Annotated in this window: 47 protein-coding genes and 1 pseudogene; 20 read left to right on the top strand and 28 right to left on the bottom strand. The window is 64.0% G+C overall.

Features of this window, described 5'->3' with window-relative positions; all coding sequences use genetic code 11:
- Positions 1 to 180 (top strand): hypothetical protein (locus tag ACZYOF_RS19655; RefSeq protein ID WP_463716805.1); only part of this gene is annotated, 180 nt, incomplete at its 5' end.
- 762 nt (positions 181 to 942) lie between these two features.
- Here ACZYOF_RS19655 and ACZYOF_RS19660 read toward each other — a convergent pair.
- Positions 943 to 2,490 (bottom strand): S10 family peptidase, encoded by a 1,548-nt coding sequence (locus ACZYOF_RS19660; RefSeq protein ID WP_463716835.1) that lies wholly within the window; start codon positions 2,488 to 2,490, stop codon positions 943 to 945.
- A 404-nt stretch (positions 2,491 to 2,894) separates the two neighbouring features.
- Between ACZYOF_RS19660 and ACZYOF_RS19665 the strand changes: the two genes are divergently transcribed.
- From ACZYOF_RS19665 to ACZYOF_RS19685, 5 genes are all read left to right on the top strand, one after another.
- The gene (locus ACZYOF_RS19665) at positions 2,895 to 3,563 is read left to right on the top strand and encodes a hypothetical protein (protein WP_282527159.1); all 669 of its coding nucleotides are present in this window, start codon (positions 2,895 to 2,897) and stop codon (positions 3,561 to 3,563) included.
- Positions 3,564 to 3,840: 277 nt separating this feature from the next.
- Positions 3,841 to 5,976 carry a CHASE2 domain-containing protein gene (locus ACZYOF_RS19670; protein WP_463716836.1) on the top strand — a complete coding sequence of 712 codons (2,136 nt, stop codon included), beginning with the start codon at positions 3,841 to 3,843 and terminating at the stop codon, positions 5,974 to 5,976.
- A 275-nt stretch (positions 5,977 to 6,251) separates the two neighbouring features.
- On the top strand, positions 6,252 to 7,031 hold the full coding sequence (locus ACZYOF_RS19675; RefSeq protein WP_130582053.1) for an NAD kinase: 780 nt from the start codon (positions 6,252 to 6,254) through the stop codon (positions 7,029 to 7,031).
- A 111-nt stretch (positions 7,032 to 7,142) separates the two neighbouring features.
- A complete protein-coding gene (locus tag ACZYOF_RS19680; protein ID WP_130582052.1) occupies positions 7,143 to 7,688 on the top strand; it encodes a response regulator in 546 nt (181 codons plus the stop codon).
- A 20-nt stretch (positions 7,689 to 7,708) separates the two neighbouring features.
- Positions 7,709 to 8,290, top strand: coding sequence for an Hpt domain-containing protein (locus ACZYOF_RS19685; protein ID WP_463716806.1), 582 nt, complete (start codon positions 7,709 to 7,711; stop codon positions 8,288 to 8,290).
- A 239-nt stretch (positions 8,291 to 8,529) separates the two neighbouring features.
- Here ACZYOF_RS19685 and ACZYOF_RS19690 read toward each other — a convergent pair whose 3' ends face one another.
- From ACZYOF_RS19690 to folE, 10 genes are all read right to left on the bottom strand, one after another.
- Complete coding sequence (locus ACZYOF_RS19690; protein WP_463716807.1) at positions 8,530 to 9,705, bottom strand: DUF2336 domain-containing protein; 1,176 nt, start codon at positions 9,703 to 9,705, stop codon at positions 8,530 to 8,532.
- 191 nt (positions 9,706 to 9,896) lie between these two features.
- Positions 9,897 to 10,889: a transglycosylase SLT domain-containing protein gene (locus tag ACZYOF_RS19695; protein WP_463716808.1), complete on the bottom strand. Its 993-nt coding sequence runs from the start codon at positions 10,887 to 10,889 to the stop codon at positions 9,897 to 9,899.
- A gap of 132 nt (positions 10,890 to 11,021) precedes the next feature.
- Positions 11,022 to 11,813 carry a c-type cytochrome gene (locus ACZYOF_RS19700; protein ID WP_130582048.1) on the bottom strand — a complete coding sequence of 264 codons (792 nt, stop codon included), beginning with the start codon at positions 11,811 to 11,813 and terminating at the stop codon, positions 11,022 to 11,024.
- The gene (locus ACZYOF_RS19705; RefSeq protein WP_463716809.1) at positions 11,810 to 13,435 is read right to left on the bottom strand and encodes a b(o/a)3-type cytochrome-c oxidase subunit 1; all 1,626 of its coding nucleotides are present in this window, start codon (positions 13,433 to 13,435) and stop codon (positions 11,810 to 11,812) included. The genes ACZYOF_RS19700 and ACZYOF_RS19705 overlap by 4 nt, the downstream gene beginning before the upstream one ends.
- Entirely contained in the window at positions 13,425 to 14,003 is a 579-nt protein-coding gene (locus tag ACZYOF_RS19710; protein WP_463716810.1) for a cupredoxin domain-containing protein, read from the bottom strand. Before ACZYOF_RS19710 ends, ACZYOF_RS19705 begins: the two co-directional genes overlap by 11 nt.
- Positions 14,004 to 14,005: 2 nt before the next feature.
- Positions 14,006 to 14,179 carry a hypothetical protein gene (locus tag ACZYOF_RS19715; RefSeq protein ID WP_208827233.1) on the bottom strand — a complete coding sequence of 58 codons (174 nt, stop codon included), beginning with the start codon at positions 14,177 to 14,179 and terminating at the stop codon, positions 14,006 to 14,008.
- A 26-nt stretch (positions 14,180 to 14,205) separates the two neighbouring features.
- A complete protein-coding gene (locus ACZYOF_RS19720; RefSeq protein ID WP_463716811.1) occupies positions 14,206 to 15,462 on the bottom strand; it encodes a c-type cytochrome in 1,257 nt (418 codons plus the stop codon).
- Between the two features lie 13 nt (positions 15,463 to 15,475).
- Entirely contained in the window at positions 15,476 to 16,087 is a 612-nt protein-coding gene (locus tag ACZYOF_RS19725) for a c-type cytochrome (protein ID WP_463716837.1), read from the bottom strand.
- 208 nt (positions 16,088 to 16,295) lie between these two features.
- Entirely contained in the window at positions 16,296 to 16,718 is a 423-nt protein-coding gene (hisI, locus tag ACZYOF_RS19730) for a phosphoribosyl-AMP cyclohydrolase (protein WP_463716812.1), read from the bottom strand.
- A 28-nt stretch (positions 16,719 to 16,746) separates the two neighbouring features.
- Positions 16,747 to 17,457 carry a GTP cyclohydrolase I FolE gene (gene folE, locus ACZYOF_RS19735; RefSeq protein ID WP_130582043.1) on the bottom strand — a complete coding sequence of 237 codons (711 nt, stop codon included), beginning with the start codon at positions 17,455 to 17,457 and terminating at the stop codon, positions 16,747 to 16,749.
- 341 nt (positions 17,458 to 17,798) lie between these two features.
- On the opposite strand from folE, the gene ACZYOF_RS19740 reads away from it, so the two are divergent.
- Positions 17,799 to 18,245, top strand: a complete 447-nt coding sequence (locus ACZYOF_RS19740; RefSeq protein ID WP_130582042.1) for an iron-sulfur cluster assembly scaffold protein — start codon at positions 17,799 to 17,801, stop codon at positions 18,243 to 18,245.
- Positions 18,246 to 18,308: 63 nt separating this feature from the next.
- On the opposite strand, the gene ACZYOF_RS19745 is transcribed toward ACZYOF_RS19740, so the two are convergent.
- Positions 18,309 to 19,241: a COG3904 family protein gene (locus tag ACZYOF_RS19745; protein ID WP_463716813.1), complete on the bottom strand. Its 933-nt coding sequence runs from the start codon at positions 19,239 to 19,241 to the stop codon at positions 18,309 to 18,311.
- 245 nt (positions 19,242 to 19,486) lie between these two features.
- Between ACZYOF_RS19745 and yidD the strand changes: the two genes are divergently transcribed.
- Both yidD and ACZYOF_RS19755 read left to right on the top strand, forming a co-directional pair.
- The gene (gene yidD, locus ACZYOF_RS19750; RefSeq protein ID WP_463716814.1) at positions 19,487 to 19,831 is read left to right on the top strand and encodes a membrane protein insertion efficiency factor YidD; all 345 of its coding nucleotides are present in this window, start codon (positions 19,487 to 19,489) and stop codon (positions 19,829 to 19,831) included.
- Between the two features lie 114 nt (positions 19,832 to 19,945).
- Positions 19,946 to 20,113, top strand: a complete 168-nt coding sequence (locus tag ACZYOF_RS19755) for a hypothetical protein (RefSeq protein ID WP_165421467.1) — start codon at positions 19,946 to 19,948, stop codon at positions 20,111 to 20,113.
- 152 nt (positions 20,114 to 20,265) lie between these two features.
- Here the strand turns inward: ACZYOF_RS19755 and ACZYOF_RS19760 are convergent, their stop codons facing one another.
- From ACZYOF_RS19760 to ACZYOF_RS19770, 3 genes are all read right to left on the bottom strand, one after another.
- On the bottom strand, positions 20,266 to 22,032 hold the full coding sequence (locus ACZYOF_RS19760) for an NAD(P)-binding domain-containing protein (RefSeq protein ID WP_463716815.1): 1,767 nt from the start codon (positions 22,030 to 22,032) through the stop codon (positions 20,266 to 20,268).
- 137 nt (positions 22,033 to 22,169) lie between these two features.
- A complete protein-coding gene (locus ACZYOF_RS19765) occupies positions 22,170 to 23,390 on the bottom strand; it encodes a hypothetical protein (protein WP_463716838.1) in 1,221 nt (406 codons plus the stop codon).
- Positions 23,391 to 23,392: 2 nt separating this feature from the next.
- A complete protein-coding gene (locus ACZYOF_RS19770) occupies positions 23,393 to 24,766 on the bottom strand; it encodes an APC family permease (protein ID WP_463716816.1) in 1,374 nt (457 codons plus the stop codon).
- A 300-nt stretch (positions 24,767 to 25,066) separates the two neighbouring features.
- Here ACZYOF_RS19770 and ACZYOF_RS19775 point away from each other — a divergent pair, with 300 nt between their 5' ends.
- Entirely contained in the window at positions 25,067 to 26,356 is a 1,290-nt protein-coding gene (locus ACZYOF_RS19775) for an alpha/beta hydrolase (RefSeq protein ID WP_463716817.1), read from the top strand.
- 79 nt (positions 26,357 to 26,435) lie between these two features.
- Here ACZYOF_RS19775 and ACZYOF_RS19780 read toward each other — a convergent pair.
- Positions 26,436 to 27,598, bottom strand: a pseudogene (locus ACZYOF_RS19780) (MFS transporter).
- Positions 27,599 to 27,870: 272 nt separating this feature from the next.
- Between ACZYOF_RS19780 and thrS the strand changes: the two are divergent.
- Positions 27,871 to 29,919: a threonine--tRNA ligase gene (thrS, locus tag ACZYOF_RS19785; RefSeq protein ID WP_463716818.1), complete on the top strand. Its 2,049-nt coding sequence runs from the start codon at positions 27,871 to 27,873 to the stop codon at positions 29,917 to 29,919.
- An 8-nt stretch (positions 29,920 to 29,927) separates the two neighbouring features.
- Here the strand turns inward: thrS and ACZYOF_RS19790 are convergent, their stop codons facing one another.
- Together ACZYOF_RS19790 and ACZYOF_RS19795 are read right to left on the bottom strand one after the other, a co-directional pair.
- A complete protein-coding gene (locus tag ACZYOF_RS19790; RefSeq protein WP_463716819.1) occupies positions 29,928 to 30,299 on the bottom strand; it encodes a helix-turn-helix domain-containing protein in 372 nt (123 codons plus the stop codon).
- A 9-nt stretch (positions 30,300 to 30,308) separates the two neighbouring features.
- On the bottom strand, positions 30,309 to 30,668 hold the full coding sequence (locus ACZYOF_RS19795) for a type II toxin-antitoxin system HigB family toxin (RefSeq protein WP_463716820.1): 360 nt from the start codon (positions 30,666 to 30,668) through the stop codon (positions 30,309 to 30,311).
- A gap of 115 nt (positions 30,669 to 30,783) precedes the next feature.
- Here ACZYOF_RS19795 and ACZYOF_RS19800 point away from each other — a divergent pair, with 115 nt between their 5' ends.
- Complete coding sequence (locus tag ACZYOF_RS19800; protein WP_463716821.1) at positions 30,784 to 31,347, top strand: nitroreductase family protein; 564 nt, start codon at positions 30,784 to 30,786, stop codon at positions 31,345 to 31,347.
- Positions 31,348 to 31,583: 236 nt separating this feature from the next.
- Here ACZYOF_RS19800 and ACZYOF_RS19805 read toward each other — a convergent pair whose 3' ends face one another.
- The 4 genes from ACZYOF_RS19805 to ACZYOF_RS19820 form a co-directional block, all read right to left on the bottom strand.
- Positions 31,584 to 32,810, bottom strand: a complete 1,227-nt coding sequence (locus ACZYOF_RS19805; protein ID WP_463716822.1) for a lipase family protein — start codon at positions 32,808 to 32,810, stop codon at positions 31,584 to 31,586.
- Between the two features lie 66 nt (positions 32,811 to 32,876).
- Positions 32,877 to 35,345, bottom strand: coding sequence for a putative bifunctional diguanylate cyclase/phosphodiesterase (locus tag ACZYOF_RS19810; protein WP_463716823.1), 2,469 nt, complete (start codon positions 35,343 to 35,345; stop codon positions 32,877 to 32,879).
- Between the two features lie 389 nt (positions 35,346 to 35,734).
- Positions 35,735 to 36,199 (bottom strand): hypothetical protein, encoded by a 465-nt coding sequence (locus tag ACZYOF_RS19815; RefSeq protein WP_463716824.1) that lies wholly within the window; start codon positions 36,197 to 36,199, stop codon positions 35,735 to 35,737.
- Between the two features lie 161 nt (positions 36,200 to 36,360).
- On the bottom strand, positions 36,361 to 37,425 hold the full coding sequence (locus tag ACZYOF_RS19820) for a hypothetical protein (protein ID WP_463716825.1): 1,065 nt from the start codon (positions 37,423 to 37,425) through the stop codon (positions 36,361 to 36,363).
- A 211-nt stretch (positions 37,426 to 37,636) separates the two neighbouring features.
- Between ACZYOF_RS19820 and ACZYOF_RS19825 the strand changes: the two genes are divergently transcribed.
- Positions 37,637 to 38,689 (top strand): patatin-like phospholipase family protein, encoded by a 1,053-nt coding sequence (locus ACZYOF_RS19825; RefSeq protein WP_463716826.1) that lies wholly within the window; start codon positions 37,637 to 37,639, stop codon positions 38,687 to 38,689.
- A 3-nt stretch (positions 38,690 to 38,692) separates the two neighbouring features.
- Here the strand turns inward: ACZYOF_RS19825 and ACZYOF_RS19830 are convergent, their stop codons facing one another.
- Both ACZYOF_RS19830 and ACZYOF_RS19835 read right to left on the bottom strand, forming a co-directional pair.
- The gene (locus ACZYOF_RS19830; protein WP_130582172.1) at positions 38,693 to 39,121 is read right to left on the bottom strand and encodes a CBS domain-containing protein; all 429 of its coding nucleotides are present in this window, start codon (positions 39,119 to 39,121) and stop codon (positions 38,693 to 38,695) included.
- A gap of 199 nt (positions 39,122 to 39,320) precedes the next feature.
- Entirely contained in the window at positions 39,321 to 40,118 is a 798-nt protein-coding gene (locus ACZYOF_RS19835) for a rhomboid family intramembrane serine protease (protein WP_463716827.1), read from the bottom strand.
- Positions 40,119 to 40,552: 434 nt separating this feature from the next.
- Here ACZYOF_RS19835 and ACZYOF_RS19840 point away from each other — a divergent pair, with 434 nt between their 5' ends.
- Positions 40,553 to 41,482 carry a class I SAM-dependent methyltransferase gene (locus tag ACZYOF_RS19840; RefSeq protein WP_463716828.1) on the top strand — a complete coding sequence of 310 codons (930 nt, stop codon included), beginning with the start codon at positions 40,553 to 40,555 and terminating at the stop codon, positions 41,480 to 41,482.
- Here ACZYOF_RS19840 and ACZYOF_RS19845 read toward each other — a convergent pair.
- The gene (locus ACZYOF_RS19845) at positions 41,440 to 42,444 is read right to left on the bottom strand and encodes an acyl-CoA desaturase (RefSeq protein ID WP_463716829.1); all 1,005 of its coding nucleotides are present in this window, start codon (positions 42,442 to 42,444) and stop codon (positions 41,440 to 41,442) included. The genes ACZYOF_RS19840 and ACZYOF_RS19845 overlap by 43 nt on opposite strands.
- Before the next feature lie 762 nt (positions 42,445 to 43,206).
- On the opposite strand from ACZYOF_RS19845, the gene ACZYOF_RS19850 reads away from it, so the two are divergent.
- The gene (locus ACZYOF_RS19850) at positions 43,207 to 43,761 is read left to right on the top strand and encodes a PAS domain-containing protein (RefSeq protein WP_130582176.1); all 555 of its coding nucleotides are present in this window, start codon (positions 43,207 to 43,209) and stop codon (positions 43,759 to 43,761) included.
- A 63-nt stretch (positions 43,762 to 43,824) separates the two neighbouring features.
- Positions 43,825 to 44,268, top strand: a complete 444-nt coding sequence (locus ACZYOF_RS19855; RefSeq protein WP_463716830.1) for a cupin domain-containing protein — start codon at positions 43,825 to 43,827, stop codon at positions 44,266 to 44,268.
- A gap of 98 nt (positions 44,269 to 44,366) precedes the next feature.
- Here ACZYOF_RS19855 and ACZYOF_RS19860 read toward each other — a convergent pair whose 3' ends face one another.
- Positions 44,367 to 44,756 carry a COG4315 family predicted lipoprotein gene (locus tag ACZYOF_RS19860; RefSeq protein ID WP_394568008.1) on the bottom strand — a complete coding sequence of 130 codons (390 nt, stop codon included), beginning with the start codon at positions 44,754 to 44,756 and terminating at the stop codon, positions 44,367 to 44,369.
- Positions 44,757 to 45,013: 257 nt separating this feature from the next.
- On the opposite strand from ACZYOF_RS19860, the gene ACZYOF_RS19865 reads away from it, so the two are divergent.
- The 3 genes from ACZYOF_RS19865 to ACZYOF_RS19875 all read left to right on the top strand — a co-directional run bounded on the left by ACZYOF_RS19865 (position 45,014) and on the right by ACZYOF_RS19875 (position 49,193).
- A complete protein-coding gene (locus ACZYOF_RS19865) occupies positions 45,014 to 46,165 on the top strand; it encodes a DJ-1/PfpI family protein (protein ID WP_463716831.1) in 1,152 nt (383 codons plus the stop codon).
- A gap of 106 nt (positions 46,166 to 46,271) precedes the next feature.
- A complete protein-coding gene (locus ACZYOF_RS19870) occupies positions 46,272 to 48,629 on the top strand; it encodes an Orn/Lys/Arg family decarboxylase (protein ID WP_463716832.1) in 2,358 nt (785 codons plus the stop codon).
- 6 nt (positions 48,630 to 48,635) lie between these two features.
- Positions 48,636 to 49,193 carry a GNAT family N-acetyltransferase gene (locus ACZYOF_RS19875; RefSeq protein WP_130582181.1) on the top strand — a complete coding sequence of 186 codons (558 nt, stop codon included), beginning with the start codon at positions 48,636 to 48,638 and terminating at the stop codon, positions 49,191 to 49,193.
- A gap of 45 nt (positions 49,194 to 49,238) precedes the next feature.
- Here ACZYOF_RS19875 and ACZYOF_RS19880 read toward each other — a convergent pair whose 3' ends face one another.
- Together ACZYOF_RS19880 and ACZYOF_RS19885 are read right to left on the bottom strand one after the other, a co-directional pair.
- Entirely contained in the window at positions 49,239 to 49,643 is a 405-nt protein-coding gene (locus ACZYOF_RS19880; protein ID WP_463716833.1) for a hypothetical protein, read from the bottom strand.
- Positions 49,644 to 49,654: 11 nt separating this feature from the next.
- Complete coding sequence (locus ACZYOF_RS19885) at positions 49,655 to 49,876, bottom strand: hypothetical protein (RefSeq protein WP_130582182.1); 222 nt, start codon at positions 49,874 to 49,876, stop codon at positions 49,655 to 49,657.
- A 340-nt stretch (positions 49,877 to 50,216) separates the two neighbouring features.
- Here ACZYOF_RS19885 and ACZYOF_RS19890 point away from each other — a divergent pair, with 340 nt between their 5' ends.
- Entirely contained in the window at positions 50,217 to 50,771 is a 555-nt protein-coding gene (locus ACZYOF_RS19890) for a DedA family protein (RefSeq protein ID WP_463716834.1), read from the top strand.
- Positions 50,772 to 51,363: the final 592 nt, after the last annotated feature.

Here is a 51,363-nt window from a genome sequence, read left to right on the forward strand (position 1 = left end):
TTCGTACTCTCCCCGGTGACCGGGCTTTCTTGCCACCGTCATCTCAAGCGCGAACTTGTTCGCGCGAAAAACTTAGCGCCAGCGTCGGGGCGCCAGGACCACACGACTTCGCCGTCCGTGATGCGCGTGCTCGTCAGTCATACGCTTCACGTCCATCGCATCTCACCGCAACGTTCGTGACGATCGCGATCCGCCCCTCTCTTGGGTGAGACGCGCGGAGTTAAATCACTGATTTGCCCGACGGCGAAAGCGGAATGTTTTTTCCGCGAGGGATGGACAGACTTTTGCTGATTTGCCCGTCGGGTTGATTTGTCGCACCCAAAGCAACCACATCGTCATTGCGAGCGCAGCGAAGCAATCCATAGCGCCGCGAGCGGAGGCATGGATTGCTTCGCGGAGCCCGTCATCGGGCGCGCGTTCGCGCGACCCGTTGGCTCGCAATGACGGGGTTGTCAGGGCTCGCGACTTCGTCGGGCCTCGGAATGACAGCGGGTGGTCAGCAACCCGCCAAAAATAAACGCCACCGAGCGCAATGAATATTGCTTGGTGGCGTTGATAGATACTGGGCCCTGAAATCCCCAGCACTGAATTGGTCAGCGCCGCATGTCATCAGGTTCAATCACGACTCTAGAAAACGTGAATTTTGCATCAGCTAAATGATACACGTCATACGACAGAAGCGCTGCCCGATCGCGCGAAACGGCAACCTCAAGTAAGCTGCAAAATGTTGTCACGTCCCTTGCGCGATGAAAGCACCAACCCTCATCCCGAGGAGCCGCGCAAGCGGCATCACGATGGCCGCGGGCGCGAGCGGGGCCTCATGGTTCTCAAGGCGATGCGAAGCATCGTCCGGAGACGCGCGAAGACGCGCTCCTCACCATGAGGGTCTAACAGGACGCGCGCTGTTTGAATGCGCAGGCAAAGAAGGTCAATCACTCTCGCCTACTTCATCACCGCTTCGACCTCGCCTCTGAATGCCTGGCGCGAAGTGTCGCGGGAATAGAACATGTGGCCGCCGGGATAGACGACAAGCTTGACACGGTCCGGGCTCGCAAAGGCCGGCAGTTGGTCGAGCGCCATCGCCGAGCCGAAGTAAGGGGTCGCGAGATCGAACAGGCCGTGGCCGATCAGGAGCTTCAGCTTCGGATCGAGCGCGAGAATCTGTCGGAGCTGTGAGACCGACTCGGCCGGGTTTGTCCCGCGGCCGAAATCCCAGGAGCCGGCGACGCGGCCGTTGAGCAGATGATAGGATCCGTCCGGCTGCCAGTTCAGCCTGCCCCTGGTGAGGTCGACAACAGCACTCGTCAGCGGCGCAATCAGCGGATCGCCGGACGGATCGCCGAAGCGTGAAACGCTCGAATCCGGATTGGGATCGAAGCCTTCGACTGATGCGTCGTAGCGGCCGGTCACCTTGCCATTGCGGCGATCGAACTCCCTGCGGAATTCGGAGACATCGAAACGCCCCGCGAGGCGGCGGCTCACCGCCGGATCAATGTCGGTCAGGGCCGCCACCCTGTTGGCGAGCCGTGTCGTAGCCTCGCTGTCGGCTTGCCCCTTGACAAGGTCGACCAGGAAATCGCCGCGCGCATATTGTTCGACATCGGCGACGTCGCTGCGCGTCACCGGCCCCTTTCTCTGGCGCGCGACCGCCGCCATGGTCGGAAGGCTCGCGACATATTGCAGCAGGCTCGTGCCCTGGAATTCGCGGAAATCGAGCAGCGGCGAAAGCAGGATCAATCCCTTTACGCCGACGCCCTGCTCGGTCTGCAGATTATGCACGATCTTCGGCCCGCGGATGCCGCCATAGCTTTCGCCCACGACATATTTCGGCGACAGCAGCCGCTCATGCTTCTCGAGCCAGCGGCGGATCACCAGCGCGACCGCATTGACATCGCCGTCGACCGAGAAGAAGCGCTTGCGCACGTCGTCTCCGGTCGCGACAAAACGGCTATAGCCGGTGTCGACGGGATCGATGAAGACGAGGTCGGTGAAGTCGAGCCAGGTTTCCGCATTCGGCACCAGCTCGGGCGACGCCGACGACACCGCCCCCTCGCCGCCCAGCGCAATCCGCCACGGTCCGGCGCTGCCGAGCTGCAGCCAGGCCGACGATGCGCCCGGCCCGCCGTTGAACAGGAAGGTGACCGGGCGATTCGCCCGATCGGTGCCGTCGAGCTGATAGGAGGTATAGGCGATATCGGCCTGCGGCTCGCCCTTCTGGTCGAACAGGCGGATCGAGCCGGCGGTAGCCGTGAACTCCAAGGTACGTCCGGGCAGCGCCAGCGTCTGCTTGGTCGTGGTATCAGGCGGCAAGCGGTGCTGCTCGGACGCCGAGGGTGGATTGGCTGCCGCACTGCGGTCTCCGCCGCCCTTCCGACCGGCCGGCGCCTCTGTCGTCGGCGAAGCCGACGGTGCTGACGGTTTGGGGGCGTCGCCCGCGTCCTGCGCCCACGCGCCGCTCACGACCGAAAATGCGAGCAGCGCGACCATCATCCGCGTGCGCGCAGTGCGCTCTGTTCTGACCCGGCTTGTCATGTCCCACTTCCCTGTAGCCCGGGCGGAGCGCAGCGCAACCCGGGACGTCTGCGTCAGCATTAAGAGCGGCCCCGGGTTACGCTTCGCTTCACCCGGGCTACGACGTGAAATTGCGGCCGCTTCCATCGTGCGTGCAGCTACACAACCCGAGGAATTGTGTGGAAATCACAATCGCGCCAGCCGGTTTGCATCGCGATGAATGCGACACGCCTGCGACAATACGCGCCGATCAGGTTGTCCGCGGCGACAATTGAGTGATATCCGTCACATCCACAAGGTTGCCAACCCAACTATTCGCTTCCGGAGAACCAAACCGGCGCCAGCGCGACTAACCAAATTCTACCGTTTGAGAGGTTCCCGAAATGAAACGAGCGATAGCTATTTGTGTCGGCCTGTTGGCGCTGGCTTCGCCGGCCGCGGCCGAGTCACCGGTGGCCGTCGTCGAGGACGTGCAAGGGAAGGTCACCGGCGCCGAGTTCATGGATTATGTGGCCCCGAAGACCGTGATCAAGATCGGCGAGAGTAGTTCGATCGTGCTGAGCTACATGACATCCTGCCGGCGCGAGACGATCTCGGGGATCGGCACGGTGATCGTCGGGACCGAGGAGAGCGTCGTGCATCTCGCCGACGTCAAGGCCGAGAAGACCGATTGCGATTCCAACCAGACGCACGCCACGACGCAGGCGACCAGCGCGGTCGCCGCCACCGTGTTGCGCAGCGTCGATGCCAGCAAGGCCGCATTGCCGCAGCCTCAACTCACCCTCTACGGCGCTTCGCCATTCGTGGAGGCAAGCGGACGCGGCACGCTGATCGTGCGGCGCCTGGACATCCCCGGCGAGCGTCAGCAGGTTGATCTCGGCGGCACCCAGCTCAAGGGCAGATTCTTCGATTTCGCCCGGGAGAGCGGTGTATTGGTCCCCGGCGGCCTCTACGTCGCCACCTTCAAGTCGTCGCAGATCGTGTTCCGCGTCGACCCGCAAGCCAAGCCCGGCCCCACGCCAATCGTCGGCCGCCTGCTGCGGATGAATTAGGGTGTGATGATTTCACGTGGGAACGATCGCCGGCACTTCTCCCTCTCCCCGTTCTTGCGGGGAGAGGGTCGGGGTGAGGGGCTGTCTCCACGCGCACGGTGACAGACGTGTTCGCGGAGGCTCCCCCTCACCCGAAATTCAAGCTGCGCTTGAATTTCGACCTCTCCCCGCAAGCGGGGCGAGGTGGAGTCGAGCCCGCCTCTCGATTTGAGAAAAGATCATCACCTCCTTGTCGGGATCAGCGACCTTGAGCATCGGGCGCACCGCGCGCGAGGTGATGACAATCGCCGCGATCGCGCTGGTCTGTGCCGCCATTTCTATCTCGCCCGCACTCAAGCCGATCCAGGGCCTGTCGCTCGACATCCTGACCGCGCTGCGCTGGAGGATCTTCCAGAGCGCGCCCGACCCTACGGCTTCGCCGGCGGTGGTCGTCGCGATCGACGAGGAAAGCTATCGCGCGGCGCCGTTCAAGGGATCGCCCACGCTGACCTGGACCGGCGAGATTGGCCGCGTGCTCGGCGCCATCATCGATGGCGGTGCCAAGGTCGTCGGCTTCGACCTGGTGATCCCGACCTCGATCGAGCTGTCGCAAATTCCGTTCAGCGACGGCGTGCTGGGCGAGAAGGTGCGCGGCTTCGATCGCGACTTCCTGCGCGCGCTCGCCTCCGCCTCGACGTCCGGCAAGGTCGTGCTCGGCGAAATCCTGCGCGGTGATCAGCCGATCCTCCCCTCTCCCGGCCAGCGCGTCGCCGTTCGCCAGCAGCAGAATATCCGCCCGCTCAACGTCCATACCGACAACGACGACACGGTGCGGCGGGTGCCGCTGACCTTTGTCGTCGGCGACGCAAGGATTTCCGGCATGGCGCTCGAACTGGCATCGCGGGCGCTTGGCGCGACGCCCGACAGCGACGCCAGTGGCAACGTGACGCTCGCCGGTTACCGGATTCCGAGCCCGGTGCCGAACACGATGACGCTGAACTTTGCCGGCGGCGCGGACAACATCCCGACCTTCTCCTTCGCCGACCTGCGCGCCTGCGCGGCCAAGGGTGAGAAGGATTATTTCCGGCGCTGGTTCGACGGCAAGGTCGTCCTGATCGGCACCGTGCTCGACATCGAAGACCGCCAGGCGACATCCAAACGATTTGCCACCGGAGGCGACGGGAAACACCCTGTGCCGCGCTGCGCGCCCGACGCCAGTCCGCCGGCCGCGCCGAGCATCGCGCGCAGCACGATCGCGGGCGTCTATATCCACGCCACTGCCGTCAACAACCTGATCACCCGCAACGCGGCGAGCGAGCCCGGCCGGCTACTGACGTTCCTGATCGCCTTTGTGTTTGCCGCGCTGGCCGCGACGGCGGCACGCCTATTCAGGCCATTCACCGCCGTCCTCTCCTTCGCAGCCGTGAGCGCGCTCGGGCTTGTCGCCGCCACCTTCGCCTTTACCCACGCGTTGGCGCTCCCGCTGGTCGAGCCGTTCGCCGCAGGCACGGCTGCGCTCGCGGCGATGGTCGGCCTTCGCTTCGCCGTCACCGATCGCGACCGCAGGCTGCTGCAGAAGAGCTTTGCGCTCTATCTCGCCCCACATGTCATCAACCGCATGCTGTCGTCGAAGAAATTGCCGGAGCTCGGCGGCGAGGCGCGCGAGGTCACGGTGTTCTTCTCCGACCTCGCGGGCTTTTCCGCGATCGCGGAAAACATGCCGCCGGACCGGCTGATGTCGCTGATGAACGAATATCTTTCCGACATGACCGACGTCATCGAGGCCAATGGCGGTTACGTCGACAAATATATCGGCGATTCCATCGTCGCGGTGTTCGGCGCGCCCGCCGACGATCCTGACCATGCTGCGAACGCGGCACGCGCGGCGCTCGACTGCTGCGCACGCCTCGCCGAACTTAACGCCACCTCGCCGGTCTTCCGCGACCATCCGCTCGCGCAGCGCATCGGCATCAATTCCGGCGAGGCGCTGGTCGGCAATTTCGGATCGCGGCGGCGCTTCAATTATTCTGTCATGAGCGATGCGGTGAACCTTGCCTCGCGGCTCGAAGGCGCCAACAAGTTCTACGGCACCACCATCATCGCCTCGGATGCGACGGTGGCGCTCGCCGGCAGCGGTTTTGCCTGGCGCGAGCTCGACGAAGTCCGCGTCAAGGGACGCAATCAAGCGCTGAAGATCTATGAACTGGTGGCGCGGTCAGATGCGCTGTCGAAAGCGCAGCAGTCGCTGATCAAGACTTATGGCGAAGGACTCACGCATTGGCGCGCCGGCGACTTCCACCTCGCCACGGAGGCTTTCAACCGCGCGGCCGCAACCGACAAGCCGGCCGCCCTGTTTCGCGAGCGCGCCGAGCAGACGGCCGCGCAGCCGCCGGGCGGGGACTGGGAGCCGATCCGCACGCTGCAGGAGAAGTGAAGTACCGTAGCCCGGGTGGAGCGCAGCGCAACCCGGGTCCGCTCGTTAACGTGGATACAGATGTCCCGGGTTTACGCTTCGCTCCACCCGGGCTAAGCGGGCGCTCACCTCTCCAGCTTGCAGGGGGTCGGGCGGACCGACCATTACGGAATTGTGTCGGGCAGCCGCCGGACCTAGCCCTAAATGCCGGTCTTCTGATCTCGACAAGCGCGGCCAAGCTGTATAGACGGGCGCGGCGCGGAACCGCGCGCCATCAGAGCCGAGCTTGTCGTGCAATGACCCGTCCCGAGCGATACGAGAAGATCGCCTTCGTCGCCAGCAGTGGCACCGAGGCGCAGGCGGCGCTGGCGCAACTGACCGCGCTCTACGGCAATTGCGATGCGGCGGACGCCGACGTCGTGGTCGCGCTCGGCGGCGACGGCTTGATGCTGCAGACCCTGCACGCCAACATGCGCTCGGGGAAACCGATCTATGGCATGCATCGCGGCACCGTCGGCTTCCTGATGAACGAATACTCGACCCACAATCTGCGCGAACGGCTGGCTGCGTCGCGGGAATCCCTGATCAGCCCGCTTTTGATGCGCGCCACCGACATCCACGGCGCGGTGCATCTGCATCACGCCATCAACGAGGTCGCGCTGTTCCGCCAGACCTACCAGGCGGCGCGCCTGCGCATCCTGATCGACGAGCACGAGCGGATGCCGGAACTGATCGCCGACGGCATCCTGGTCGCCACCCCCGCCGGCTCGACCGCCTATAACCTCTCGGTGCAGGGACCGATCGTCCCGATCAACGCCGCCCTGCTCGCGCTGACCCCGATCAGCGCCTTCCGCCCGCGGCGCTGGCGCGGCGCGCTGTTGCCGAATTCGGCATTCGTCGTGATCGAGGTGCTCGAGGAGGCCAAGCGCCCGGTGGCGGCGGTCGCCGACCATGACGAAGTGCGCGACGTCAGCCGCGTCGAGGTGCTGACCGACAAGACCATCTCGATACGCATGCTGTTCGATCCCGGCCACAGCCTGGAAGAGCGCATCCTGCGCGAGCAGTTCGGGTATTGATGCTGTCGTCCCGGCCTTGACCGGGACGACGAATATCCCCCGCGCAACCTTTCCTTAACCGCCACAGCGATATGGTTAACGGTGGGTAATGCCGTTTGGGCCGGGCGGGACATGTATCGCATCGATTTCAACAAGCTGCGGTTTCTGATCTGCGACGACAATCCGCACATGCGCCGCATCCTGCGGACGCTCTTGCATTCGTTCGGCGCGCGCGAAGTCTACGAGGCGGAAGACGGCGCCACCGCGCTCGAAATGTATACCCACTACGTTCCCGACATCGTCATCACCGACTGGTCGATGCCGATCTTCGACGGGCTCGAGCTCGCGCAGATGATCCGGCAGCCGGAATCCAACGCCAATCCCTATGCGCCGATCATCATGCTGACCGCGCATTCGGAGAAGCGCCGCGTGACGGTGGCGCGCGATGCCGGCGTCACCGAATTCCTGGCCAAGCCGATCTCGGCCAAGGGACTCTACCAGCGCATCCTCAATGTCGTTGCCAACCCCCGCCCCTTCATCAAGACCAAGACCTATTTCGGCCCGGACCGCCGCCGCAACACCAGCGCCACCTATATCGGGCCCGAGCGCCGCGTCGGCGGCGAGATGGAAGTGATGCAACAGCCGTCGCTGCTCGATAAGGCGCGTTCCAGCATCTAGCCGGTATCAAGGAGGTCGTCATGGCGAAAGAGAAACCGGGTACGCTGGAGATCAAGACCTTCGCCACGCACCATGTGATCACGCCGCCCAACCCGCTGCGCAAGGTACTGCGCCGCATCCCTCCCGACATCGATCACGATGATCCCGTCGCGCGCGCCGAGCAGGCGCTTGCGGATCTCTCCGGCGAATTCAAGCAGTGGATGACGATCGAGGCCGACCGGCTGTCGGCCGCGCATGCCATTGTGCTGCGCCACGGCTTCTCGCACGAGACGCGCGAAGAGCTGTTCCGCGCCGCCCATGACATCAAGGGCGACGCCGCGACCTTCGGCTTCCCCTCCGCCGGCGCCGCCGCCGAAAGCCTGTGCCGTATCATCGAGCACGCCCCCGAGCTCGACCAGGTGCCGCCGGAGCTGATCACCCACCACATCAACGCGATCCAGGCGATCGTGCGCGAGCGCACCAAGCTCGACACCGCCGTGATGGCAAGCGCGCTGAGCAGCCAGCTCCGCGGCATCGCCGATGAATTCCTGCTCAAGGTCAACCGCGACCGCCCCGAACATCTCGAAGCCATCCTCGCGCCGAGCATCGCACCGGCGGAGTGATGACGGCGTAGGGCGGGCAAAGCGCAGCGTGCCCACCATCGCGAGCGGAGTGTTGATGGTGGGCACGCTGCGCTTTGCCCACCCTACGCGGTTCGTTGCCGTCCCCGTCAGTCCGGGATGCGCCGCCAGGCGCAGGCCCGGAATCCATTGGGCCGCATGCGCAGGCGGCGAAATGGATTCCGGGTTCGAGGCTGTCGCATCGCCCGGAATGACGACGTGTGTTGCGGCGGCGGTTTTTCTTACGCAGCGATCAAATCGTGCTCGAGCGGTGTGAGCGCTTCTTCCGCGACCAGTTCTTCGCAGAAGACGCGCGCTTCCTCGCGCGCGGATTCGGTGGCGAAGCGGCGGAGCAGGATCAACAGCGGCTCGGCGGCCTGCCGATCGGTCTCGCAATGGGTCAGCACGCGCTCGACCATGCGGCGACGCAACCTGACCGCGCCGTCGATGCTGCCGACATAGCCGGCCTCATGACTTGCCTCGAGCGCGGCACGGAAGGCGGCGAAGGTGGATTCCGGCAGGCCCGCGCGGATCAGCAGCGCGTCGAGACTGGCGGCGCCGCGGTCATGCAACAGCGCGGCGATGCGCGCCTGCGGCAGGCCGGAGAGTTCGGCGAGCGCTGCGTGGAACAGCTCGAGATTGCCCGAGAGCAGCGCGCGCAGGATCAATCCGGCGGTGAGTTGTCCGGTGGTGCGCAGATGCGCGACGAGCCCGCGCATCTCCTCGCCGCGAGAACGCGCCGCGATGTGGACGGTCGAGCGCTCGCACGCTTCGCTGGCAATGCGCCCTGCCCGGTCGGCGGAGAGCCAGTTGCGGGCGACCACGAATTGCGCCAGCGTCTCCGAGAGCTTTGCCACCAGCGCCATGCGGGTCGCGGCCGGCAGGCCTTCCAGCACCAGCATCGCCTCCCGGATCGCGGCGAGATGGCCGTGCCGCTCGACGATGCGGTCCCAGGAGAACGGTGCGAGTTCCGCATTCGCGTTCTCGATCAATTCGAGCGCTGCGGCGGCGCAGCCGACTTCGGCGATCGCCGCACCGACGGACGCGGGCAGATTGATCCGCCGCGCGATCGCGCATTGCATCTCGTTGTTGCCTGTCGCGACAATGTCGACGAGGTCGGCATCGATCAGGAGCGGCGAATGTTCCAGCACCGGCAGCGCGATTCCGGGCTGGTCGACCGCGAGCGCCTGCACGATGGCCGCCGGCGCCTCGGCGCTGCGCGCAAACACCTCGGCCATCGCCTGCCGCACCAGCGGTGACGGATCGTCGAGCAGCATCAACAACGCGCCCTCGGCGGCGATGCGGTCGTCCTCGGAAAGGTCTGAAATCAACCAGGCCCGCGCCAGTGCCCGGGTGGCCTCGGCCCGCTCCCCTGCCGGAGCGGTCCTGATCCAATTAATGAACTGCCGAACGATCATGGTCCTTCCGGCTTACGCAACGAAACGGCACGGTGATGCAGTGCCAACGTAACAAAAGATAAACCATGACGCTTAACAAAGGGTTCACCATAACTCTTTGGGTTTATTGACGTTTCGTTAATGGAGGAAGGCTGCGCTTGCCCCAGCCACAGACCTCATCCTGAGGAGCGGCAGACGTGCGCGGCGTCGGATCAGCCCGAGAACGTGCCGTTGCGGTCGCTGAAGAGGTCGAGACGGCCGGGAGGCCGGACTTCGGGAGTCTGGCTCGAGAGCGAGGCGGTCGCGACCTGTGAGGGGCGGCCCCATAATTCCTGCACGGTGGGCGAAATCGGCTCGGCGCGGTCGCCGGCCTGGAACAGCGAGCGGAACATTGGATCGCCCGGAGTGGACGCCGTTTGCGTGGCGGCCACCGGCGACACTGCGCGCGCATCCGGGAAGCTCGAGAGATAGGCGGCGTTGTCGATCGCGAGCGGCGTGGTGGGCGCGGCGCTCGCGATCTCGCCGCCGGCAGCAGTGAAAGCCGTGCGGGTGTCGCTGGAGCTGGCGGCGCCGGCATAGCGCGCGCTCAGCACCGAATAGACTTCCGACACGCTGCGGGCGCGTCCCGAACCGTCGTAGAAGATCGAACTGTTGGCAGCGGCCGCCTTCGGAAACATCTGCGCGGCACTGGCGTTCGGATTGCCCTCGGCGCTCGAGATCAGTTTCGCTGCGCCGCCGACGCCCATGAAATGCGCCATGTAGAGCTCGGCATCGCTCGGACGACGGCCGATGCTGCCCGTGAGCTTGAAGCTGTTGGATTGCGTCAGCACGCCGGCCATCGCGGACGCGGCGTCCGGATCGTCGCGCAATCGCATGATCGCCGCCCGCGCCTGGGGGTCGCTGACCGAATAGCTGCCGTCGGAATTCTTCGTGATGGCGTCGGCATATTTCCCGTAGCCGAGCTGATCCCCCGCCTCCTTCACCGTGCCGAGCCAGGTCTGGTCGATGAATTGAAACAGCCCGCGCGCGGACGAGGTCGATGCGGAAGCGCGCGGGTTGAAGTTGGATTCCATCTTGGCGGTCGTGAGCAGGTATTGAAAGCTCGTGCCGGTGGTGGACGCGGCCTGCTTGATCGAGCCCGCGATCTTCGCGCGCGTCGGGTCGACACCTGCCGCAGCCCCGGCGTTGAATATATCGACCGCCATCGATTGATGCCCCGCTCCTCGCGAAACGCTCGCGTGGGCTTCATGAACGCCGGTAATCGGCGCAGCTCCCTCCGATACCCTGCGGCAATCATGGTTAATGGGAGGTTAAAGCGGCGGCAGCCGTAGCGGAGCTTACGGCTGCGCCTCATAGTAGCGCGCGACCTGATCGATCTCTTCCGCGGTCATCTGGCGGGCGATATTGCGCATCTGCTCGCTGATGTCGTTGCGGCGGGTGCCCGATGCGAAGGCCTGCAACTGCGCCTTGATATAGACGGCGGACTGGCCGCCGAGCCAGGGGCTGCCGGCCTTGATGTCGATCTCGCCATGGCAGGAGCCGCAGGGCGGGATGTTGCGCATCGGCGCGCCCGTCACCACGATCGCAGGCGCCGGCAGGTTCGGATTGACCTGGCTGGAGGGCACGCGCGGCAGATAGGCGTAATAGAGGGCGACATCGCGCATGTCCTGGTCGGCCATGTTGGCCGCGAACGGGCTCATGACGACGTTGACCCGCGCCCCGGTCTTGAAGTCGTTCAACTCCTTGTACGTCACCGCGGCGTACTGCCCGGCGAGGTTCGGCGAGTTCGCGTCGCTCACGCCCTGCGGCCCGTGGCAGATCGCACAGCGCTGCGCCAGGGTCGCGCCACGGCCGATCGAAACCTGGTCCTGCCGTGTCAGCATTTCCGGCGTGACCACGACATTCGACGTCTTGAACGCAGGCGGGACCGCCGCGGCTGGCCTCGGCAGGTTGGGCACGCCGGCTGCGCTGCAGATCGCGTCCCAGATGCCGGCAAGCTTCAGATTGGGCTGCAGCAGCGGCAGCCAGATCAATCCCACGATCGCGGACAGCACCGCGATGGCGGCGGTGACGCCGACGCTGATGCTGAACCAGGGATTGCGCGGCGAATAGAGCTCGTCCTCGCTCATCTGCTAGCTCCGACATAAACGGCAGGCACGCTGGTATTCTTCACGGCCATCAGTTGGCCGATCGGGTAGCCGTAATTGACGATCGTCAGCCCGATCATCAGCGCCAGCCACAATCCAAAGCTGTTGAGCGCAACCGGAATGCGCGCAGGCATGTGCAAGGGGATAGCGAAGCTATAGGCACCCGCCTCGCCTCTCGGCGCGAACTGGCCGCGGATCAGCACGATCAGGAACAGGATGCCTGACGTCAGCAGGATCAATCCGCCGAACGCCGAGATCACCACCGAGAAAGCCTGCGGCGCGATCGCGGGATTGGCATAGTCATAGAACGCCATGCGGCGGGGCATGCCGAGGATGCCGACATAGTGCCAGGGGAACGTGGTGACGATCATGCCGATGAACCACAGCCAGAGCTGGGTGCGCATCATCCCGTAACTATCCAGCGTACGGCCGGTCAAATGCGGCCACAGGTCATAGGCGATGGCGAAATACATGATCACGATGGCGCCGCCGAATATCAGGTGAAAGTGGCCGGTGATCCATTGCGTGTTGTGGATGCTGGTATTGAGCTGATAGCTCATGTTGATGAGCCCGCCGGCGCCGCCGAAGCCAAGCATGACCAGCGACAGCGCGGTCGCGAGCATGATCGGATTCTTCCACGGCAGCGCGCCAATCCAGCCGAACGCGCCCCTGCCCCCGCGCAGCCGGCTCGCGATCTCGGCCGAGGCGCAGATCGTGAACACCGTGAGCAGCGTCGGCAGCGCGACGAGACCGGTGAACACCGATTGCATGAACTTGAAGCCGGCGCCGACCTGCGGATCGGCAAACAGATGATGCACGCCGATCGGCATCGCGACCACGACGAACATGATGAAGGCGACCCGCCCCATCGCGTCGCTGTAGAGCCGGCCGCCGATCGCGCGCGGGAAGATGGTGTAATAGGCGATGTAGGTCGGGATCAGCCAGAAATAGACGATGGCGTGCAATGTCCAGGAGAAGAATACGCGGGCCAATCCAGCGTCGATGGTGGTGGTGAGCCCAAGCGCGGTCGGAATGATCTGGAAAATGAGCTCGAGCGCGGCGCCAACCGCGGTCCAGCCCCAGAGAAGGGAGCCCGCGACATTGGCGAACATCGCGAGCGGCACCGGCTTGTCCCTGTTGTCGCGCTTCCAGACCGCGAGATTGATCGACATCAGCGCGACCCAGATCCATGAACCGACCACGACCAGGACCACGCCGATGTAATAGAAGGCATTGCCGATCATCGGCGGATAGAAGGTATAGAGCACCGACGCCAGTCCGAGCGAGACCGGGATCATCGCGACCACGCTGCCGATAGCGACCAGCGCGATACCGGCCCAGGCCCAGCGCCGCCCGACCAGCGGCCGCTCCAGCGCTGCTTCGCTGATGGCGTAGCCAAAGCCCATCGCAACCAGGGTCGGGAAGACATAGCCCATCACCGTGCCGTGCGCGGTAACCGAGCGATAATAGAATTCCGGATTGAAGTGCCAGACGTTTAGCGGGCTGCGCTCGAACATCTGCCAGGCGCCGAGCACCAGCGCCGCGCCGAACACGATGAAGGCGAGCCAGAAATGCGCCAGGATCAGCCGCTTGTTAATCAACACAGGTGAGCCTCCGTTTGCTCGCCGCCATGTTGCGGAACGTAGTCTGGTCGACCACCTTGACCTTGCCCCACATGCCCTGATGACCGATGCCGCAGAATTCCTGGCAGGGCATCATGTGTTCGCCCGGCGCCTTGAAGCTGATCGGCAGATCCGAGACATAGCCCGGCACCAGCATGGTGTTGATGTTGGTGCCCTCGATCAGGAAGCCGTGCACGACGTCGGCGCTGGTGGCGCGGATGGTGATCGGCGTTTCCGCCGGCACCACGAGGCATTGCGGCGTGAATGAATATTGCTGCCCGATCGCGCGCACCGTGACGGAGCCATCGGCCTCCAGCACGCTGCCGAGGTTGCTTTCGACGAATTCGCCGGAAAGGTGCAAGGTCGTGGGATCGGCGGTCTCGACGCGGCCCTGCGGCATCGTTGTATGGTAGATGCCGAAGAAGGCGGCCAATCCGACGAGCACGCCGATGATCACGATCGACAGCGTTGCCCAGCGCCGCTCGATGCGCGCGGCAACCGCCTCGCCGAGACCAGGCGCACCGTGACTAAGATCGGTCTCACTGGTCACGATCAGGCGCTCCGCGGCAGGAAGACGAAGAGATAGAAGGCGAACCATAAAGCGACGACGATTGCGGTCGCGATGCCCGCCACCGCAATCGCCCCGCCGGGACCTGCGCGCACGATCGCGTCCACCGCCTCGTCATCGGAATGCTGCGCCGGCCCTTGCGAAGATGAATCCGTCATGGCGCGCCCCTTCTCCAGATCATGCTCTACTTCAGCGTGGCCGTGCGCAATTCGTTGGCCTGGCGCGCCGACACCGGCGCGCCGCGATTGCCCCAGGACGTCCTGATGTAAGTGACGACGGCGGCGACCTCATCGTCGGAGAGGCGCTGCGCGAAGGGCGGCATGCCATAGGGCATCGGGTTGCCCGCGGTGCCCGGCGGATAGCCGCCATTGAGCACCATGCGGATGGCATTCACCGCCGAGGCCATCTGGATCGACTGATTGCCGGCGAGCGGCGGATAATGCGGCGGCATGCCGAGCCCGGTCGCGCCATGGCAGCTTGCGCAGTCGCGGTCATAGATCTGCTTGCCGAGCGAGAGCAGAAGGCTGCTCTCGGCCGACGGTATCGCCGGCGGCGGCTTGTCCGGCGAGCTGCCCTGCGCGAGGCCCTTCAGGTAGACCGCCATCGCGCGGATATCCTCGTCGTTGAGATATTGCAGGCTGTTGTAGACGACTTCCGCCATCGGCCCGTAGACCGCGCCGCGGGTGGAGACGCCGGTGCGCAGATAATCGACGATCTCCTGGATGCTCCAGTCGCCCAGCCCCGCTTCCTTGTTCGAGGTGAGCGACGGCGCGTACCAGTACTGCATCGGAATCAGGCCGCCCTCGAACGCCTGCGATTCCGAGCTGCCGCCGAGCGCGTTGATCGCGGTGTGGCACATGCCGCAATGGCCGAGGCCTTCGACCAGATAGGCGCCCCTGTTCCATTCCGCCGACTTCGTCGGGTCGGGCTTGAACTCGCCCTCGTTGAAGAACAGCGTGCGCCAGCCGATGATCAGCGAGCGGTTGTTGAAGGGAAAGGTCAATTCATGCGGCTTGTTGACCTGCTTCACCGGCGGGACCGAACGCAAAAAGGCGTAGATCGCATCGGAGTCCTCGCGCGTCACCTTGGTGTAGGAGCCGAACGGCATCGCGGGATAGACGAGGCCGCCGTCGGGGAAGCGGCCATCATGCATCATCCGGTAGAACTGGTCCGAGGTCCAGGTGCCGATGCCGGTCTGCGGATCGGGCGTGATGTTGGAGGTGTAGAGCGTGCCGAACGGCGTCTTCATCGGCAGGCCGCCGGCAAAGGTCTTGCCTTCGCGCGCGGTGTGGCAGGCGATGCAGTCGCCGGCGCGGGCGAGATATTCGCCCCGCTTGAGCAACTCGGCATTGGCTGGCGGGTTCTGCTGCGCACTTGCCGGCGTTACGCCGGCGAAGCACAGCGCCAGAAGGAGAATCAGCTTGGTTGAGAGGCGTTGCATCGGCGAGCTCCCTTCAACGCGGCTCGCTGCCGCATGCAAGCGGCATCGGCAGGCTGCCTTGCGGCGCGAACGACGGATCTGCCGGCGCCGGACGCGATGAGAGATAAGCGGCGACCGCCTTGACGTCGTCCTCGGTGAGAAGGCTTGCGACAATCTGCATGCAGTCCGGGGCCGCCGCGGTGCGGGTGCCGTAGCGCCAGCCGCCGAGTTGGGCGCTGATATAGCTTGCGCGCAAGCCGAGCAGACCGGGAATCGCGGGCTCCATGCCGCCGAAGCTCGGGCCGTGGCAGCTTGCGCAGGGCGGAATGCCGCGCTGCGCATCGCCGTTCTTCACGATCGATTCGCCACGCGCGAGTATAGCGTCGCTGACGGTCGGGATCGCAGGCTCCGGGAATGGCGGCCGCAACGATGCGAAATATTCGGCCATCTTCTTCAGGTAGTCGTCGGGCAGGAATTCCAGGAGATAGTTCATCGGCGGATATTTGCGCCGGCCATCCCTGAAGGCCACGAGCTGATTATAGAGATAGCCCGCCGGCTTGCCGGCAAGACGCGGGAAATAGACGTCGCTCGTGCCCTCGCCTTGCGCACCGTGACAGGACGCGCAGGCCAGCACGCGTGCGGCCATGGTGTCGGGCGCGCGCTCCGGCGTCTGCGCCTGCGCGGGAAGGAATGGCAGCGCGAAAAAGACAAAACACAATCGGATTAGAGAAAAACGACGCGCCACCGTTTCGACTCCACCTCGACCACGGGTGGGAATTTTTGCACATCATGTTGACGGTGGCAACGCAGCTCACGCGCGCTGCGCCGCGTCATCTGCACAACGGAAATTGAGTCTATTTGCGATAGACTTTGTCGGGATCGAACAGGCGATCGGCATCAACGAATGACAGTGCTGTGTCACCGTCGTCATGCGTGACCGCGCGATAGAAGCAGGAGCGGCGGCCGGTATGGCAGGCCGCGCCGGTCTGCTCGACGCGGATCCAGATCGCGTCCTGGTCACAATCCGTTCGCATCTCGATCACACGCTGTGTCTGGCCGGAGCTTTCGCCCTTGCGCCAGAGCGCATTGCGCGAGCGGCTGAAATACCAGGCCTCGCCGCTCGCGATCGTCTTGCGCAGCGCTTCGTCGTTCATATGCGCGACCATCAGTACGTCGCCATTGGCGGCGTCGGTCGCGACGCAGGTCACGAGCCCGGACGCGTCGAATTTGGGCTGGAATGCCAGCCCTTCCTCGCGGTCGTGATCATGTGCTGACACGGGATAAGCCTCGCAATGTTGTGCGAGGTTACCGGGTCGGTCCTCGCACCAGGGACAGGAAACGCTGCTGCTCCGCCGGATTGTCGCGGAACATGCCGGTGAAGCGGCTGGTGAAGGTCGACGCGCCATGCTTGGCGACCCCGCGCACCGACATGCAGGTATGCTCCGCCTCGATCAGGACGGCAACGCCGCGGGGTTTGAGGATCTCGTCGATCGCAGCCGCGATCTGGGCGGTCAGATGCTCCTGCGTCTGCAGCCGGCGGGCAAAGATGTCGGTGAGCCGGGCGAGCTTGGACAGGCCCACCACCCGCTCGACCGGGGTATATGCAATATGTGCCTTGCCGTAGAACGGCATCATGTGGTGCTCGCACTGCGAGGTGAACTCGATGTCGCGAACCAGCACGAAATCGTCGTAGCCGGCGGTCTCGCCAAAGGTGCGGTCGAGCACCTCGGCCGGGCACTGGTGATAGCCCTGGTAAAGCTCGTCAAAGGCCTCGACGACGCGTCGCGGCGTGTCCAGGAGGCCCTCGCGATCCGGATCCTCGCCGATATAGCTCAGCAGCGTCAGAACCGCCTGCTCGGCTTCAGCCCGCGACGGGCGCGGCTGGTCGGCGCGGACGGCGGCGGCAAGGAATTCGGACGGATCGAGCTCGGCCGGCCGGGTTTCGACCACCCGAGTTTCAACCTTTTTGGGCTCGTTGCTCTTGGCAGGGCGGATCGATTTGATTGCAGCGTCCATTCGACGTCTCTCCGTTCGACCGGTCCCCTTTTCGGACCGGGTGTGTCACCGGGCAGACGAGGCGGCCTGATGCCGCCGGACGCCTGGAGTCCCCTGAGCATGATGCCATTTCGTCGAAATGTCATCCTGCTCCATATCTTGTTTGAGCATGATCTCTTCGGAAAACCGGTATCCACTTTTCCGGATCATGCTGTAACACCGGCAGCATAGCATTGGCTTCTGAACTGGCCCGCGCCGGTGGCATGGCCGGACTGTATTTCGGCCGATACCGCCCATATATAGGGCCATGAAACCCTGCCGCCAAGGGCGCCCATGCCCCTCTGCCCACGAGCTTTATTCGCATGCTGAATGACATCTACAACAAGCGGATCATCGAACTGGCCGGGAATATTCCGCGTCTCGGACGCCTTCCCGACCCCGATGCCAGCGCCACCGCGCATTCGAAACTCTGCGGCTCGACCGTGAAGGTCGACCTCAAGATGGACGGCCCCGTCGTCACCGACTTCGCCCATGACGTCAAAGCCTGCGCGCTGGGGCAGGCCTCCTCCTCGATCATGGCAAGTCACGTGGTGGGCTCGACCGCCGATGAACTGCGCGACTTGCGCGAGACCGTGCGCAAGATGCTCAAGGAAAACGGCAAGCCCCCGGAAGACGGCAAATGGGCCGAGATCGCCCTGCTCGAGCCGGTGCGCGACTACAAGGCCCGCCACGCCTCCACCATGCTGACGTTTGATGCCGTGGTTGATGCGATCGGCCAGATCGAGGCGAAGGCCAAGCAGCCGGCGTAGGCCGCGCCCGTCCCCTCCCGTCATTGCGAGCGGAGCGAAGCAATGACGGGGAAAATGACGGCGTCACTTCGCCGGCTGGACCGGGGGCGGCGTGGCGGTGCTGCCGGTGGGAACCAGGGCTTCCGCGGTCTTGGTCGATGTCGACCTCGCGGGGTGTGCCGTCGTCTCGCCGTCAGCCACGCTCGTGGCGAAACGGTCCTGCGTCGCTTTCGACTTCGCCTCCGCGACCGGGACGGTGGCCGCATTGTCCTGCGGCGGCAACACGTCGGCGACCTGCTCGGTGGTGGTGAGATTGGTCAGCCGCAACTCGTCGCGCGACAGTTCGTGCAGTTCTTCCCAGGGGGGAACGCTCAGCGCCAGCGACAACAGGTCGCCTGCGCCGCCCATGTCGAAAGTGTACTTCGCGAGCCGGCCGATATCGCGCTCCACGATCATCATGTCCTGCGCGGTGTAGTTCGCGGCGCGCGCATCGTCGGCGCGGTCGCCCATCCAGATCTGGTGAACGCGGACATGCGCGTCTTCCGGCACGTAACGGGTCTTGCCGGACAACAGCAGGAACACGCACATCGACTCGCAATAGGCTTCCGGCCTGACGCTGGCGCGCTGGCCCTGCGACGTCTGGTTGATGACGGTCATACCGACAGTGGTCAATGCGCCCAGGCCGCGGAAGCGGCGGCCGAGCGTGATGGCGTCGTTGACTGATCCGCCGCTGGAATCGAGCACGATGGTGGCGCCGCCGAGCTGGCGGCCGCGGGCGAACTCATCGAAGTCGCGCGGGCTGTCGGCGGTGATGATGCCGACGGCGGATACCCAGCCCCTGCAATTGGGCTCGCAGGCCACCCAACTGAACCGCATCGGTGTCTTGCGTTGTTCCAGGCTGGCGCCGGCGCGGGCCGAATTGCCCAGCGTCGTGACCGAGCCAGGTAGTGTGATGCAAAAGGCGGCGGCGCCGAGGAGTGCCAGACCGCGAAGACGAAGCGACGTCACGAGCCTCAATTTGGTTCCTTCCCCCAAGCCCTATGGATGAGCGGTGGCAACGGCCCCATCGCAACGTGACAAGATGGTGTCATCGAAGCATTATCAAAACGGTAACCGTACTGACCTGTGCCGTCCATAGGACCTTCGCTGCAGCGCCGCCCGTGCGGTGCGATAGTTGCGAACTGTGGCGTAAATATCTGCAAGAACTAAGTTCCTTGCTTAGGAACCCCCGCAAGACTACGTAAGTTTGCGGTATGACGCCCATGGAACATCGAACGTCACCTCAATTTCAATGCACGGACTGTGCCAATGCAGCACGGCGGCTGCCGCGCAATCTCGGTCGCGCGCTGATCTGGATCTACCGGCATACGCTGTCGCCGCTGGTCGGCTACAACTGCCGGCATCTGCCGACCTGCTCGGTCTATGGCGACGAGGCGATCGAGCGCTTCGGGCTGTGGGCCGGTGGCTGGATGACGCTGGCGCGGCTATTGCGCTGCCATCCCTTCGGCACGTCGGGCATCGACAACGTGCCGGAACAGGCGCCGCCCGGCGCGCGCTGGTATCTGCCGTGGCGCTACGGCCGCTGGCGCGGTGTCAACTCACCGTAGAGGGATCGCCGTCGCCGCCGCGGTGCTTTCACGCCACGCATGCATCGCTGGCGTGCGGGAACTGTGGCGGCAGTGCGGCATTGACTCTTTGCGTCCGCGGGGAGGACACCAATAATGCGCTGGAAAATCAGCCGCCACGGTCATGACCCGCGCCAGATAGATTTGCTGGCGATCATCGCCCTGCTCATTTTGATCGTTTCCGCGTACCTCTATTTCACCCACAAGCCGAACACGCCTGACAACAGCGCCTTCATCGTGCCGAGCCAGAGCGTGCACTGGTGATGCGGCGTGGGTGAATTGGAGCATGATCCGGAAAAGTGGAAACCGGTTTTCCCTCGCGACAAACGCGAAGCGTTTGCGCGGAGATCATGCTCAAACAAAGAGATGAGATCGTGATTCGATTCCGTCTAATCGGATCCATGATCTAGCGCGGCTCACGCAGCCTCGAGCGCCTTGGCAGCTTCGCCGTCGTACACGGGCGTCGCTATCCCGGCCTGTCGGGCTTTGATCTGCAGGGCCAGGATGCGAGAGTAAAATCGCGCGACTCCAACTCCACCGCTGTGAAACCACAACCCTTTCTGTTGCGTGGGCTTCCACATGTTCCGCAGCTCCCCCTGCCACGGGCCGGGATCGCGGCGCGTGCCTGAGCCAAAACCCCACAGCGGGCCGACCCTTTTTGCAGTCTCCGGCGTCAGGATGGGTTCGAACGAGCCGCGCTCGTAGCCGGTTGCGTAGAAGATGATATCAGCGGGAAGTTCGCTCCCGTCGCTGAGAACCACGCTTTCTTCGCGAAGCGCGGTGATGCCGACACCACTTCTCAGCTTTATGCTGCCGTTCGCGACCAGCTCTGATGCACCGACATCGATATAGTAGCCACCGGGATCGCGCAGGACCTGAGGAAACACGCCGCTCTCGTCCTCACCGAAGGTCAATCGAAAGCCGGCGCTCTCCAGTCGCCGGTAGAAGGCCGCGTCTTTCTCCCTCACGTGCTTCACCAGCTTCTGGTGCATGCCCACCACAATGCGCAAGGGGGTTGCGGCGAGCAACAAGTCCGCCAGATCGGTTGCTATACCCTGCGCCTTCGGCTCGCTGCCGTAGAGCCTGGCAAATCCTTCGAGCAACGTCTCCAACCTCATCACGATGGTCGGACTGCGCTGAATCATCGTGACATCAGCGCCATCAGCGAAGAGATCCGCAGCAATATCGTGCGCCGTGGTGCCTGATCCCACCACAACGCACCGGCAGTTCCTGTGATGAGGGTTGCTACGATACAAGCTTGCATGTTGTTGCGGTCCCTTGAACCGCTCCTTGCCGGGTACGTCCGGGATCTTCGGAGTCCCGAATAATCCGGTAGCGAGCACAAGCTGCTCCGGGTTGAGCTCGATCGCGCGGTCGCGGCGTTTGACCTGGAGGCGCCATTTCCCTCGCGCATCATCGTATTCGGCCCCTACGCATTCTGCCCCGGTCATCACGTCGAGTTGCATCACCGACTGATAGGCATCCAACCAGTCGGCGAAGTTCTCCTTCGAGGGATGCAGCGGCCAGTCCTCGGGGTAAGAGAATCCCGGCATCTGATCAAAATATGAGGGAGTGTGCAGCGACAACGCATCGTGGCGATTTCGCCAGGTATCGGACGGTCGTTCGCGGCGATCGATGATCAGCGTCGGGACACCGAGCTTTCGGAGCTGCACGCCCAATCCAAGCCCGCAATGTCCGGCTCCAACAATCACACAGTATGGCTGCGTCGTCGAAGCGGAAATATCGCCGAATCGCTTTTCCTGATGCGCATCTCCGCTATGGCTCATATGGTCAGAGCCCGGCGCTTCTTCGAGGCCTTTCAGCTCCGCCATCGACGTGAGCAATGTCCAGACCTTGCCCTCTCTCAAGCGAATGACTGCTTTGCAGCGAGCGACCTTCGTCTCGAACTCGACGATTCCTTCGACGATGCCATCTTCGAGACGCGCGGGTCTTGTTTGCCGCCATGCCGTGGGTGCCGCACGCGCAAGGCACGTATCCAACATCTGTCGGATTTCGCCATGACCTTCGACAGTGCGCACGTTCCAGGTGAATGCCAGCAGGTCACGCCAGAATGCGTCCGGATGGAACAGGATCAGCAGCGCATCAATGTCTTTCGCCGCTGCAGCGACGTTAAAGAAGCCCAGCCATTTGTTGAATCGGTCGTCGACATCGGCAGCGATCATATCAATCCCTCGGAACTTGAGTGACAGATCACGAACCTGACGAGGCGCGGCTACGAATGGATTACAGGACGCGCGGTCGATCCAGCCAGTGCGTTACGATCGCAACATTCACTTGATGTTGAAGCACGACCGGAGTTCTAGCGCCCAAACCAGAAGAAACCGCCGGGCTGCGAACTGAAGAATGGTGCCGGCTGCCGTGGCGCCCTGGGACGCGGCGGCGGCGCCGGTTTGGGGGCTGGCGCATCCTGGGCCACAGCATCGGCGGTGCCGAAGCCGTCACCCGGCAATTGCACGGCAAGCAGCAGGTTGGTTTCATGTGTGCGCCAGCGATAGCCGATGCCGAAATCGATCGGCTGCGCGCGGTGGAACAGCTCGGCATAGGACTCCTGGTAGCGGCCCGGGAATTCGGCGATCGGGCCGGCATAGCGGCCGAACGGGAAGAAGCGCCAGCGACTCTGGTTGAAATAGACCAGCGGAATCCCGGAATCGTCCTGGATGATGGTGGCGCTGTTCTTGAGGATGAAGTCACGCACAACAGTGAAATTGCCGGCGTGCATGAGATAGGACGCGCTCTTGATCAGGCTGTTGCCGGGCGCAAGCGTCTCGCAGAATTTCAAAAAGCCGCTCGCCTTGACGCCGGAATTGGAGAGATCGGTCGAGAAGTAATAGAGCGTGCGCTCGACGCCATCATTGCCGGCGAAGGTGATGCGTGCGCCGCGCACGGCGCCCTTCCCTGCCCCTTCCGTGCCGACGATGCCGTTCTCGTCGAGCACAACCGGCGCGACGGTGCGGATGGTCTTGCCCGAGCGCGCCAGGAATACATAGAGGATCGGCAAGGTGCCGCTGATCTCGCCCGCGTGCAGGTCGACCTTCATCTTCTTGGTGATGAAGAAGGAGAAGCTCAGGACCGAAGACAGCGAGCGCTCGACATTGTAGAGCGCAGCACCGATGTCGCTGCGCGGCGGCCTTGTCAGATCGGGTACCGAGCCGGTCGGCTCGAGCGCGCTGAGCACATAGGTCGTCGCCTGGGAATAGAAGGCGTCGGCGTAGATGAAGTCGGGCCCGGAGAACATGTAGAACATTGTCGGCCGCGGCGCCGCGAGATTGGCCTCCGCCCAGGCACGGATCTTCGACAACTGGCGCTGCTCGAGCTGCGCAAAGGCCTGGTCGAAGAATCGGGCGTGCTGTTGCCAGGCCGGGTCCCGGGTCAGCGGGACCAGCGGAGAATCCGCTGACGGCATCATCCCGGCAAGGAAGCGCGCGGTATCGTCCACGGTCACGGTGTCGGCGGCACGCGCCGGCAGCGCCGCGAGCATGATGGCGAAAGCGAGCGCGACAACTTTCAATGGCAAGAACATCCTCATTCGCGACCCGATGCTCCGGCAGTCGCCGGACCCGCCGCCCCTTTGCGGAAAACGGCGTAGATCAAAAGGCCGGAAAGCATGATCAAAGTACCAAGCGCCGACTGCAGCGGACGGTCGGTCAACAGATAGTACATCATGAAACCGGTCACGAGCAGGAAAACCGCAGGGGTGACCGGGTATCCCCAGGCGCGGTAAGGCCGCGGCAGGTCGGGACGGGTGATGCGCAGCTTGATCACGGCGAGCACCGTGAAGAACGAGCAGAACAGGAGCGCGAACTGGATGAAGTCGAGCACCGCCTCGAAGCTGCGCGTGAACAGCATCAACGTCGCCACCGCAAGCTGGAACAGGATCGCATAGGCCGGCGCGCCGCTGGTCGAGTGGCGCGCGAAGATCCGCAGCGCGGGGATGTCCTCGCCCATGGTCATCATCACGCGCGGGCCGATCCACATCATCGCGCTGATCGAGGAGATCAGCCCGACACAGATCATGGCGCCGACAATGCGGCCACCGAGCTCGCCGAAGATATAGCTGCCGGAGATCCGGGCGACGTCGATCTGGCCGGCAAGCTGGTCGATCGGCGCGGTGTGCAGGAACACCGCGTTCAGGGCGACATAGAGCACGAGCACGATCAGCGTTCCGGACAGCATCGCACGCGGCAAATTGCGCTCCGGCAGGTGCATCTCGCCGATGATGTAGGTCGCCGCGTTCCAGCCGGAGAACGAATACATCACGAACACCAGGCTGATCGCGAACGGCGCGCTGACGATATGGGAAAGGTCGGCCGAAGTCGGCGCGAACGAGATCGGCTGCGGCGTCGCGATCAAGTATCCGGCGACGAGAAACGCGACGATCAGCACCACCTTCAGGATGGTCGAGACCAATTGGAAGGTCGAGGAGTGCCTGACGCCGGTAAGCTGGATGATCGACACCAGCCACACCACGCCGAGCGCGAGCACAAGCGGCGGCGCGTCCGGCAAGACCGACTTGCCGTATTCGCCGAACGCCATGGCGGCGAGCGCGACCGGCGCGGCGAAGCCGACGGTCGCCGACACCCAGCCGGCGACGAATCCGAACGCCGGGTGATAGGCGCGGCTCAGGAAATTGTACTCGCCGCTCGAGCGCGGAAACATCGCGCCGAGCTCGCCATAGGAAAATACGCCGCACAGCGCGACGATGCCGCCGACGGTCCATAGCAGGAGGATCGAGAAGCCCGACGGGATGTCCTTGACCTGGAAGCCGAGGCTGGTGAAAACGCCGACGCCCACCATGTCGGCGACCACGATGGCCGTGGCCACCAGGACCGAAACGGTCGACCCGCTGCCGGGGAGCGAACCGGACCATGCCGCGCTGCCCGTGTGTGATGCCGCCATATCGGACCGTACCTTCAGCGCCACGCGCTTCGACGATTCCCATCGTGCAGGCGGAAAACGGCCAATTCAAGCAACGTTAACAAGCATCTAACTCTAGCCAAGATTTGGGTATCATAATACCCCATTGTTGCCTTCAAAGGGCCGGCCTTTGTGTAAACACGAGAGGCGACCCACAATCGCGACACGATTGGATGGTCTTCTTGCTACTTCCGGATGGGGAAATTTTCCGGAAGCTTAACGTCACCTAAACACCGGTGCGCTCAGATTCGGCGTTTGCCGGGAGTTCGGGGTAGCGGGTGGATGATCGGGGCAGCGAACCCAACATTCCAGAAGTGTGATCGCGCGGACCGGGCAATGTCCCCGGCCGCGCGATCGCGCTGGCCGAGGTCACCGTGGCGCTGGATCGCGACCGCCTCGCTGCTTCTACCGCTCGCGACCGTGCTGGCTCAATGCGGCAGAGCGCCCAGCGCCTCGGCGCTCGCGGCGAACACGCAAGCGGTTGCGAGCGACACGTTTGTGGATCGCTTCCCAGCACCATCGTTCAAGGAACGCTTCCCGACCGAGCAGGAAAGGCTCGTGCAGCGCCGAGCCGCCGCGCCGACGCCGGCATCCGAGCCGCAGCGTCCCGCGCCGGTCCGGACCGCCTCGCTGACGCCCACGCTCAATCTGCCGAAGCCGAGCGAGCGCGAAGAACTGACCACGCTGGTCAGCATGAGAGCCTCCGCCTTCCCCTATTTCGGCAACAACCCGCGCTCGGATGCGCCGTTCCTCAATGTCACGAACGGCAGCCGCAAGGGCCATCGCAGCTATTCGGGCCGCGTCTATTGGCAGGACGAGACCTACAATGACAGCCGCGTCCTGATGCACGTGCCTGAGAATTTCGACGTCGGTAAGCCGGGCGTGATCGTGGTGTTCTTCCACGGCAATGGCGCAACCCTCGAGCGCGACGTGCGCGACCGCCAATTGGTGCCGCAGCAGATCTCGGACTCCGGCGTCAACGCGGTGCTGCTGGCGCCGCAGATGGCGGTCGATGCCGCCGATTCCAGCGCCGGAAAATTCTGGCAGCCGGGCGGCTTCAAGCGTTTCCTCGACGAATCCACCTCCCACCTCGCCCGCCTCTACGGCGATCCCAAATCGGCGGCAGCCTTCGCCAACATGCCGGTCGTGATCGTCGGCTATAGCGGCGGCTTCCTGCCGACCGCCTGGAGCCTCGATGTCGGTGGCGCAACCGGCCGCGTGCGCGGCGTGGTGCTGCTGGATGCGGTCTATGGCGAACTCGACAAGTTCGCCTCCTGGATCGAGAACAACCGCAGCGGTTTCTTCGTGAGTTCCTACACCCGCTACACCAAGCGGCATGATCAGGAACTGATGACGATGCTCAGGAACAAGGGCATCCGCGTCCGCGAGAGCATGGACGGGCCGTTGCAGCCCGGTAGCGTCGCGTTCGTGCAGACCCCCGACGGCGTCACCCATCGCGATTACGTCACGCTGGCCTGGACCCAGCACCCGGTGAAGGAAGTGCTGGTGAAGATGGCGGGAACCGCACCGCTCGCGCGGATCGCAAGCGCTCCTCCATCGGCCAGCCGCTAGTCTGGCGATCGCAGTTGAGGCGCTGCAGTTGCCCGGCGTGAACTTCAACGCAGTGCTGACGCGGATCAGCGACTGGACCTTATTCCGCCGCCGCCCGGCGGGGCTTTGTCAGCACGATGGTCGCAACCGCGAGCGCGAGGAAAGGGCGCAGACGTAGCCTGCGCCGTGGAACCAGCCGTGCGCGAACAGCACGCCGCCGATCGCGGAACCAATCGCCTGCCCGATATAGAGCACGGAGGTGTTGAGTGATACCGACGCCGATGCAAGCGCCGGCGCCGCCGCAACCAGCCGCACCTGCTGCATCGAATTGGCGGAGGCAAAGCCGAGCCCCCAGATCGCAACCGAGCCGGCCATCAGTGCATAGACGCCCGCGCTCAGCGCCCATCCGGTCACGCCGGTCAGCATCAGCAAGGTGAACAGCACCGATGTCCGATACGGCCCCCAGGAGTCGACGATGCGGGTCGCGATCACGACGCCGATGAAGCCGCAGACACCGTAAAGGCCGAAGACAAGCCCGACGGCATTGCTCCCGGCGCCGGTCAATCCCGTAAGCAGCGGCCCCATGAAGGTGAAGACCACGAATTGGCCCGCCATCTGCAGCGTCGTGATCGCCAGGAGCACGAGCACCATCCGGTTGCGGCCGAGTTCGATCCAGGTCTTCAGATCGACGGGCGCCCCGAGCAATCCGCGCGGCAATCGCCACAACAGCAGCGCGCAGCTCACGCAGCCGACCAGCGCGATGCCGCCATAGGCGACGCGAAAGCCGTAATGGCTTGCGATGAAGGTGATCAGCGGCAATCCGACCGCAGCCGCGAGCGACCAGCCGAGGAAGATATAGGCGATGGCCGAGCCGCGCCGCTCGACCGGCACGATCAGCGCGCCGGTGCCAGCCGCCTGCGGTGTATAGAGCGCGCCGATCGCCAGCATGACGAGGCGAATGACCAGAAGGCTCACGTAATCAGGCGCCAGGGCAGAGGCGAGATTGGTGACCGTGAGCACCGCGAGCGTGACGCCGAGCAAGGTGCGGCGATCGATGCGGCTGGTGAGCCATGCCGTGAGCGGCGAGCCGATGCACAAGACCATCGCACCGAAGGTAATCAGGAGCGCCGCGGCGTGGATCGAGACGTCCAGCGCGCCGGATAGTTCCGGAAGCATCCCCGCCGGCGCCAGCACGGAGCAGCCGGTGACGATATTTCCCAGCATCAGGGAGGTGGGCGCAAAGCGACGTGTGGCGGGCATCATTTTCATGCAAATGCATGTAAACCAGCCGGGCGAGGAAGGAAAGGGCCAGCGGGTGTTTCGATCAGATTGAATCGGCTGCGGGTTGGCTTCACCTCCCCCGCAAGCGGGGAAGGAGCGCAGCTTCATCGCGGTTGCATTTCAATCTGATCGGATCAGGCCGATTCCTCGCCGATTTCTTGATATTGCCGGATTGCGCCGGCCGAATCCCCTGCTATATCGCTGCTTTCCGCTTACCTGCGCTCGTTCGCAGGAGTGAGCCACAGGAGAATGACATGTCCGACGACCACAAGTCCGAGTCCGGATTCCAGTACAGCCTCAGCAACCTCAAACCCGCGCAGCCGGTGGACAAAGTCACCCTCACCTTCCCTGACGGGGCGAAACGCGAATTCCCCAGGAACATCACCGGGCTCGATATCGCCCAGGGCATCTCGCCCTCGCTGGCCAAGCGCACGGTGGCGATGGCGCTGGATGGCGTTCTGTATGACCTCAACGATCCCATCACCGAGGATGCCAAGATCGAGCTGGTCTCGCGCGACGACGCGCGTGCGCTGGAACTGATCCGGCATGATTGCGCCCATGTCCTGGCGGAAGCGGTGCAGTCGCTGTGGCCGGGCACGCAGGTCACGATCGGCCCCGTAATCGAGAACGGCTTCTACTACGATTTCTTCCGCAACGAGCCGTTCACCCCGGAAGATTTTGCCGGCATCGAGAAGAAGATGCGCGAGATCATCGCGCGCGACAAACCCTTCACCAAGGAAGTGTGGTCGCGCGAGAAGACCAAGGAGGTGTTCCGCGACAAGGGCGAGGCGTTCAAGGTCGAACTGGTCGACGCCATTCCCGGTGACGAGCCGATCAAGATCTACTTCCAGGGCGACTGGTTCGATCTCTGCCGCGGCCCACACATGACCTCGACCGGGAAGATCGGCAACGCGTTCAGATTGATGAAGGTCGCCGGCGCCTATTGGCGCGGCGATTCCAACAATCCGATGCTGACCCGCATCTACGGCACGGCATTCGCGACGCAGGACGAACTCGACGCCTACCTGAAGCAGATCGAGGAAGCCGAAAAGCGCGACCATCGCAAGCTCGGCCGCGAGCTCGACCTGTTCCACTTCCAGGAGGAAGGCCCGGGCGTGGTGTTCTGGCACCCGAAGGGCTGGACCATCTTCCAGCAGTTGATCGCCTATATGCGCCGCCGCCTCGCCGGCGACTACCAGGAGGTCAATGCGCCGCAGATCCTCGACAAGGCGTTGTGGGAGACCTCCGGCCATTGGGATTGGTACCGCGAGAACATGTTCGCGGCGCAGTCCGCCGGCGACGAGGCCGAGGACAAGCGCTGGTTCGCGCTGAAGCCGATGAACTGTCCGGGGCATGTGCAGATCTTCAAGCATGGTCTGAAGAGCTATCGCGACCTGCCGCTGCGGCTGGCCGAATTCGGCGTCGTGCACCGCTACGAACCGTCAGGCGCGATGCACGGGCTGATGCGCGTGCGCGGCTTCACGCAGGACGATGCGCATGTGTTCTGCACCGAGGAGCAGCTCGCGGACGAGTGCCTGAAGATCAACGACCTGATCCTCTCGACCTACGGCGATTTCGGCTTCGATGGCGAACTCACCGTCAAGCTCTCGACGAGGCCGGAAAAGCGCGTCGGCACCGACGCGATGTGGGACCATGCCGAACGCGTGATGGCGACCGTGCTGTCGGAGATCAAGGCCAAGGGCAGCAACCGCATCAAGACCGAGATCAATCCGGGCGAAGGCGCGTTCTACGGGCCGAAGTTCGAATATGTGCTGCGCGATGCCATCGGCCGCGACTGGCAGTGCGGCACGACCCAGGTCGACTTCAACCTGCCGGAGCGGTTCGGCGCGTTCTACATCGACCATGACGGCTCGAAGAAGGCGCCGGTGATGGTGCACCGCGCGATCTGCGGCTCGATGGAGCGCTTCATCGGCATCCTGATCGAGCACTATGCCGGCAACTTCCCGCTGTGGCTGGCGCCGGTGCAGGTGGTCGTCACCACCATCACCTCCGAGGCTGACGAATATGCCAAGCAGGTGGTGGCCGCGGCGCGCCGCGCTGGGCTGCGGGTGGAGATCGACCTGCGCAACGAGAAGATCAACTACAAGGTCCGCGAGCATTCGCTGGCGAAGATCCCGGCGCTCCTCGTGGTCGGCAAGAAGGAAGCCGAGACCCACTCGGTCTCGGTGCGACGGTTCGGCAGCGAAGGCCAGACGGTGATGCCGACGGCGGACGCGCTCGCCGCGCTGGTCGACGAGGCGACGCCGCCGGACATCAAGCGGGCGCGGCAGGTCGTTGCATAAGAAAACCTCTAGGCAGCCCTATCTTGTTTGACCTTGATGAGGGACTCGGCAGGAATGCCGAGCCCCTCGTGCAGCCGTCTAATCATGTTGAGCGTTATTTCACGGCGACGGTTGAGCACCTCGTACACCCGGTTTCTGCTGCCGATATAGGGTATCAGGTCGCGCGGCTGCAGCCCGTTTTGCTCCATGTGATACTTGATCGCTTCGACCGGATCCGGAAGATCGAGCGGATAGTGCTTCCGTTCCCATGCCTCCACCAGTGTAACCAGCACGTCAAGCCGATCGCCCTCGGGTGAATTGCGCCGCGCGTTCATCAGGCCTGCGATCTCCTTGAGGACACGGCGATAGTCGCGATTGGATTTGATCGGTGCGATTTCCATGTCTCGTCCTCAAATCGTTTGAGCATCGATGGCATCGTACTGCCGATGCGTCCCAATAAACCGGATATAGACGACACGGTATGGATAGTTGATCCAGACCACGATACGATATTTGTTACCCGCGATATTGAAGACCACGCGGCCATCTTTGAGGACACTGGCGCTGCGGACATCCCGTTTGACGTCTGCGGGCCCCGCCCAATCCGCCTGCCTCACCTGCCTGAACCAGGCCATCAGCGGTTCATGAGCATCGGAGACGTTCGCGCTCCGATTCAGGAAAGTCTTGATCGTGCTGAGCGCTATTATCCTCACCGTATACAATGTATCATGGTCCCAATCTGGGACCAAGAACTTTTCTTCGATCTGCATTCATCGGCTGGCGGGGAGACGCACATTCTTGATAATCCCTCTAAATACCCTTCCCTTCGCGTTCGGGCCGGCCTATTTCAAGGTAAGAACTAACGTTGCTCTTGAGGTAGCCGTAGTGCCCGATGCCATTGAACTCCTGAAGACCCGCCGCTCGGTCAAGCCGCGCGAGATGACGAGGCCCGGCCCCTCGCCTGCCGAGCTCGAGACCATTTTGACGATCGGCGCGCGGGTGCCGGACCACGGCAAGCTCGCGCCCTGGCGCTTCATCGTGTTCGAAGGCGAGGCGCGCAACCGCGCCGGCGACGTGATCGCGAGCGTGTTCGCCAAGAAGAACCCGGGCGCGCCGGCGGCCGACATCGAGGTGGAGAAGCGGCGGCTCACCGATGCGCCGCTGGTGATTGGCATCGTCAGCTTCACCAAGCCGCATCCGAAGGTGCCGCCGTGGGAGCAGGAGCTCTCGGCCGGCGCCAGCGCGATGAACATCCTCACCGCCGCGACCGCGCTCGGCTATGGCGCCTGCTGGCTGACCGGCTGGTTCGTCTTCGACCGCGACGTGCTCGATGGTTTTGGCTTGAAGCCCGACGAGAAGCTCGCAGGCCTGATCCATATCGGCAAGCCAACCAAGCCGAGCGAAGACCGCCCGCGGCCGGCGCTGTCGGATATCGTCACGCGGTTCTAGCGCGGTCTTCCCACCTCCCCCGCTTGCGGGCCCGCAGGCGGGGGAGGCGTAGGCCGCCTTTGGCGGCCGTTCTAAAGATACGCCGAAGCGAAGCTTCGGCTATGGCCAAGCGCCGGGTGAGGGCTCTCTCCACACGGAAAGTCCCATCGCGGAGACACCCTCACCCCAGCCCTCTCCCGCTTGCGGGAGAGGGAGCGCAGTATTCTGCGCGGACGCAGTTCAACCTCTACAGGACATCAGAACGACTTGCGGGTGCAGCCCTTTGGCGGCGGCTCGCCTCGGAAGCGTGCCGCGGTCCATGCCATGAGCGGCGCCTCAAGCTTTGAGCCCGGCTGCACCATGCCGTGGTCCAGCCTCACGAAGGTCCAATATTCGAGCCGCTGGCCGGCGGCGCAGCGCTCCTCGACATAGCCTGCGGTCGCCGCCGGCGGCACCACGTCATCCTCCGCTCCTTGCGCGATCACCACCGGCGCCGCGATCGGGTGGTGGGCGCTGTTCTGCGCGAGCCTTGCCGAAAGCGCCGGGTTGCTGCGTGTGGCCAATGTCGGCCCCTCGAACGTCGCGGTGAGCGCCGCTGCCCGCATTGGCTCCTCCGCTGGGAGGAACCCGCACAGGCCCGCGATCTCGCGCGCGGCGGCAAGCGCCTCGGGACGAACCGCCTGCTCGAAGCTGATGTCGGGATAGAAGCGGCTATAGGACAGCGCGACATACGGCCCGAGCCGCTTGTCGACCCCCTGGTTCATGGCAAGGATGTTCCGCAAGTCTGCGGCCGGCGCGATTGCCGCGACGCCTGCGATCTCGATCTCCGGCGCGTAGCGTGGAGCGATGATGCCGGTCCACAACGCCGAATGCCCGCCCTGCGAATGGCCCCAGACAACGGTGCGCGCATCGAGCGTCAGCTCGGGCATCTGCCGTGCGGCACGTACCGAGTCGAGCGCGGCGCGCCCCTCGCCTTCGCCGATGAGATAGGGATGCGAACCGCCCCTCTCGGCGAATGAGTAGTCGGTGGCGACGATCACCCACCCTGCCCGCACGATCCGATCGAGCGCCGGAATCCCCAATGTCGGGGCCGATATCAGCGACGGCATGCACTTCTGCTGTAGGCCGGTCGTGCCGTGCTCCCAGGCGATCACAGGACGCGGACCTGCGGGCGGATCGATGGGCGCAAACACGGTCGCGACGGCGGTTGCGCGCGTGGCGTCGTTCACCGTGGTCGTATAGAGGATGCGCCAGCCCCGCATGCCGGCCGGCAACCTTACGTCCTGAAGGGGCTCGCTGCGCAGCAGCACGCCCGGCGTATCAGGCACTTGCGCCGGCGGATCATAGAACGCATCGGGCACCCGCACCGTGACGCCGGCAAACATCTCTTGAGCGGAGGCTTCGAGTGGCGTGCCGACAACGCGCGCAAGCAGAAACGACAGCACAGCGAGCCAGATTGCACGACGTCCTGGAGCGATGGTCATGGCCCGCGCCCAATATCGCCGCGAGCCGACAAATTTGCGGCGGAGACGGCCGCGCCGCAGACGGCGTCAGGCCGCCCTCGATGCGCGCCCGGCAAAGCCTGCCAACAGCGTTGCGATTTCGTCCGCCGGCCGCGCTGCGCTGAACAGGAAGCCCTGCACTTCGTTGCAGCCTTCGGCGCGCAGCCAGTCGAGCTGATCAACCGTCTCCACGCCCTCGGCGGTGGTGGTGATGTTCAGGCTGCGGCCGAGGCCGGAGATTGCGCGCACGATCGCCACGCAATCGGTGCGGCGCGCCAGATCCTTGACGAAGGAACGGTCGATCTTGATCTTGTCGAACGGAAAGCTGCGCAGATAGCTCAGGCTGGAATAGCCGGTGCCGAAATCGTCCATGGAGATGCTAACGCCGAGCTCGCGGAGCTGGTGCAGGATCGCGAGATTGGCTTCGGTCTCGGCCAGGAACACGGACTCCGTGATCTCGAGCTCGAGCCGTCGCGGCGACAGACCGGAATGCGCCAGCGCCGAGATCACCGCCTGCACCAGATTGCGGCTGCGGAACTGCACCGGCGACAGGTTGACGGCGACCTTGATCTCGCCGGGCCATTTCATCGCTTCCGAGCAGGCCTCGCGCAGCACCCATTCCCCGAGCGCGACGATCAAGCCGATGTCTTCGGCGACCGGCACGAACTCGGCCGGCGAGATCATGCCCTTCTCCGGATGGCGCCAGCGTAGCAGCGATTCGAACCCGCTGATCTTGTCGGAGGCGATGTCGACCAGCGGCTGGTAGTGCAGCTCGAATTCGCCATTGGCGAAGGCCTGGCGCAGGTCGCGCTCGAGATCCCGGCGCTTCTGCGCCTGGCGGTCCATCTCGTGCTCGAAGAAACGATGCACGCCGCCGCCGTCCGACTTGGCGCGATAGAGCGCCATGTCCGCGTTGCGCATCAATTCTTCCGAGCTGGTGCCGTCGCCCGGCGACAGCGCGATGCCGACGCTCGCGCCGACCACCACCTCGATGCCGTCGATGTCGTAGCGCACGCTCAGCGTCCCGATCAGGCGTTCGGCGAAGTCGCTAGCCTCGTTCGGCGTGACATCAGAGAGCACGATCGCGAATTCATCGCCGCCGAGCCGCGCGGCCAGATTGTCGCCGGTGATGTCGGCCGTGAGCCGCTCCGCAACCTGCTTCAGGAGCCGGTCGCCCATCGCGTGGCCGAAGGAGTCGTTGACGTTCTTGAACAGGTCGAGATCGACGCACAGCACCGCGACGCGCTTGCCGCCGGGCTTGCTCCGCTGCAGCGCCTCGCGCAGGCGGTCCTGGAAGAAATCGCGGTTCGCCAGATTGGTCAGGCCGTCATGGTGGGCCATGTAGGCAATGCGGGCCTCGGCCTTGCGCCGTTCGGTGATATCGACCAGGGCTACGAGGTAACCGTCGCGGCCGTCGAACGAAACGCGGCGGCCGAAGGTCAGCACATGGATCTCGCTGCCATCCGCCTTGATGTGCCGCCAGTCGCGGCTGGAATGGTAGACGTCGCCGATCTCCTGCAGCGCCTTGCTGTGGGAGGCCCATTCGTCCTCCGGCCAGATCTCGCGCAACTTCATGCTCAGGAATTTCTTGCGCGGATAGCCATAATGCTGGACCGCCGCGTCGTTCACGCCGAGGAATTCCATCGTGGCGGCGTCGAACACCCACATCGGCATCGGGTTGTTGTCGAACAGCAGGCGGAACGAGACCTCGCGCCGCTTCAGCGCCGTGACATCGGACAAGGTCAGCGACAGCATGTCGCCGAACGCCGTGACGGCGAGCCGCAGGCAGCGGTCCTCGCTCTCGATCTCGAACTGGGTCCCGCTGGTCGTGCGGACAGTCTCGCGCAGGCGCTCGGTCACATCGGCCGCGCCGAGCAGGTTTCCGCCTGTGCTGAGCCTCTGCCACAACAGCTCGTGCTCGGGCCGCTTCAAAAGCTTCGCCGCACCCTGGTTGAGATAGATGATCTGGAAATCGAACGGTTCGCCGCGCGGATCGCGAATGGCGGCGAGCGACAGCACGCCTTCATCGGTCGCCGCGAAAATCGTATCGAGCAGATTGTACTGAGCGCCGCGCTCGTTGACGTAGGCGCCGATCAGTGTGCCGCCCCAGCGGGAGGAGGTCGGCAGCGCCAGCACGTCATAGGTGCGGACCAGGCCGTCGCGCACGCAATGCGCCGTGGCAAGATAGGGCCGGTCATTGAGGGCCGCGTTGGCGGCGGCTTCGCCGAGCGCGGTCGCGCAATCCGGCGGAAGCTCGTTCAGCGTCATGTCCCAGCGGTCGTCATTCAGCCATTGCTGGATGTAGCGGCCGGGTTGCGAAACGGCGAGCGCGCCGCCCCTTTCCTTGAGCAGGACGATGTGGTCGGCGAGCCTGCCGAGGCTGCCGAGCATCACGTCCTCATAGTGGGGCAACCTGTCGCCCGGACGCAATGCGGCTTGCCACTTGCGCTTGAGCACCGGGACGTCGCCGAACATTTCTGTGTTGAATTTTCCCGACGACTTCTTCGCCGCACTCATGACGCGCCCCGAACCACCAGATCATGGTCCGACGAAGATCGGATCACGACCTCACTTCACATTCGAGCATGATCGCAGCGCAAACGCTCCGCGTTTGTCGCGAGGGAAAACCGGCTTCCCCTGTCCGATTTCATGCTCCAGTCCCCGCCCGCATCCAAATCAGGCTCGCTTAAAGCAATGTAAAGATTGCACGGGCGACGGGACGCCGGCGCCATTATGACAGTTCAAAGTCAGATCTTGGTTAGTGCGCGTTAGAGACTATGACAGTCGCAAACAATTTTACGCGTCCAAGGTGGCGCGCCTGCAGGATGTCGAACAACGGCACCCGCTCCGCTAACCGACCCGAACTTATCGTAGTTCAGCGTGATCGCCCGACACTTCGCGCCGGCTCAGCGCTTTGCCTCATTTGGGCTTATCGCGGAGCCCAATGGGCTTTCTATCCATCGCTGACGAAAGCGTTCCTGCTGCTCTACGGTAGATGGAATAACAGTTTCGTCAGCTTCAAAGATATTGACGATATCTCGTTGTAGAGCCGGAGCGCCCAGACGCATCTTGTACGCCAATATCGCCGGGCCCATCGATTTCTGCATCCCGGACGGATAGACGTTCTCGCTGGCACCGAAGCAATAGAGTAATGCGCCGGTCTTTTCCAGATCCAGCCGGAGCTGTCTTAACGCTTCAAAAAAGTCCTCTTCGGACTCAGCCGTTTTTACTTCGCCACCCTGCTCCAAGGAGATTCTATAAATCTCTTTACCAGCCTCGAAGAGTTCATCTGCAGTGACTCTGGCAGGCAAACGCGATCCATCGGCAAGAATAACAGTGATAGTTCCAGAAAAATATCGCTCCGGTTCCATCGCTGCCTCCTGCGCCCCGCCAGAACAATTGTCTCTGCCGATGCGTGCCTACTCCGCATAACGGAGATTAGGCTCCCCTGAATATCCAAAGTAATCTCGGCCGTGTTGACGTCTAACATCAAGGCTTCGAATTCTAAAGATCGTTCTAAACGAACTGGCGTTCAGCGCGCGATGACTTCGACCTCGCCGTCGACGCCGTTGACGACGTTGAAGGGCCGTTCGAACACCTTGCCCTCGTTCTTGGCGATGGCGCGGTATTCGCCTTCGGAGAGCACGACGCGGGGGAATGCACCGATCGATTCCTTGATGACGTCCCCGCCGGGCGTGATCACCGACCATGCGGTATTCGCCAGCGCCTCGCCGCCTTTCTCACTGACGAGCTTCAGCGTGATCACGGCCGCGCGATGGCTGACGGTGACATCGGTGAGCTTGCCGGCCTGGACGCGGATGTCGGAACGCACCACCGAGTTGGCGTCGCCGTAATTGGAGATGATGTAATAGGTCCCCTCCGGCAATAGCGCGACGTCGCCGGCGGCGACGTTGGGGATCAGGGCATTGCGGTCCGATCCGTCGAACTGGCTGCCCTTGTAGATCGCAAACGAAATCTGGTTCGGCGGAATCTTGCTGGAGCCGACCCGGCCTTCGATCCGCAGGCCGCCCGCCGGCAGGACGAAGGACTGGCGATCGGTCTCCGACTTCAGGCTCACGGCGCGTACGGCGCTGACCAGGCCGAGCGCCACATGGACGACGTAATTGCCCGGCGGCAACACGATGTTGGGCGTGGCGCCGCGGTCCTCACGGATCAGCTTGAAGGTGCCGTTGTCGTCCGGCTTGTCGGCAAAGACCCGCCATACCAGGCCATTGTTGATGACCGGCAGATCCTTGCCATAGCGGGCGGTCAGCGCGAGCACCGCCTGGTTCGCAGTCTGCGCCCCCGGCGGCGGCCCGGCCGGCGGGGCCGTGGCGGTCGAGGGCTGCATGATCGTCGGCTGGGTCAATGGCGCCGGCAGGCTCGGTGCCGATCCCGAACCGGAAGGCGGCGCCAGATTGATCGCGGGCCCGGCATCGGGAACCGCGGCCGGCGGTACCGGGGGCGGCCGCTCACCAAACCATTGCGCCGAAACGGCGCTCGGAACCGCCAAAACCAGGGCTATGGCAAGCCAAATCACCGGGAGAAGCAGCACGCCCCGCCCGCATCGTCCGATGCGATCGCCCCAAACAGTCATGGAACGATGCTTTTCAACGAAAACACGGCAAATTCAAGCCTCCATCGCCCTACGGGTTGCGGTTATGGAACCCAGACCCCCACGTGGCGGTCGCGCTCAAGTCACAATCCCTCCCTACGCGCTATGCTGCTAGGGCATAAACCATGCATGCGAACGATTCTGGCGGCGCCTCGTCGCGGAGCCTAATCTCGCGGCGGCAGGAGAAGTCAGAGTGTTGGATAGCTGGATGGGCCGGAGCCAGAAGAGCGCCGATGGCTCCGACAAGCTAGGCCTTGGCGCCCAGCGGCGGCCCGTGATCGGGCTGGCACTGGGTGGCGGCGCCGCACGCGGTTTTGCCCATATCGGGATCGTCAAGACGCTGATCGCCCACGGCATCGTTCCGAATGTCGTGGTCGGCACGTCGATCGGCGCCGTGGTCGGCGGGGCCTACGCGGCCGGCCATCTCGATACGCTGGAGGCGTGGGCGCGCAGCCTGCAGCCCCGCAACATCTTCGGCTATCTCGATATCCGCCTGAACGGCTCGGGCCTGATCGGCGGTAGCAAGCTTGCCGCCGAACTGGAATCCGCGATCGGCCAGACCCAGATCGAGGATCTATTGGTGAAGTTTGCGAGCGTCGCGACCGAGGTGCGCACGGGCCATGAGATCTGGCTGACCCACGGCCGCGTCGTCGATGCGATGCGCGCCTCCTACGCGCTGCCCGGCATCTTCGCACCCGTGCTGGTCGGCGACCGCTGGCTGGTCGACGGTGCGCTGGTCAATCCGGTGCCGGTATCGGCGGCGCGCGCGTTCGGCGCGGAGATCGTGATCGCCGCCAATCTTTCAAGCGACGTGTTTAACCATTCCACGACGATCTATTCGCACGGCCAGCCGACCGAGGTCACCGTCGTGCCCGAAGTCGTTCCGGATCCCGTCCCGCCGAAGCGCCGCTTTGGCAAGTTTTTCTCGGCCGAGCGCACCATGAAGCGCGAATTCTTCGGCAGCAGCACGCGGCCGGGCATCTCGACCGTGATGGTGGACGCCTTCAACATCATGCAGGACCGCATCACGCGCGCGCGGCTCGCCGGCGATCCGCCGGACCTCTTGATCTCGCCGCGGGTCGGCAAGATCGGCTGGTTCGATTTCCATCGCGCCGATGAGCTGATCGCGCATGGCGTGCGTGCCGCCGAGCGTGCGATCGAGTCGATCCAGGAAGCAATCGACATCCTGGTGCCGCCGGCAACGACGACCGCTACCGGCGCAGTCCCCGACGAGACCAAGGAATAGATTTCAGGCCGTCTTGATGTAGTCGCGCAGCGCTTCCTGCTCGGCTTCGTATTCCTGGACCCGGCGCTTGACGATGTCGCCGATCGAGATCAAGCCGACCACGCGGCCGTCCTCGAGCACGGGCAGATGGCGGAATTTTCCGAGCGTCATCATTTCCATGATGCCGGCAACGGTGTCGGACGGGCGGCAACTGACGACCTTCTGCGTCATCACCGCGCTGACGGGCTCATCGAGCGCGCCGGCGCCGCGCTCGCCAAGCACGCGAACAATGTCGCGCTCCGACAAGATGCCTTCGATGCCGCCTTCCTTCATGACCAGCACGGCGCCGATCTTGCGCTCACCGAGCGTCTTGATCGCATCGGTCAAGGTAACGTCCGGCGGGACGCTCGTGATCTGATGACCCTTGGAATCGAGAATGGAACGTACCGTCATTGCCGCCTCCTGAATCCCTGCCGCGCCCCGACCAGGAGGCGCGACATCGTTCGCGAGTCTTCAATCAACAGTTCCGCGCAGTTTTCGTTTCCGGCGCGGTGGGCAACAAGCGCGGCCATCATGCAGCGCAAGAGGCGGCAGCTTGCGTCACAACTTTCAACCGATGATGGATGAAATCGCCCTGAGCCGCAAGCGGCGATCAGACGCGGTCCGGTCCGTCAGGCGACAACGCATCTGCAGCATGACGGCGTTCCCGCGGCACCGGATCGAACAGCGAGAACAGCACGAGCCCTGCCAGGAACCCGCCGATATGCGCCTGCCAGGCGACGCTGGCGCCGTCGGCTCCGATCGCGATCGAGCCGATCCCGAAGATGAGATTGACGCCGAACCAGACTGCGAGAAAGGCGAGCACGCGACCATCGCGCAGCGCGCGCGACAGGGACAGCGCCGGCACCTTTGCCGCCGCCTCCGCGTCGCCGCGGCTGAAGGAGAGGAAGCTGCCCTTCACGAAGGCAAAGCGGATCGCGGCCGCCATGGTGCCGGAGACGGACGCGGATGCGCCGATCATCGGCGCGATCGCATGTTCATGCGTCAGGAGATGCGCGAGCGCGCCGGCGGCCGCCGTGACCGCCATGAACAGATAGAAGCGCAACGCGCCGAACCGCCGCGCCAGCGCGCTGCCGAACGGCAACAGCCAGAGCACATTGAAGACGATATGGGTAAGATTGGCGTGCAGCAGCGAATAGGTGACGAAGGTCCAGACCTTGGCGCCCTCGCCGCCGGGGAAGGTGATGTTGAGCAGCGTGGAATCGTAGCGCTTCGGAATGAAACCGAAGACGTCGATGGTCCAGTTTTCCCACTCCGGCGGCAACAGCACGCGCAAGTGGATGACCGCGATCAGCGCGATGTAGGCGGTCAGCGCCGGGGGCAAGGTGAGGATCGGCTCGTGCGGACGATCCGGCGGCGCATCATGCGGAGGTTCAAACTGCGATTCCAAGGGACGGGCAACCTTAGCGCGGCGCGGATAGGCGATCAGCCCAGATAGGCGGCTTTGGCCGCATTGTGCAAGTGCACAAGCGGCAAGGAAAAAGAATAAGGGCGCGCCCTGAGAATGCTAGCCTATCCCTGAAATCATTTGACGATTCTGGAAAACCGGCCGTCTTGGCCCCGTTGAAATCCATTGAACGGACCGCATCTGGAAAGCCGAAACGGCTGAAATTCATAAAGACTATTGCGACGGGCGCCCCTTCGACATCGGCTGGGCAAAAAATTGTGTCCGAGGGGCCAAGGAGCCGATCGCTGCCTTCGCACAATGACCGTTGGCTTCACCAGCGCTCATACCGCGCGCGATGGCCAAGCGGTTGCGGTTGGGGTATGAGCCGACCATAGTCTGGGCTACTCTCGTGAATGCCCTGATTTCCTGGAGTTGTGATGGCCAGCACTCGCGTAACCGACACCATTCTCGAAACGCCCGCGGCGGCAATCCCCAATCTGGGGGCGTCGAAAGCCGAGATTCAGGCCCACTACGACCGCGAGCCGCGACTTTACGAGCAGTTTCTCGGACCTAATCTTGCGTATTCGGCTGGCATTTGGATGGAACCCGCCAACCGCGACACGCTCGAGGCGGCGCAACTCCGCAAGCTCGACTGGCACATCGATATGTCTGGCGCCGATACCGCGCAGCGCGTGCTCGACGTCGGATTCGGCTGGGGCAGCCTCATCAAGCGGCTGATGGTGCGCCGGCCCGATATCGACTATGTCGGCCTGACACTTGCCGACAACCAGGCCCAGTACGTGCGGAGCTACGCTCCACAGAATTTCGTGACTGAGATTTCGGCCTGGCAGGACTATCAGTCGAATCGCCCGTTCGACGCGATCGTGAGCCTCGAGGCGATGGAGCATTTCACCGGCAAGGCTGCGGATCGTCAGCAGCGTATCGAGGCCTACCGTCTGTTCTTCGAGTTCTGCGCTCGCACGCTCACGGTCGGTGGCCGGGCTTCGATCCAGGTCAACGGTTGGGGCAACATCGAGCTCGGCAGCGAGGCCCGCCACATCACCCAAAGCGGAATCGACGGTTTTTGGCTTGAAGGCAACTTGCCTCACGCCAGTGAGATGCTGCTCGCCAGCGAACGCTGGTTTGACCTCGTGCATCTCGAAGGAAAACCGCGCGACTACATCTACACGCTGCGAGCCTGGTTAAGAAATCTGCGGAACCAGGAGGCCGATCTGGTTGCGCTGGTGGGGCGCGAGATGGTGAGTGACTACATGCATAATCTCAAGACGTGCCTGGACGCCTATCTCGCCGGCGCCCTTACGCTCTATCGGTTGGTGCTCGAGCGCAAGGGATCGGTCGTCCGCTGAGCGGCCCGCGATGCAACAAGGTGTGGGGCGGGCACCCGCACCTTTGACGCCCAGCCCATGGCCACGAAACCGCGCAGGACCCAATAGCCGGGGTCGATCTCGCCCCGGAAGAGCGCGAAGCTTGCCGACCACGGAAAGGCGTGATGATTGTTGTGCAGCCCCTCGCCGTTCATGGTGAGAGTGTTGACCAGCGCGCTGTTGCGGCTGTCCTCGCGTGTTTCAAAGCGCCGTCGGCCAAAGCGATGCGCGATCGAGTTCACCGCCCAGGTGCAATTGAGCTGCCAGAGCGTGCGCAGCGGACCGCCCGCGAAGAAGCCGGCCCAGAATCCATCCGCCGTCCCGTACCAAGCGAGACCGATGAAGCCGGGTATGATCCAACTGGCGGCGACCCACAGCCAATACCAACGATCAACCCAGCGAACGACCGGATCGCGGCGCAGATCGCGCACGTAGTCGACGTAGACGCAATAGACGTCGGACATCACCCATCCAACATGGCCCTGGAAGAAGCCTCGGATGGCGCCGACAATCCCGGCTCCGCGCGGGCGCGGCGAATGCGGATCGCCGGGCCGGTCGCTGTATCGGTGATGCTTGCGATGGATCGAGACCCACCCCAAGATCTGGCCCTGCATGGTCATCGCGCCAAGAATCCCGAGCGCTGCGGCGAGCGGCGCACGCGCGACAAAGGCGCGATGGCAGAACAAGCGATGGTAGCCGAGCGTGATGCCGAGGCCGGTGACGAAGGTCACGGACAGCAACAGCAAAGGCTCGAACCAGGTAATGCCGTGGACGGAGAACCACCATACGCCGGCGACGCTGCCCATCACCACCAAGACAAGACTGAAGATCGAGAGGACCTGCAGCAGCTCAATGCGCAGAACGGGACCCCTGGCCGTGCGGCCAATGACAATCGTCGGCGGCCACCGGCGCTCAGCGGCAGGATATATCTCCGATGTGTCCATCGTGTGAGTGTTCGCATGAAGCGCGCTCGGTGTCACCCCGCTTTCCGCCGGCCGGTGCCGCGCTGTGCTCGCGACGACCTGTCGCAGGTTCCGGGTTTGCGCTACAGCTTCTTAGAATAACTTCAACTTGACGCTTGGCACTTCAAGCCGCGAATCGCTCAACTCTGTGGGCCCTGGTCCGGAGGTGAGGATCAAACGCGGACAGTGCCCGCATCGGATTCGGAACAGGCCCTTCGTTGCCAGGTTGTGTGGAGACACTCACGTTCCCCAACAGTGTCTTGCACCTGCTCCCCTGAGGCGCCGCACCGACGGCGCCTCCAAGGTGGAATACGGACCCAGGGTCGAGGCCAAGCCAGGGAAAAATCAAGCAGATAACGGCTCCTAAAGGCATTGAGGGCGGGCCCTGAGAAGGCCCGCCCTCTGCTGCTGTCGGGTCTTGTCGCGCCCAAGGGGAACGGGAGCACATCCCCACCCCTCCCCGCGCGATGACCTGATTGTTCGACGCCACCTGTGTACGGACCCGCCGGCCCCTGGAGAACGGCCGGCAAGAACGGGAATGAGCGGACAGTAGAGGGGCATGCGGGCCACGCCAAGCTCATAGTTAATTTAACGTTAACACCGCAAAGCCGCCGGAAAGCCTGCGAAAACATGGCCGCGGCATGGACGCTGCAAAAGTTCCCCTGCACTACTGAGAATGAATGCGCTTGCGCAAAACCGGGACAGATGTGTCCCGGCGCGGCAAGCGCGAGGCAAGGTTCTTGAATGAAGCATCCGGGAAGCCGCGAATTCTTCGCTTACTGGGACAAGACGCGTGGCAACGCGCGCGCGCCCGATCGCTGCGACCTCGATCCCGAGGCCGTTCGCGAGCGGCTCGGCGACATTTTCGTGCTGTCCTACGGGCATGAAGCGGGCTTTCCCTTTCGCGTCGCCGGCACGCGCGTCTGCGCCCTGCTCGGCCGCGACCTCAAGGACAAGAGCTTTGCGGCGCTGTTCACCGGTGAGAGCCGCCGCCAGATCGAAGACATCGTCGCCTTTGTCGCCGAGGAGATGCTGCCCGCCGTCGCCGGCGTCACGGCTTCGAGCCAGGCGGGCACGCCGGCGCATCTCGAATTGCTGCTGCTCCCCTTCAACAACCGCGCGCATGTGCCGGTGAGCCTCACCGGTCTGCTCGCACCGTTCGAGAGCGTCGCGACCGCGCTCTCCGATTTCAAACTAACCTCGTGGCGCTATCTGCATCCGCCGGAAAGATTTGTGCCGCGTGCGCTGCGAAAGCTCGCGATCGCGCGCGGATTCATGGTCTATGAGGGACTGCGGTAACCGCTGACGCCGCTGCGCGATCCGGCTATCATCCCTTTGGTTCAACGAAACCGGAGGAACGCCATGGACACTGCGACGCCGCAGGCGCATCAGACCGCCGATACGCATTCCCATCTCGTGCGCCCGCAGGAAATGGAGTGGCAAAAGACCCGCTTCCCCGGCTGCGAGGCCAAGACGCTGCTGTTCGACCGCAACACCGGATTGATGACAGCCTTGATGCGCTTTGCGCCTGGTACGGTGCTGCCCGACCACGAGCACGTCAATATCGAGCAGACCTATGTCCTCGAAGGTTCGCTCGTCGACAAAGAAGGCCCGGCGCAGGGCATTGCCGCGAACGCAGGCGAGTTCATCTGGCGCGAAGCCGGCAGCCGCCACGTCGCCTGGTGCCCCGAAGGCGGATTGATCCTCGCGATCTTCCAGGTGCCGAACAAGTTCTTCGAGGCCGACGGCCGCGTCGTCGACGCGGCTGGTGCGGACTGGGACGAGGCGTGGGGACACACGAAATAACGGCGCTTGCTACGGTGGCGATCATGGCGGCTGGCAAGTACGAGAGGCGGATTATGCTGCGCTAATCCGCCTCTCGTATTATAGCGAGATCAACCTCGTCACGGCTGCGCAAGATGCCAGGCGCCGTTGAGGAAGCCGTCGCCGGTGATATCGCCCGGCTTCTGGTCCTTGGCGAAGGTGTAAAGCGGCTTGCCCTTGTAGGCCCACTGCTTGGAGCCATCGTCACGGGTGATGATGGTGTAGCCCTCGCCCGCCTTGTCGCTCGCCTCAGCCTTCAGGACCGGCCAGTTCGTTGCGCACGGGCCATTGCAGGCAGACTTGCCATCGGCGTCCTTGTCAAAGGTATAGAGGCTCATGCCCTTCGCGTCCGTCAGCACAGTTCCCTTCGTCGTGGTGCCGGTCTTGGTGGGCGGTGCAGCAAACGCCGCGGAGACCGTCGCCAGGGAAATGGCGGTGGCGAGTGCGAAACCAATCGATGCGATCTTCATGATAGCTCCTGTACGGAAATAGCTTGCATGAGTAGGACATGCTGCGGCGCGTTCTATTCCGCCGGAGAGCACGAAGAATTTTTTCGCAATGTTTGCCTGACGCGGGGAATAATTCGGCAAGTGGCTTTCGACCGAAGCTCACCGATCCAGCCCTGTCCCCGTGTCGGTTTTTGCCGGATCTGCGTCATTTCGCGCCGCGGCGTGAGAAGATAGGTTGCGCAGCGAGTGCGAGGTGAATTCGTAGAGCGACGCAGGCAATGAACTGGCGGCTTCTCGCGTGGGGCGGTCTTGCCGCTGCCGCGCTTTTCTTGATCATTGGTGGTGGCTGGCTTCTGACGCTGCCCTCGCGAGCTGCGTCTGGAAACGCGCCGCTGATCGCAAGCCAGGAGGCTGATGCGACCATCGCGGCGTTGAAGCCGCCGAAGCGGCAGCGGCCGCTGATCGCGATCGTCGGCATCAATGAGCAGACCGAGACCACCGACTATCTGATGCCCTACGGCATCCTCAAGCGCGCCGACGTCGCCGACGTGGTGACGCTTGCGACGGGACCCGGACCGGTGACGCTGTTTCCGGTACTGAAGGTGGAGCCGGACGCCACCATCGCCGCATTCGATACGCAACATCCTGATGGGGCCGACTATGTCATCGTCCCCGCCATGAGCCGTGACGACGATCCGGTCGTGGTGCAATGGATCAGGCAGCAGGCGGAAAAGGGCGCGATCGTCATCGGCGTCTGCGTCGGCACCATGGTGGTCGCCAGCACCGGACTGCTCGACGGCAAGCGGGCGACCACGCATTGGTACTCCCTGAAAGACCTGCGCGAGAAGCATCCGGCGACCCATTACATCAGGGATCGCAGGATCGTGGTCGACCAGGGCGTTGCGACCACAACGGGGATTACGGCTTCGATGCCGATGTCGCTCACGCTGGTCGAAGCGATCGCCGGCCGCGAGAAGGCGCAAGCCGTCGCCCGCGACATCGGCCTCCCCCATTGGGATGCCCGCCACGACAGCGGCGCGTTCCAGTTCACGCGGCCGTTCGCGCTCACGGCGATCGGGAACACCCTCGCCTTCTGGAACCGCGAGCAGCTCGGCATCGCGCTTGCACCCGGCATCGACGAAGTGTCGCTCGCGCTCGCGGCCGACGCCTGGTCGCGGACCTATCGTTCGCGCACCGTGACCTTTGCCGCGACGGCGGAGGCACAGCCGAGCCGCAACGGCCTGCGCATCCTGCCCGATCAGGTCGCGACGCAGTGGCCCGCCGAGCGATTGCTGCAACCGGTCGGGTCACTGCCGCCGGCACAGGCGCTGGACCAGACGCTGCAGCGGATCGAGGCACGCTACGGCGGGCGAACGGCCGATTTCGTCGCCATGCAGCTCGAATATCCGAGGCAAGGCCCACCGAATTGAAGCGGCATCGGCCCGCCCGGCCATCATTTTTCCCTCACCGGGTCCACCGTCATCTGCCTGTCACGAAATGTGCCGACTTCTCGCTCGGACCATTCCGAGGACACCAATGGACTATTTCCGACGCTTCACCTTCCTGTTCGCGGCGCCCGTATTCGATCCGGAGGATCTCGAGGGCATCCGCTTCAACCAGATCATCGACGAGATCCAGCGCTCCGGCTTCGAGGTCGTGCGCGCCCGCAAGCTCGAGGATGCCGAGATCGCGGTGCAGACCGACGCGGCGATCGGCTGCATGGTGGTCGACTGGGGCAAGAAGGGGCTGGAGGGCAAGACCGCGTCGCTGATCAATTTGATGCGGCGGCGCGGCCTCGACTTCCCGATCATCCTCCTAATCCGCCGCAAGCGGTTCGAGGACCTACCGGTCGAGGTGCTCGACTTCATCGACGGCTATGTGTTCCTGTCGGAGGAAACGCCGCCGTTCATCGCAAAGAATTTGATCAGCCGGCTGAAGCAATATGCCGAGACGCTGAAGACGCCGTTCTTCGGCGCGCTGGTCGACTATGCCGAGGAAGGCAACCAGCTCTGGACCTGCCCCGGCCACAATGGCGGCGTGTTCTACAGCCGCAGCCCGATCGGACGCGTGTTCGTCGAGCATCTCGGCGAAGCCGTGTTCCGCGACGACCTCGACAATTCCGTGCTCGACCTCGGCGACCTGCTGACTCACGAGGGGCCGGCGCTGCGGGCGCAGAAGGAAGCCGCCAGGATCTTCGGCGCGGAGAAGACCTATTTCGTGCTCAACGGCACCTCCACGTCCAACAAGGTCGCGCTCGGCTCGCTGGTCACAGACGGCGACCTCGTGCTGTTCGACCGCAACAACCACAAGGCCGCCCACCACGGCGCGCTGCTGCTCGGCGGCGGCATCCCGGTCTATGTGCCGACGGTTCGCAACGCCTGGGGCCTGATCGGGCCGATGCGCTGGGACGCGCTGGACGAGGCCGCATTGCGCGAGCGCATCCGCAACCATCCGCTGGTCAAGGACAAGGATGCCTGGAAGAGGCCCCGCCCCTTCCGCGTCGCCGTGGTCGAGCAATGCACCTATGACGGCACCATCCACAGCGCGGAGATGATCCTCAAGCGCATCGGCCATCTCTGCGACTACATCCTGTTCGACGAAGCCTGGGCCGGCTTCATGAAGTTCCATCCGATCTATGCCGGCCGCTTCGCGATGGGCCTTGCCGACCTCGGTCCCGAGGCGCCCGGCATCATTGCGACGCAATCGACACACAAGCAGCTCGCGAGCTTCTCGCAGGCCTCCCAGATCCACGTCCGCGACCGCCACATCAAGGGCCAGAAGCGCCGGGTCGAGCATCGGCGTTTCAATGAAAGCTTCATGCAGCACGCCTCGACCTCGCCATTCTATCCGCTGTTCGCCTCGCTCGATGTCGGCGCGCAGATGATGAAGGGCCGCTCCGGCGAGGTGTTGTGGGACGACACGATCCGGCTCGGCATCGAGCTGCGCAAGAAGATCCGCGCCACCCGCCGCGAGTTCGAGGAGAACGAAGCCCGCCCCGAGCGGCGCTGGTTCTTCGAGCCGTTCGTGCCGGACCGCGTGATGATTCCGGATGTCGCGCGGGAAGGCGGGGCGCACAATGTCGCCTGGGAAACCATCTCCACCGACCAGCTCGCGACCAACCCGGCGTTCTGGCAGCTCCAGCCCGGCGATAGCTGGCATGGCTTCCCCGAGATGACGGCGGGCTTTGCCATGACCGATCCGAACAAGCTGACGCTGCTCACACCCGGATTCGATCACGCCACCGGCGCCTATGCCGAGCACGGCATCCCCGCCCCGGTGGTGGCGCAATATCTGCGCGAGAACCGCATCGTCGCCGAGAAGAACGACCTCAACTCCCTGCTCTTCCTGCTCACGCCCGGCGTGGAGGCGAGCAAGGCGGGGACGCTGATCTCGGGGCTCGTCGCCTTCAAGAAATTGCATGACGACAATGCGCTGCTCGAGGACGTCATCCCCGAATTCTTCCGCCGCAGGCCTGCCCGCTATGCCGGCGTGCGCCTGCGCGACCTCTGCGGCGACATGCACCGCTTCTTCCGCGCGGCGGACGTGAGCGCGCTGCAGCGCAAGCAGTTCCTGCCCGAGCACCTGCCCGAGATTGCGATGTCGCCGCGCGAGGCATCACGCTACCTCGTGCGCAACGACGTCGACTATCTGCCGATCGGCGAGATTTCGGGCCGCATCGCGGCAACCCCATTCGTGGTCTATCCGCCCGGTATCGCCACCATCGTGCCGGGTGAACGATTGTCGGAACAGACCCGGCCGATGATCGACTACTTGAAGATGTTCGAGGCATCCTTCAACGCATTCCCGGGCTTCGAGGTCGAGATCCAGGGCGTCTACAAGGAGATCGACGAGGCGGGGCGCGTGCGCCTGTTCACCTACGTGATTTCCGAGTGACGGCCGATGAACGAAGAGCGGATCATCGTCAGGCCGTCGCGCGAGGCGGATGTCGAAGCCATGCTGTCGATCTACCGCCGCCACATCCGGCGCGGCGTCGACGACAGCGTCGAGGACAGCGGGGTGCCGGAGCCGGACGATTTCCGCGACCGGCGCAAGAATTTCCGCAACCATCGCCTGCCTCATTTGGTTGCGACCCGTGACGGCGAGGTGGTCGGCTATGCCTATGTGGTGCTGTTCCGGAAGCGGCCGGCCTATCGCTATGCGGTAAAGCATTCGATCTATGTCCGTCACGACCAGGTCGGCCGCGGCATCGGGCGCCTCCTGCTCGGCGAACTGATCGACGCGTGCGCGGCCGCCGGCTTTCGCCAGATGATCGGCTATATCGACAGCGACAACGCGGCCTCGCTGGCGCTGCACGAGCGTTTCGGTTTTGCCCGGGTCGGGCTGTTGCCCGGCGTCGCCTATCGCTTCGGCCGCTGGGCCGACACCGCGATGGTGCAACGCTCGCTCGGCCCCGGCACCACCGCGCCGCCGCCACCAGCCCCATTGTCGCGACGGTAAGAGCCGCGACGGTAAGAGCCGCGACGCTAAGCTGCGACAGCCCGACTATGTCGGCCGCCAGCGGACGGGGAAGCTTCGCGCCACCGCAAGCGCCGAGCGCTCGTTGGCTTCGAGCGCGATTTTTTGCGCCAGCATGACGTCGCCGGCCACCAGCGTGTCCCGGGGCACGAAACACCAGCCCGCATGCAACCGGCCGAGCTCGTCCAATTCATAGATGTTCATGCCGGTGCCGTGGCGGATCCGGTAGCGTTTGCCAGAGTGGCAGCCGACCACGTCGAAAAAGCCGCTCGTCTCATACTGCACGAGCTGCTCGGGCGTCAGCCATTCCTTCAGCAGCGCCAGACCGCGCGACTGGCTGTCATCCAGTACGCAATATTCGACGAACCGCCGCCAGGCCGCGCGCGAGAGCCGCGCGGCCTCGGCGAACGCCCCCGACAGCCTGCCGGACATGATGGACCGGCCTAGCCGCCGACAAGTCGCGGATAGAACAGCGTCTCTTCGGCGTTCGGATCGAAGGAACGGACCACGGTCGGCTGCCCCGACACGTCCCGCACCGCAGCGGTGTAACCGCTCTTCATCAATGCGTCGAAGCGCAATTGCGCTTCGCGCAAGGCCTTCTCGTCGGCGGGATTGAAATTGTGCCGGCTGTCGCCAGTGTGATCCATCACGATTTGCGTCGCCATCCCCGCACTCCCTTGCTGGATGAAACTGCAAAACTAATGAGAGATTAGGGCGAAAGTTCCGGCTGCGCCAGCGCAAAGTCGTGAAGGCTGGCCTGCATCTTTCGCTTTCGCACGTCGGCATGATAGCCTCAATTTTAGCCACCGTCGAACCTGATGTTGCGAACCGCCTTATAGTGGTGACGGATTTGTGGCTTGATGAACGGCGACATTTCGGGATGCGCCGCCTTGATCGGCTCTCCAGCGCCTCGACCCAGCGCTCGGTGTCGGGCGTGCGCAATTCGCCGGAAAATCCCGGGCAGAGTGGTGGTATCGGCGAAGGCGGATCGGAAGCGGCGGTACGATGTCCCTCGAAGAATCCGCCCGGCATGTCGTCGAGTTCGTCAGGGATCACCGCGCCTGGGCGGCGCCGATCGTCTTTGCGCTTGCCTTCGCGGAATCGCTCGCCTTCCTCTCGCTCGTGGTGCCGGCCTGGGCTGTGCTGGTCGGCATCGGGATGATGATGAGGTCCGGCGGCATCGCCTTCCTGCCGATGCTCGCCGCCGGCGCGCTCGGTGCTGCATTCGGCGACTGGCTGTCCTACTGGATCGGGAGCAAGTTCGATCATGCGATCGCCAGGATGTGGCCGTTCTCGCGGCATCCCAATCTCCTGGTGCACGGCGAGGCCTTCCTCAAGAAATGGGGCGTGCTCGCGATCTTCATCGGCCGCTTCTCCGGCCCCTTGCGCGCCTCGGTGCCGATCGTCGCCGGCATGCTGCGGATGCCGCAGCCTCCGTTCCAGATCGCGAATTTCGTCTCGGCGTTTGTCTGGGTCGCGGTGCTGCTGCAGCTCGGCGACATCGGCGGGATCGCGTGGGCGTGGCTGTGGGAGCATGTGCTGCAGCGGTTTTGGCGGTGAGCGGCGCGCGAGCAAGCGCTTGCGCTTGAGACCCTAGGGTGGGCAAAGGCGCACTTGCGCCGTGCCCACCATCCAGTGCCGTGCTCACGATGGTGGGCACGCTTCCGCCTTCGCTCGTTGAGCTACGGCGGACAAGTCGCTTTGCCCACCCTACAGCTTGCACCGCTGTCGTCCCCGCGCAGGCGGAGACCCATAACCACAGGGAGTTGTTGTGGTGCGAGCAAGCGGTTGCAGCGGAGCACATACAAAGGCCCGTGGGTTATGGGTCCTGGCCTTCGCCAGGACGACGGCGTCATTGCGAGCGGAGCGAAGCAATCCACCTCTCCACAAGCGGCGCTATGGATTGCTTCGCTACGCTCGCAATGACGGGGTTGGCTTCTCATTCATGTGTCAGACAGCGTGGGGATGTGAGTTCGCGTTCTCGCGGCGCTTTGCGTCCGAGCTTTGCCTCTCGTTTCACCCTCTTCGATATCAGAGGGCGCAGGGAAAGCCGGGTGCTGGTTGCACCCGTGGGTCCCGTGCAACAAAAAGCACGGGGGTAGGACCACAGGTTCAACCGAAGCATTCCGGCTTTCCCTGCGCGATGGTGTTA

The sequence above is a fragment of the Bradyrhizobium sp. LeoA1Lang genome, from assembly GCF_055413685.1.

What these genes read in the sequence shown, in the direction of transcription:
- ACZYOF_RS19660 (WP_463716835.1), bottom strand. Translation starts at nt 2,490, where the DNA reads ATGATGGTCGCGCTGCTCGCATTTTCGGTCGTGAGCGGCGCGTGGGCG.
- ACZYOF_RS19665 (WP_282527159.1), top strand. Translation starts at nt 2,895, where the DNA reads ATGAAACGAGCGATAGCTATTTGTGTCGGCCTGTTGGCGCTGGCTTCG.
- ACZYOF_RS19670 (WP_463716836.1), top strand. Translation starts at nt 3,841, where the DNA reads ATGACAATCGCCGCGATCGCGCTGGTCTGTGCCGCCATTTCTATCTCG.
- ACZYOF_RS19675 (WP_130582053.1), top strand. Translation starts at nt 6,252, where the DNA reads ATGACCCGTCCCGAGCGATACGAGAAGATCGCCTTCGTCGCCAGCAGT.
- ACZYOF_RS19680 (WP_130582052.1), top strand. Translation starts at nt 7,143, where the DNA reads ATGTATCGCATCGATTTCAACAAGCTGCGGTTTCTGATCTGCGACGAC.
- ACZYOF_RS19685 (WP_463716806.1), top strand. Translation starts at nt 7,709, where the DNA reads ATGGCGAAAGAGAAACCGGGTACGCTGGAGATCAAGACCTTCGCCACG.
- ACZYOF_RS19690 (WP_463716807.1), bottom strand. Translation starts at nt 9,705, where the DNA reads ATGATCGTTCGGCAGTTCATTAATTGGATCAGGACCGCTCCGGCAGGG.
- ACZYOF_RS19695 (WP_463716808.1), bottom strand. Translation starts at nt 10,889, where the DNA reads ATGGCGGTCGATATATTCAACGCCGGGGCTGCGGCAGGTGTCGACCCG.
- ACZYOF_RS19700 (WP_130582048.1), bottom strand. Translation starts at nt 11,813, where the DNA reads ATGAGCGAGGACGAGCTCTATTCGCCGCGCAATCCCTGGTTCAGCATC.
- ACZYOF_RS19715 (WP_208827233.1), bottom strand. Translation starts at nt 14,179, where the DNA reads ATGACGGATTCATCTTCGCAAGGGCCGGCGCAGCATTCCGATGACGAG.
- ACZYOF_RS19720 (WP_463716811.1), bottom strand. Translation starts at nt 15,462, where the DNA reads ATGCAACGCCTCTCAACCAAGCTGATTCTCCTTCTGGCGCTGTGCTTC.
- ACZYOF_RS19725 (WP_463716837.1), bottom strand. Translation starts at nt 16,087, where the DNA reads ATGGCCGCACGCGTGCTGGCCTGCGCGTCCTGTCACGGTGCGCAAGGC.
- folE (WP_130582043.1), bottom strand. Translation starts at nt 17,457, where the DNA reads ATGGACGCTGCAATCAAATCGATCCGCCCTGCCAAGAGCAACGAGCCC.
- ACZYOF_RS19740 (WP_130582042.1), top strand. Translation starts at nt 17,799, where the DNA reads ATGCTGAATGACATCTACAACAAGCGGATCATCGAACTGGCCGGGAAT.
- yidD (WP_463716814.1), top strand. Translation starts at nt 19,487, where the DNA reads ATGGAACATCGAACGTCACCTCAATTTCAATGCACGGACTGTGCCAAT.
- ACZYOF_RS19755 (WP_165421467.1), top strand. Translation starts at nt 19,946, where the DNA reads ATGCGCTGGAAAATCAGCCGCCACGGTCATGACCCGCGCCAGATAGAT.
- ACZYOF_RS19760 (WP_463716815.1), bottom strand. Translation starts at nt 22,032, where the DNA reads ATGATCGCTGCCGATGTCGACGACCGATTCAACAAATGGCTGGGCTTC.
- ACZYOF_RS19765 (WP_463716838.1), bottom strand. Translation starts at nt 23,390, where the DNA reads ATGTTCTTGCCATTGAAAGTTGTCGCGCTCGCTTTCGCCATCATGCTC.
- ACZYOF_RS19770 (WP_463716816.1), bottom strand. Translation starts at nt 24,766, where the DNA reads ATGGCGGCATCACACACGGGCAGCGCGGCATGGTCCGGTTCGCTCCCC.
- ACZYOF_RS19775 (WP_463716817.1), top strand. Translation starts at nt 25,067, where the DNA reads ATGATCGGGGCAGCGAACCCAACATTCCAGAAGTGTGATCGCGCGGAC.
- thrS (WP_463716818.1), top strand. Translation starts at nt 27,871, where the DNA reads ATGTCCGACGACCACAAGTCCGAGTCCGGATTCCAGTACAGCCTCAGC.
- ACZYOF_RS19790 (WP_463716819.1), bottom strand. Translation starts at nt 30,299, where the DNA reads ATGGAAATCGCACCGATCAAATCCAATCGCGACTATCGCCGTGTCCTC.
- ACZYOF_RS19795 (WP_463716820.1), bottom strand. Translation starts at nt 30,668, where the DNA reads ATGCAGATCGAAGAAAAGTTCTTGGTCCCAGATTGGGACCATGATACA.
- ACZYOF_RS19805 (WP_463716822.1), bottom strand. Translation starts at nt 32,810, where the DNA reads ATGACCATCGCTCCAGGACGTCGTGCAATCTGGCTCGCTGTGCTGTCG.
- ACZYOF_RS19810 (WP_463716823.1), bottom strand. Translation starts at nt 35,345, where the DNA reads ATGAGTGCGGCGAAGAAGTCGTCGGGAAAATTCAACACAGAAATGTTC.
- ACZYOF_RS19815 (WP_463716824.1), bottom strand. Translation starts at nt 36,199, where the DNA reads ATGGAACCGGAGCGATATTTTTCTGGAACTATCACTGTTATTCTTGCC.
- ACZYOF_RS19820 (WP_463716825.1), bottom strand. Translation starts at nt 37,425, where the DNA reads ATGACTGTTTGGGGCGATCGCATCGGACGATGCGGGCGGGGCGTGCTG.
- ACZYOF_RS19830 (WP_130582172.1), bottom strand. Translation starts at nt 39,121, where the DNA reads ATGACGGTACGTTCCATTCTCGATTCCAAGGGTCATCAGATCACGAGC.
- ACZYOF_RS19840 (WP_463716828.1), top strand. Translation starts at nt 40,553, where the DNA reads ATGGCCAGCACTCGCGTAACCGACACCATTCTCGAAACGCCCGCGGCG.
- ACZYOF_RS19845 (WP_463716829.1), bottom strand. Translation starts at nt 42,444, where the DNA reads ATGGACACATCGGAGATATATCCTGCCGCTGAGCGCCGGTGGCCGCCG.
- ACZYOF_RS19850 (WP_130582176.1), top strand. Translation starts at nt 43,207, where the DNA reads ATGAAGCATCCGGGAAGCCGCGAATTCTTCGCTTACTGGGACAAGACG.
- ACZYOF_RS19855 (WP_463716830.1), top strand. Translation starts at nt 43,825, where the DNA reads ATGGACACTGCGACGCCGCAGGCGCATCAGACCGCCGATACGCATTCC.
- ACZYOF_RS19860 (WP_394568008.1), bottom strand. Translation starts at nt 44,756, where the DNA reads ATGAAGATCGCATCGATTGGTTTCGCACTCGCCACCGCCATTTCCCTG.
- ACZYOF_RS19865 (WP_463716831.1), top strand. Translation starts at nt 45,014, where the DNA reads ATGAACTGGCGGCTTCTCGCGTGGGGCGGTCTTGCCGCTGCCGCGCTT.
- ACZYOF_RS19870 (WP_463716832.1), top strand. Translation starts at nt 46,272, where the DNA reads ATGGACTATTTCCGACGCTTCACCTTCCTGTTCGCGGCGCCCGTATTC.
- ACZYOF_RS19875 (WP_130582181.1), top strand. Translation starts at nt 48,636, where the DNA reads ATGAACGAAGAGCGGATCATCGTCAGGCCGTCGCGCGAGGCGGATGTC.
- ACZYOF_RS19880 (WP_463716833.1), bottom strand. Translation starts at nt 49,643, where the DNA reads ATGTCCGGCAGGCTGTCGGGGGCGTTCGCCGAGGCCGCGCGGCTCTCG.
- ACZYOF_RS19885 (WP_130582182.1), bottom strand. Translation starts at nt 49,876, where the DNA reads ATGGCGACGCAAATCGTGATGGATCACACTGGCGACAGCCGGCACAAT.
- ACZYOF_RS19890 (WP_463716834.1), top strand. Translation starts at nt 50,217, where the DNA reads ATGTCCCTCGAAGAATCCGCCCGGCATGTCGTCGAGTTCGTCAGGGAT.